Below are 50,020 nucleotides of genomic sequence, written 5' to 3'. Positions count from 1 at the left end.
CGTCGATCATTTTCGGTGCGCTGTGGGACAGGCTGGGCTCGCGGCAGGCGTTCGACTTCGGCGCCTCCTTGGCGCTGGCCGCGGCGATGGGCATCGCGGTGATTGGCGCAGCGCAGAGGGTAGAGGGTAGAGGGTAGAGGGTAGAGGGTAGAGGGTTGCGGGCAGAGGGTCCTTTCACGCGGTCGCCGCAACCCTCTACCCTCTACCCTCTACTCTCTGCCCCGTTCAGCAACATCGAGCTCCCGGCTTGTCGAATCGCGCCTGCAGCTGCGCCGCCATGAAGCGGTCTCGGCTCATCGGCGTGAGATCGGGATGTCGCTCGCGCATGTGGGCGAGATACGTATCGTAATCCGGTGCACCGATGATGCGCCTAACGACAGCACCGGCGCGAACGAGCGAGTTCGATACTTTTCGCCACATATCAGTCTCCGGCGACGGCGACACGCGCCCGGAATGGTGCTTCGGTCGACGTCGCGGGTTTGCGCCCACGGAGCACCGCCGACCATTCGCGCAGGCTGTCGGCGAGAACCACGACGACAGAGATCATGAAGAACGCAGCCACCGCAGCATCGAGGTAGTCGTTGAATGCCATGCGCAAGGCGTCGCCCGCCGATTTCACTCCAGCCGGCAGCGTTGCCGAAGCGGCCGCGGCACGCAGCAGCGCGGCGTGAGAGATGAAGCCGAGCCTTGGATCGGCCGAGAAGATCTTCGCCCAACCTGCACTCATCGTCACGACGACGAGCCACGCGAGCGGTGCGAGAGTGACCGGCGCATAACGCGCGCGACCCATCTTGATGATCACCGTTGTCCCGACGCAGAGTGCGACGGCGGCCAGGAGCTGGTTCGAGATACCGAAGAGCGGCCAGAGCGAGTTGATCCCTCCCAGGGGATCGATGACGCCCTGGTAGAGGAAGTGACCCCACATCGCGACAAAGATCGCGCTCGTGATCAACACCGCCGGATACCACGACACGTGGCCTAACGGCGCCCACACATGCTTCCCGAGGTCCTGGAGCATGAAACGGCCGACGCGCGTCCCCGCATCCAGCGTCGTCAGGATGAACAGCGCCTCGAACATGATCGCGAAGTGATACCAGAGTGCCATCGCGCCACCGCCGCCGAGCGCGCGCGAAAAAAGATGCGCCATGCCAACGGCGAGACTGGGCGCGCCACCAGTGCGCGAGAGCAACGACTTCTCGCCGACCTGTTGGGCGAGTTGCGTCATCTCCGCCGGATTCAACGTGAAACCCCAGTGTTGAACCGCTGCAGCCGCACTCGCCGCGGTGGTGCCGATGGCGCTCGCAGGCGCGTTGATCGCGAAGTACACGCCCGGCGTGAGTACGCACGCGGCAATCAGCGCCATGATGGCGACGAGAGACTCGATGAGCATTCCGCCGTAGCCGACCATGCGCGCGTCGGTCTCTCGCTCGAGGAGCTTCGGCGTCGTCCCCGACGCGATCAACGCATGAAAACCGGAGACGGCACCGCACGCAATCGTTATGAAGGCGAACGGAAAGACCTTGCCGGCGAAGACGGGTCCTGTGCCATCGGTGAATTGTGTCAACGCGGGCATGTGCAGCGGCGGCAGCACGAACGCGATGCCAAGCGCAAGTGCGACGACGACGCCGATCTTCACGAACGCGGACAGGTAATCACGCGGCGCGAGCAGGAGCCACACGGGAAGCACCGACGCCGCGAATCCATAAATCATCACGGAGATCGCGAGCGTCACGCCGCCGAGCGTGAACATCGGTGCGAGCGTCGCGCTCTCCGCGGCCGCTCGACCCGCATACAGCGCACCGACGAGCAGCACCAATCCAATGGCGCTCGCCTCGAGCACGCGTCCGGGGCGAATCCAGCGAAGGTAGATGCCCATCACGATTGCGATCGGAATCGTGAGCGCAATCGTGACCGTTCCCCACGGACTCGAGCGCAGCGCATTGACCACGACGAGGCCGAGGACGGCAATGAGGACCACCATGATGCCGAGCACGGCAACGAGCGCCGTATATCCGCCGACCGGACCGATCTCCTCCTTCGCCATCTGCCCAAGTGTCTTGCCGTTTCGTCGCACGGACGAGGCGAGAATGACGAAGTCCTGAACCGCTCCTCCCAGGACGACGCCGACGATGATCCAGATCGCGCCCGGAAGAAAGCCGAATTGTGCGGCCAGTGTTGGACCGACGAGAGGTCCGGGCCCGGCGATCGCCGCGAAGTGATGACCGAAAACGATCCATCGATTCGTCGGGACGTAGTCGCGTCCATCGTTGAGCAGTTCGGCCGGTGTCGCGCGGTTCGCGTCGAGTGCGAAGATCTTCGACGCGATCATTTTGCTGTAGAAGCGATAGGCGACGAGATAGCTGCACACCGCAGCGATGAGCAGCCACGCCGCATTGATCGTCTCGCCGTGCGACAACGCAAGCCAACCAATCGCTCCGGCACCAGCGATCGCAATCGCGATCCAGACGATCACGGAAACAACCTTGGACATGAGCGGTGGACTCCGGGATGAGTGGTCCAGCGTGGGCAAGATGCCGGGGCGCAAACCAACGGTCAACCCGATGGTCAACCCGACGAGCGGGTTGACCATCGGGCTGCTCGCTCGCCTGCGCTCGCGAGCAGCTTGTATGGAGTCGCGCGCGCGTTGCGCGCGCTCCCGCCCAACCACCAACCACCAACTGCCGACCACACCAATTACCTTGTCTCAGGTCGCGCACGATATGACACAAGCCATTCCCCGACTCTCGAATGCCATCGGCGGTACGCTCTTCAATTGTTCTTCTCTGTGTTGTCGCGTCGGCCTGCGGCGGTTCCGGCTCATCTCGTCCGTCGACAGCTCCCGCTCCAGAGGTTCGACCACTGGCGGCCGTTGCCGCGAGCGGTGCGATTGTGGCGCCCGCGTTCGCGCTTCGCAGCTCGACCGATCTGGATTGGAGCGCGCGCCTGAGCCCCAGCCGCGACATTCTGCGCGCACTGGACGACGACATTGCCGTGGCGATCGCGAATCGCGGCCTCAAGACGGGTTGGGTGTTTCCTGCCGATCTCGCGCTCAGCTACAAGCGCAACCCGACCTATGCGAGCGATCCCTACGCGCTCGCCGAAGAGCCATTGCGCTCGGCCTCCTTCATCGCCGGATCGCGACTACCGGAGCCGCTCGCATCGCAGCTGCGCACGATGATCGCATTGCACGAGAACGCGCGCGTGGTTCTTTTGCCTATCGAGTTGCGATTCGAGCGCGCCGACAGTGCCGGCGCCGCGCGCGCTTGGTTGCGGCTCGCTCTCGTCGATCCACGCTTCTCCGAAGCGAGGTGGGTCGGCGAGGTCAGGAGCGATACGACGAGCGCTGATCCACGCGTGCTCACGGCAGTGTTATCCAGAAGCGTCGCGGATCTCATCGTGAGCCGTTAGTCGGCGTGAATCGCCGCTCCCGCTGTGCCTATCTTTGATCTTCAGCTCGAACGCAATAGAGCATGTCCACCAGAGTCACTCTGATTCCTGGCGACGGAATCGGACCATCGATTAGCCGCGCTACCGTGCGACTGATCGATGCTGCAGGTGCCGCCATCTCTTGGGAGGAACACGTCGCCGGGATGTCGGCGGTCGCGAAGTACGGCGATCCCATTCCCGATGAAACGCTTGACTCAATCAAGCGAACGCGCGTCGCGCTCAAGGGACCGCTCGAGACCCCAGTCGGCGAAGGCTATCGCTCGATCAACGTCGCTCTGCGAAAGAGCTTTGATCTCTACGCGAACGTACGGCCCGCGTACTCGATCCTGCCCAACGGACGGTACCAGAATCTTGATCTTGTGCTGGTTCGGGAGAATACCGAAGGACTCTACGTCGGCATCGAGCACTACATCAAGATCGGTGACGACCCACGCGCCGCAGCCGAAGCAATCGCCATCATCACGCGCGAGGGATCCGAGCGCATTGTGCGCTACGCGTTCGAGTACGCCGTGAAGCACGGGCGTCGCAAGGTTACACTGGTGCACAAGGCGAACATTCTCAAGTTCGCGCAGGGGTTGTTCCTCGACGTCGGCCGTATGGTCGCGCGCGATTACGCGGGTCGCATCGAGTTCGAGGAGCGCATCGTCGACGCCATGGCGATGAACCTCGTGCTACACCCCGAGCGCTTCGACGTCATCGTGACGACGAACCTCTTTGGCGATATTCTCTCCGATCAGATCTCGGGCCTCGTCGGCGGACTCGGACTGGCCCCGGGCGCCAATATCGGACAGCACGGCGCGATCTTCGAGGCAGTGCATGGAACGGCTCCCGACATCGCCGGGAAGAACATCGCCAATCCAGGCGCGCTGATGCTTGCGGCCTGTATGATGCTCGAGCACCTCGGCGACATCGATCGGGGGCGGCGCATCCGGCACGCCCTCGAGCAGACGGTGCGAGAAGGGAAGACGGTAACCCGCGACCTCGGTGGAAGCGCCACGACCGACCAGTTCACGGACGCGATCATCGCCAGGCTCTGATGGCGCGACACGACGAGATGACTGCTGGGCAAGGATCCGACGAGCGAACGCGAGAGGGCCTAACGACGACCCTCTTTCATTGTTCCGATCTTCACTTCGGTCATCCTGCCGTTCCCGAGCAGTACGAAGCAATCGAAGCCATCATCGCCGATCGTCACTACGATGTCGTCGCGATCTCCGGGGACCTCTCGCAGCGTTCACGTTCCGGGGAATTTCAGCGCGCGCGAGTTTTCATCCAACAGGCGAAGCGTTACAGTGAGGTCATCGTCGTTCCCGGCAATCATGACGTGGCCTGGTGGAAGGCACCGCTGGGGCTCGGAAACCCCGCCGCAATGCTCGCGAACTATCGCCGCTTCATCAGCGAGGATGTCGAGCCCGTCCTTCGCATTGCCGGAGCGACGGTCGTGGGTCTCAACACCTCCCAGGGCGTGACCCGGCGCACGCTGACGTGGAACCTGCGCGACATTTCCATCATCGGTGATCTGCGTCGCGATCAGCTCGAGCGAGCACGCGCCGAGTTCGAGCGCTCGCGCGCCGACGATGCGCGCATCATTGTCATGCACCACAATCCGGTGATGGGGGAGCTTTCGCGACGTCATGGACTCAAGCACACGCAGCGGATTCTCGGCGCGTTTGCCGAGATGAGTGTTGATCTCGTGCTCTGCGGTCACGATCATCAGGAAGCCGTGCATTACATCGAGCACACCAAAAAGGGGACGGTCATCTCGACCGCCGGTACAATTTCGAACAGGGCTCGCGGCGGCCGACCCGGCTCCGTGAACAGCATTCGCATAACGACGAAGGCGATCGAGGTCTCGACGCTGGTCTGGTCGAGCAACGAGCGCGGTTTCGTTCCAGGCCCATCCAAGTGCTTCGTGCGTTGAAGCAGCTCCTCGGCCGCGCCGCCCAGCTCGACCTCGAGCTGGATCGGCTACCGCGGCCGGCAACGGCACGCTCGGATCCAGCCGCCGAATTGCTGGATCGGCTGCGTGCGCTGGGCATGTCGCGCATCCACCGCTGCTGCCTAACGCGAAACCGCCACGTGATGGTCAGCTTCGGCAGCGGCGCGTTGCGGGTACACGAGGGATACCTCACCGCACCACTCGAGGTGCTGCGCGCGATCGTCGTCTTCGTCGAGGGTCGCACACGTGCCGAGCGGCTCACGGCGCAACGCATCATCATCGCGCATCCGGTCAGCACCTCGCCGAGCATGCGCCGTCCGCGAACGCGGCCGGAGGACCGGTCCCTCGTTGCGGAGCTCGCGCGGTGGCACGAGCGCTACAACACGGATCACTTCCATGGGCGCCTCGAGACGGTCTCGCTGCGGGTGTCACGCCGGATGCGGAGTCGCCTTGGGCATTACACGTGCGCGGCTCACGGCGTGCCCGCTGAGATCGCGTTGAGTTGGCGTCACATCCGCCGCGACGGGTGGGAGGAGGCGCGTCACACCCTGTTGCACGAAATGGTGCACCAGTGGCAGGACGAAACGGGCCAGGAGATCGATCACGGGCCAGAGTTCCGCGCCAAGGCGCGCGAGGTGGGCGTCGCTCCATTCGCGCGACGAACGCTGAAACGTGGCTCCCAGCGTCCGCCGAGCGAGGGACGCATCGGCCGCAGCGCAGCACGAGATCGATGATCCGAACACTGAGTCCATCGCCTGTTAGTTAGCTTTCCCGCCATGCTCGATTTCTTCAACATCGATAGTCAGCTCTCCGAGGAAGAGCGCGCGGTTCGCGACAGCGTCCGCCGTTTCGTCGATGAGCGGGTGCTTCCGATTATTGGCAAGTGTTACGTCGAGGGACGGTTTCCGAAGGAGCTCGTGCCCGAGATGGCGGAGCTGGGCGTCTTCGGTGCGAACCTCCCCGAGGAATATGGCTGCGCGGGACTCAACAACGTCGCGTACGGGCTGATCATGCAGGAGCTCGAGCGCGGTGATTCCGGCGTTCGCTCCTTTGCTTCGGTGCAGGGCGCTCTCGCGATGTACCCCATCTTCGCGTTCGGCAGCGAGGATCAGCGTCGCGCCTGGTTGCCGAAAATGGCGCGCGGCGAAGTGATCGGCTGCTTCGGGCTCACCGAGGCAGACTTCGGATCGAATCCCGCCGGGATGATCACGAACGCGCAGGAGCAGGCGGACGGCACGTGGCTGCTCAATGGCGGGAAGATGTGGATCACGAACGGATCCACGGCGCAGATCTCGGTGGTGTGGGCGAAGACGAACGGGGAAAAGAGCGAGCGCTCCATCCGCGGTTTCATCGTCCCGACGAACAGCAGCGGCTTCAAGGCGCGCGATCAGAAGGGCAAGCTGTCGCTCCGCGCGAGCGACACCAGCGAGCTCGTATTCGAAGACGTGCAGCTGCCTAACGACGCCCTCCTCCCGAAATCGGGTGGGCTCAAGAGTCCGCTCATGTGTCTGACGCAGGCGCGGTACGGGATTTCGTGGGGGGCAATCGGCGCGGCGATCGCGTGCTTCGAGGAGGCGGTTTCCTACTCGAAGAATCGCGTGATGTTCGATCGCCCGATCGGCGGTTTCCAACTCCAGCAGGAGCGGATCGCCGACATGCTGACGGAGATCACCAAGGCGCAACTGGTCTCGTTGCATCTTGGCCGTCTGAAGGACGCGGGCACGTATACACCGCAGCAGGTGTCGTTGGCGAAGCGAAACAACGTCGACATGGCGACGGATGTCGCTCGTGAGGCACGCCGCCTGCTCGGCGCGGTTGGTATTCTCGCAGAATACGGTGCCATGCGTCACATGGCCAATCTCGAGAGCGTGTACACGTACGAAGGCACGCACGATGTGCACACGCTCGTGCTCGGCCAGGCGATGACCGGCATGTCGGCTTTTACGTGACGGGTTAGGGGTGGGACTAGGGCCTAGCAACAGCTGGCCTTCGCCCCTTCCGCCCCTGGGCCCTAGACCCTAACAGCTCCTCTTCGTGAAGATTGCCGTCTGCATTAAACGCACGCCCGATTCCGAAACGCGCTTTCGCATCAACTCGGCGGGCAGTGCGATCGACGAGTCGGGCGTGAAGTTCGATATGGACGACTTCGCGAGCTATGCCGTCGAAGTCGCGCTCCAGATGAAAGAGAAGGCAGGCTCCGGCGAGGTCGTCGTGATCGCCGTCGGACCGGACTCCGTGCAGGAGACGCTGCGCAAAGCAATGAGCATGGGCGCGGATCGCGCCGTGCAACTCAAGGCCGACGCGATTCCTTTCGACGGACTCGCCGTCGCCAAGGCGCTCGCGGCCGAGCTCAAGTCCGGCGGCTTCGACCTCGCGCTCTTCGGCAAGCACGCATTCGATACCTCCGAGGCTGTGGTTGGGACGGCGACGGCCGAACTGCTCGATATTGCCTGCGTCACGGCGGCCTCGAAGTTAGAGATTGCTAACGGCAAAGGCTCGGCGCGTCGCGAGCTCGAAGGCGCGGCAGAGATGGTCGAATTCAGTCTCCCAGCCGTCGTGACCATCGACGAGGGGATTGCCCGTCCGCGGTATCCATCGCTCAAGGGCATCATGGCGGCAAAGAAGAAGCCGCTCGAATCGAAGCCGGCGCAGCTCGGCGCGTCACGTGTCACGGTGAAGGGCATGGCGCTTCCACCCGATCGTCCGGCCGGCCGCATCGTCGGCGAGGGGACGGCCGCCGTTGCGGAGCTCGTCAGGCTCCTGCAGACTGAAGCCAAAGTGCTCTGAGGCGCCTAACGAATGGCGAACATTCTCGTATTTGCGGAGACGCGCGGCGCCGAGCTGCGCAAAGTTGCGACCGAGGCCGTGTCCGTCGGACGCCGCCTCGCCGATGCGTCGGGCGGCGGCGAGGTACACGCAATGGTAGCCGGACCACCCGGCGTCGCTCAGAAGACCGACCTCCTTGGACGCTTCGGCGCCGACGTCGTCATCGCGGTCGAGCATCCCGCGCTCGCGACGTTTGCGCGCGAATCGATCGCGGCAACGATCGCTGCGCGGGCCAAGGGCGTGACTTACCGCGCGATCGTCCTCGGCTTCTCGGCGCAGGGGCGTGATCTCGGTCCGCGGCTCGCGGCCAAACTCGACGCGCCGATCGTGAGCGACATCATCGATGTCGAGGTCGCAGGTGACGCCTTCATCGTGAAGCATCCGGCCTACGCGAACAAAGTCATCGTGACGCTCGCCGTTTCGGGAAGCCCCATGATTCTCAGCGTGCGGCCGAGCGCGTTCGATGCCGTAGTGGCACCGCGGACGGCACGGGTCGACATGATGGCTCCGGCAATCGATCCCGCCGCTTCGCGAGTGAAGGTCACTCAGGTAATCGAAGGCGCGAAAGGACGCCCTGACCTTGCCGATGCGCCCGTGATCGTCGCTGGAGGCCGAGGCCTCAAGGCGCCCGAGAATTTTAAACTTGTTGAAGACCTGGCCGATGCCTTCGGCAACGCGGCAGTTGGAGCGACGCGTGCGGTCACCGACGAAGGGTGGCGTCCACACGCCGACCAGATTGGTCAGACGGGGCGCCAAGTGAGTCCGCAGCTCTATGTCGCCGTCGGAATCTCCGGCGCGATTCAACATCTCGCCGGCATGCGCACGTCGAAGACGATTGTCGCGATCAACAAAGACAAGGAAGCGCCGATCTTCAAGGTGGCGGACTACGGCATCGTCGGAGACGTGCTCGAGGTGGTTCCGGTGCTGACGCAAGCGGTGCGCGAGGCGAAGCAAGGTCACTGAGCCGAGGACGGATCGCATGAGCGCGCAGAACGTCGTGTTTCTCTTCGTCCTCACTCTGGCCGCCGGCATCTTCTCGCTCAACGTCCAGCGGTTGGTGAGCTACCTCCGCATCGGGCTGCCGGAGAATCGCACCGATAACCCAGGTTGGCGCTTTCTCAACGTTCTGCGCATCGGCATTGCGCAGACGAAGATTTTGCGCGAACCGGTGGCTGGGCTCATGCACGCGACGATCTTCTGGGGCTTCATTGTCCTGACCGCGGGTACGGTCGAGATTTTCGTCCAGGGTGCGTGGAACGGCTTCTCGTACGAGCGAGTACTCTGGCATCCGTTCTACGTTGTGTACGCGGCGTCGCAGGACACGTTTGCCATCTTCGTGCTCGCCGCGGTCGCGTTCGCGTTTTACAGACGCCTCGTGGTGCACCCCAAACGCCTCGAGGGCGACGACATCGAGCATCTCGATGCATACATCATCCTCGGCCTCATCGCCGGCTTGATGGTGACACTCCTCTTCGCGAACGCATTTCTCTCGATTATCCAGCCCGACGCCGTGGGACCCGAGAAATTCATCGCGCACGCGCTCGCAGCGCCGTTTCAGGGTCTCTCGCCGCACGCCGCGCGCGGTGCCCAGCTCGTCTTCTGGTGGGCTCACGTCCTTCTCGTTCTTATTTTCCTCAACTATTTGCCGTACTCGAAGCACCTGCACGTTGTTACCTCGTTGATCAACGTCTACTTCTCGAACACGAGCTGGCGCGGTGAGCGAGCAGTCATGCGGCCGATGGATCTCGAGGCCGATACCGAGACCTTCGGCGCGAGCGACGTCGAGCAGCTCACCTGGAAGAATCTCCTCGACGGCTACTCCTGCACCGAATGCGGCCGCTGCACTGCGGCGTGCCCGGCGAACATCACCGGCAAGGTGCTCAGTCCGCGGAAGATCGTCGTCAACACGCGCCAGCGGCTGATGGAAAGGGGACCGATCGCGACCGGTGACACGATGGCTTTCTTCGGCCTCGACCTCGCGCACGGTGAAGGCAAGGATGCCACTGCATCGTTAGGTGACGGTCCGGCAGCGCACCGTTTACTCGATACCTACATCACCGAGGAAGAGCTCTGGGCGTGTACAAGCTGCCGCGCCTGCGTGCAGGAGTGCCCCGTGTCGATCGATCAGCTCGACATCATCAACCAGATGCGGCGCAACCTCGTGCTCACCGAGTCCCGCTTTCCCGCGGAGATCCAGCCGGCGTTCGAGGCGTTGGAGCGCAACGGCGCGCCGTGGGCGTTCGACGCTGCCGACCGCGGGCGCTGGGCCGATGGCCTCGGCATCTCGACGATGGCCGACCTCGCCGCCCGCGGCGAACGACCCGACGCGCTCTTCTGGGTCGGCTGCATGGGCTCCTTCGACGACCGCGCGAAGAAGATCACGGTTGCGTTTGCTCGCATCCTCCAGGCGTGCGGAATTCGATTCGCCATTCTCGGCCAGGAAGAGCATTGTCACGGGGACCCGGCCCGCCGTATGGGCAACGAGTACCTCTACCAGATGCTGGCGAGAGACACGATCGAGACGTTGAATCGCTATTCGGTCACGACCGTCGTCACCGCCTGCCCGCACTGTTTCCATCAGATCGGCAACGAGTTTCCACAGCTCGGCGGCCAGTACGAGGTAATTCATCACTCGACGTACATCGAGCGATTGCTCCAGCAGGAGCTCGTACCACTGCGCACCGACGAGGGCCGCCGCCTAACGGTTGCGTATCACGACTCATGCTATCTTGGCCGATACAATGACATTTATGACGCGCCGCGTGAGACGCTCCGCCGCGCGCTACCGGTAGTCACCCTCGTCGAACCGCCACGCTCGCGCGACCGTGGTCTTTGCTGCGGCGCCGGCGGCGGCCGCATGTGGATGGAGGAGCGTCAAGGAAAACGCATCAACATCGAGCGAACGGAGGAGCTTCTCGCGACCGGCGCCGACACGATCGCTGTCGCATGTCCATTCTGCATGACGATGATGAGCGACGGCGTCAAAGCGAAGGAGTCTTCTGTCCCCGTACTCGATATCGCCGAGGTGGTCGCCGGCCAGCTTTCGTGATGCGTGGCGCTACGCACCACGCTTCAATCGATACAGACTGATCGTTTGTCGGATCGCGCCATCCACATACGGCCTTTGTTGTTGTTCTACGAGTCGAAGTCCGCGCTGCGCTGTGTCGCGTACGAACTCTTCCGCCGCAATCCGACCGGGATCCGCGATCACGGCCTCGCCATTCCGCCGCAGCGTGATGTCAACCGCCCGTGCGACCAGAGGTCCGTACTGACGCTCGTAGAGCACATCCGATCCCACCACGTAATCAAACCGACCGAGATCCCTCGGTAGCGAGCGCCAGTCCACCAGCCGCGTCTCCGGAATCTCGCCGGTGTGTTCGGCGACGTTCACGGCCGTGAAGCGGAGTGCGTCTTCGTAGTAGTCGGTTGCGCAAACGCGAAAGCCGGCGAGAGCGGCCGCGGTCGCGACGAGACCCGCGCCGCATCCCAGCTCGAGGAGCGAGCGTCCCTCGCCATCGAGCTGGACTACATACGCCGCGAGAACGCGCGCCGAGGGCCAGATGTCGGCCCAATACGGCATCCGCTCGTCTCGCTCGAAATCGGCCTCGTTAATGAGCTCTTCGGCACTCTCGGGGTGCAAAATCGACAGCTTATGATGGTCCACCTGCAGCGCCGATTCCGTCGTTCGAAAGCGCCGGCCGAGAAGCTTGCGGAGCGCGCCGATGTCGCTCGGCGCGTCGGACGCACTCACAGCATCAGCTCCGTCGTCAGTGCGCCGCGGTCGCCTAACGTCAGCGCCTGCAGCGTCGATCCCGCCGGGACGGCGCCGCGTCCAAATTGCTCCAGCGGAACGACGAGCAATGCGTCGGCGCGAGACATCGACGTCAGCAGTCCCGAGCCCTGCGGTCCGGTGAGCCGCGCACGCAGCGCGCCGCTGTCGTCCGTGTCGAGAATTACGCGAAGGAAATGCGTCAACGGCGCCCCGATGCTCACTTCTTCGGCGAGCGTTACGGTAATCGCGCGAGGGAAGGGCCGTCGTTCGCCGCGCAGCCAGCGAATCGCCGGGCGAGCGAAGAGCTCGAAGGTCACGAGCGCGGATACCGGGTTGCCCGGCAGTCCGAGCCATGGCGTATCGCCAAGGACGCCAAAGCCTAACGGGCCTCCCGGCCGGATCTTCACGCGCCAGAAGCTCATTCTCGCACCCAACTCGCGCATCACCTCACGAGTGAAGTCGAACGCTCCGACCGAGACGCCGCCCGACGTCATCAGGAGGTCGCAGTGGGCATCGCGGGCCGCCTCGAGCTTCTCTCGTAGCGCCCGTCGGTCGTCGCCACATCGACCGAGGTCGAGGGTCTCCGCGCCAGCGAGGTTCGCGGCGGCGCGAAGCGTGTAGCTGTTACTACTGACGATCCGCCGCCCGGCAAGCACCTCGTCGAACTCGTCGAGGTCGACGAGCTCGTCGCCGGTCGCGAGCACGGCCACACACGGCTTGCGATGGACTTCGACCGTCGCCGCGCCGATCGACGCAAGCACGCCGAATTGGGCAGGTCCAATCACCGTTCCCGCTTCGACTGCGACCTCGCCCTTTCGCAAGTCCTCGCCGCGAGGGCGAACGTTACGACCTGCGTCGCGCGCATCTGCAATGAGAACTTGTTCATCGCCACGGTTCGTGTCCTCGACACGGACGACGCTGTCGGCACCCTCCGGCACTGGCGCTCCCGTCATGATGCGAATTGCGGTTCCCGGCGCGAGCGGCGAATCCGGCAATCCACCTGCCGCAATCGTCGCCACCACGGGGAGCGCGACCGGCGCATCGCCACGTGCGCCGCGCACATCCGCTGCTCGCACCGCATAGCCGTCCATCGACGCATTGTCCCACGGAGGCAGAGCGAGTGGTGACACCACGTCGCGCGCCAGCACTCTCCCCACCGACGCGCCGAGCGCTATCGTCTCGCTTGCGAGAGGGTGTAGCTCGGCAAGCAGCGTGGCGGCTGCTTCTCCAACCGTCAGTGATGTTCGCGGTGACGACTCGGCGCGCGTCACCGTAATGGGAGCGCCGCGAGTCGCGCCGCGATCGAATCCTGCATTCGCGTGACGTCCCCAGCGGATACGGTCCAGTTGTTGGCCAGCATGCTGAAGATCAATACGCGGCCGCCCGCTGTCCGGACGTAACCCGAGAGTGAGCGTGCATTCGCCACCGACCCCGTCTTCGCGTGCACGTTGTTCGCTGCTGGCGTGCCGCGCATCCGCGTCTTGATCGTGCCGTCGACGCCAGCAATTGGCAATGCATCGTAGAACAGCTGAAAGTTCGGCGACCGGCGCATCACGTCGAGAATGTGGACGAGGGCTTCTGGTGCGAGATAATCGTAGCGAGACAGGCCACTGCCGTCGCGAATGACATAGGTGTTCGCGGGAACGCCCCACGCAGCGAGTTGACGTTCGACGACCTTGCGGCCGCTGTCCGCCGTGCCCGAGCCGCCACGTTCGAGACCGATCGTGCGCAGTAATACCTCCGCGATCTGGTTCTGCGATGGCTTGAGCAACGCCGGTAAGATCTCGCGCAACGGTTTCGAGAAGAACGTGACGAGCGTATCCCCGGTGACCATCGCGGTGTCGGCATTCACTGCCGGCGCCGAATCGACTCTGATCCCGCGATCGCGCAGCGCTTCGGTGAGCGCGGCCAGATACGCCAGGTCCGGATCGCGATGAGTGACCTCCAACGTGACGCTGTCGCCGGCGACGACTCCGCCGCTGACCACGACGTCCCCTCGAAGCGTATCCTTGTGAATAGACAATTCGCGCCGGCGCGCGAAGCGCGGCGGCGTAACGGGACAGGGCGTGGTGACCGTCGAATCACCGGCCACACAGCTCGGAGCCGCGATGGTCGTTAGGTCTGCACGGAGAGCGGGGAAGGTGTGTGCGGGCCGCACCTCGACTCTCACCGAGTCGCCAGGGCGTTCGCCACCGTGAAGACGAATCTCGCTGAAGCCCTCGTTGAACAGCAGCTCGTCGATTGCCGCCGAGTAGGACGACTCGAGATCCTCCCACGACCAACCGTAGCCGAGAACGGGACCAGGAAAGGCATTCCCCATGGCAACGAGCCGGCCGGTGATGTGCTTCACTCCGCGCGCGGCCAGGGAGTCCGCCATCGCGCGCAATGGAATCATTGCGTCGATCCACATGTGGTCGCTCACCGTCGGATCGCCCCGCCCGATGACGGCGACGTCGCCGGTGATCGTGCTGTCTCGTAGCGCTCCTCGCGCGAGGAGCGTAGTGCGATACGTAAAGTCCGCCCCGAGCTGCTCGAGCGCAACCGAGCTCGTTACAACCTTCATGTTGGACGCGGGCAGAAACAGCTTGCCCGCATTGCGTGAGTACAACGTGTCCCCGCGTTCCGGATCGACGATGAGAATTCCCCAGAATGCGTTGTGAAATTCTGGCGCGTCGGCCATGGAATCGATCGCCCCGCGGAGTGCGGCGCGCTGACCACCGCCGCGGCCAGCGGGATGCAGGACTCCACTCGACGCACAGGCGGCGAAGAAAATTTCAACGATGCTGAACGCGATGAGGCGCGACGCGGCGCGGCGTATCATTGGGTCTCTGAAGGCGCGGTGAGTTCGAGAGTGCGGTGGCCATCCCGAACGAGTGATCGGGCGGCTTCGAGTTCGACAGCGGTGTTCAAATTCGCGAACATTCGCTCCGGTACGCCGAAGCGGCGTACTGCGTCGAGGCCCACGACGATCTTGTCGGATAGCGATGCGACGAATGCTGAAAGTCGCATCTCACCCCGGGCGAGTTGTCGTTCGGCCACGTCGAGGCAGGGCTTGGGGTAATACGCGCAGAGTGGCTCGAGGCCATCTGAGCCTTCGGGAATCGCGGCGGCGCCAGCCTTTTCTCCTTCGTGCCGCAAAGCCCGGAGCAGCTCGGGCGAGAGAAAGGGCATGTCCCATCCGACGACGAGCGCGGCTTCGTTGCAGTAGCTCAGCGCACTGTGCACGCCCACGAGGCTGCCGCGCTCGGGACGCGCATCTGCTCGCGCGGCGACCTCCGGCAGCGCGGCCCGCACGACGGCGTCGTTCGTGATGAGCAAAAGCTCATCGGTCACCTTGCTCACGGCCTCCAGCGTCCAGTCGACGACGCGCCGCCCGCCCAGATCGAACAAGCCCTTCGCCGCGCCGCCGAAGCGGGCGTTGGAACCGCCAGCCAGAACCATTCCGCTGCAACGAGAAATCATGCCCTAAGCTGTCGAATGGCTCGGGCGAATGCCACGGCCGCACTCACTCCTCGCTATAACTCGCGCTGAGCGTCGCGTCCTCGGCAACGGTGACCTTCACGACGTGCGCCGCGGACTTCGCGGCCCGAAGCGCAGCCGCGGTACGCGCGAAGATGAAGCGAGCCAGGTTTTCTCCGGTCGGAACCATCTTCCCCTCGCCGAATTCCGCGACGTCGAGGTTGATGTTGCGATGATCGAAACGCTGTCGCACTTCGACCTCGAGAATGCGGTCGAGCACTCCAAGATCGATCAGCATGCCCGACGTCTCGTCGATGTCACCACGGACCATCACATCGCAGGTGTAGCTGTGGCCGTGATAGCTCGGGCGGGCGCACAATCCGAATACTTGCTCGTTGCGCTCGTCGGACCAGGAGGCTATTCGGTAGCGATGCGCCGCGGCGAAGCTGACGCGCCGCGTGAGAGAGGCTGGCATGTCGAGAAATAAAAAAGGGCTAGGGCGCTCCAATCGTGAACCCTAACCCTTATTCGCCGAGCGCGGGGACCAGTTCTAGTGGTCTTCTCCGAGCTCGCCCCGCTCGTCCTCACCGGGAACGCCCTCCGGCGTCGGCGCCTCCGGGGGAATCCACGACGTTCCCTCCTCGATGGCGTGGCCCACGTCGGTCGTTCCGTAGAGTTGCGCGTCCTCGTCCTCGAGGCGGTCTTCCACTTCCGAGCTCAGGCTCACCGGTCGGTCGCCAAGGAGCCGCCCCTCCGTCGTCTCTTCATCGATGAGAAGGTCATCTGCGGCCTCCGGGCTCGTTGCGCGCCGCACCGGATCGACGAAGATGTTGTTCTCGTAGTCCTCCACGCCGAGGACGTCTGTGACGATGTGCTCGGCAATGCGACGCTCCTCATCGGTCCCCACTCGACCGTCGAGAATCACGTGGCCATCCTCGACGTTGATCGTGAGATCGTCGATGTCGAGCGCGCTATCTGAGGCGAGATGTTCGCGCACGAGTCCTCGAAGCTCATCATCACTCAGGTCATCGATGTCGTGAACGTCTTCGAAGTCGCGGGCCATGGCTCGTCCTCATCGCGAAAATAGGTACGAGACGCCGATCGAGAGCGAAGGATTGTTTCTCCACACCGACTGATCTTTGCCCGTGAGGATCGGCGTCAAACCGGTCGCTGGGCGAAAGTACACGTCAGGGTATCTGATGGAGGTCAATCGATTCGAGAAGTCGGCGCGAATTTGATATCTGCCGCCAGGGACGTATCGCAAAGCAGCGCCCCACGTGAGTGCAAAGCGGGTGCCGTACTTGAAGCCGCCGACGTCGGCGGACTTGAAATCCGACATCAAGCCGACGCCCGCTTTCACCTCGGGAACGAGCTGGTGCCAGCTTCGCGCACCGGTGAGGCTCATGCCGAGACCGAAATCGGCGCTCCAGAGCGGCCAGCTTTGTTCGCCGAGATTTCTCGTGGTCGCCGGCTTCGATGGGTCGAGCACGACTCGGCTCGAGGAGATATGCGCCACCTCGCCGGTGAGGTGCGCCGGACCGCCCGCGCGCCACTCGTAATGCAGTCCCACGAGCGCGCCATTGCTAGGCGCCACGCCGGCAGGATCGATCCTGCCGAAGTAGTAGCCGAGGATCGGCGTGAACTCTTGCGAATACTCTAAATCGAGGTAGGGACTTCGCGCGGGTTGGTAGCCCACCTGCGCACGTGCGGACGAGGTAGCCACAACGAGCGCGATCAGCGCCGAGTATCGAAAACTCACGTACGAGCTCCTTGCTCTCTCAAGTCTGTTCCGGTCATCTCGATCGGCTGCTTCAGCCCAAGCATGCGCAGAACCGTCGGGCCAATGTCACGCAACGCGCCGCCGCTGCGCAGCGGGCGATCGCCATCCGGATCGATGACGACGAGCGGCACGGGATTCGTCGTATGCGCCGTATGCGGCCCACCCGTCTCCGGATCGATCATCATCTCGCAGTTGCCGTGGTCGGCCGTGACGAGCAACCGCGCGCCGATTTTCTGCCCGGACTTCACGACGCGCTCCAGACATTGATCGACCGTTTCGACGGCCTTGATCGTTGCGGGTATGGATCCCGTATGACCGACCATATCCCCATTAGCATAGTTGCACAGCGTGAACTCATGCTCGTTCTTCTCTATCGAGTCGCACAATACGTCGGTGATTCCGAAGGCACTCATCTCCGGGCAGAGATCATAGGTCGCGACCTTCTGGCTGGGGACGAGCACGCGATCTTCTTTGGGAAAGGGCGCCTCGATGCCGCCATTGAAGAAGTAGGTCACGTGCGCATACTTCTCCGTCTCCGCGGTTTTGAACATCGCCATTCCTGCATTCGACACCACTTCGGCGACGATGTTCTTCATCGAGTGCGGCGGGAACGCGACCGGGACGTCGAAGGTGCGATCGTAAGACGTCATCGTCACGACCTGCAACGACGGCCGACCGGACACGTCGAATCCATCGAAATCGGGCTCCGTAAGCGAGCGTACGATCTGGCGCATTCGGTCCGCTCGGTAATTGAAGCAGATCACGACGTCACCATCGCGCATTGTCGCAACAGGCCGTCCATCGCGGACGATGACAGTCGGCACGACGAATTCGTCCGTGACGTCGCGTTCGTACGAGGCACGAATCACGGAAAGCGGGTCGCTTTCGCGAGGTCCGGCTCCCTGAACCGCGACGCGATACCACTTCTCCGTGCGGTCCCAACGCTTATCGCGATCCATTCCGTAGTAGCGCCCACCGACGCTCGCGACAACGGCTCTACCCCCCGCGCGCTCGAGGAGCTCACGCATATACCCGAGGCCCGACCGCGGCATCGTGTCGCGTCCGTCGAGCATGGCGTGAATCGCAATGCGCGGGACCTGCTCGCGTGCGCACAGATCGATCAATGCGAACAGGTGCTGATCGATCGCGTGCACTCCCCCCTTGCCAATGAGCCCAACGAGATGCACGGTGCCGTGCGAGCGCTTCGCATGCTGGCAGGCCTCGACAAACGCGGTGTTGCGGAAAAAGCTGCCGTCGGCAATGGCGCGATCGATTCGCACCAGGTCCTGCATCACGATGCGTCCGGCGCCCAGATTCAGATGCCCAACCTCGCTGTTGCCGATTTGATGTTCCGGCAGTCCAACCGCCAGACCCGAAGCCGAGAGCAGCGTTCGCGGGTAGCGCGCCGTCAGCGCATCCCATGTTGGCGTCTGCGCCAAGGCAATGGCATTACCGTCACGTTCGGCGCGATATCCCCAGCCGTCGAGAACGACCAAGACAACAGATCGCTTGCTCTCCTTGCCCATCGAATCCAGTTCCGGTGCTTGCCGTGCGGTGAGGACCCCGACACTCGGGGCCGGTGTAGTGTGGGCGGGAAATCTAGCTCAGTGCCGCGACGTCGCTGATATGAGCGTCAGTTAAAGCAACGGTTGCCGCCCCGAATCAGGGCGCGCGTCGCGGAACTGTGCCTTTGGCTGAGGGCGCCAGTCTTGCAATTTCAGGGGCCCCACGCGAATAGACACCTACCAATGGGTCCTTTGGAAATCCCATAAGAACGATGGAACAGCAGCAAACGACGCCTCAGCTCTTCACGCCGCCACCTCCTGGTCCTCAGCGGCCGCAAATTCCAGAGCGCCGCCGTCCGCAGTGGCGTGAGTTTCGGCGCGCCTATCCCGGCATTCTCGCCACGATGGGTTTCTCACTGTGCGTCCTTATCGCTCTCGACGTCTGGCTCGTTCGCAAGCGGACCCGCTACATCGACGAGGACGCACGTCTTCGCGAGAGCATGTCCGGCCTCCAGCGCCAGCAGGCCGACGCGATCCTTTCGAACGAGCAAAACAAAGTTCGAATGATGATCGAGCTCGTTAGGCGACAGGCACAGATCGACAAGCAGCTCCATCTCGCGGTCCCCGTCGACAGCGGGGTCATGTACCTCGAGCAGGACGGGGCGTTGCTGCGTGAGATGCCGCTTCAGGTTGGCTCCGAGCGCCGAGTCGGCACCCCGCCAGACACCGTCTACATGGTGGCTCCCCGCGGGACCCGAACCGTCGAGCGAATACTCGACGGATCAGACGCATGGGAGGTTCCCACGTGGGTCTACACGGACAGAGGACTGCCCGTGCCGAGCGACCGCACGCTCAAGGGCGCACTTGGACCCGCGGCCGTCGTTCTCGTCGGCGGCACAGTGATCTACTCGCCCCCCAGCGTGGGTCCGCTCAACGACTCCACGTATGTCCTCCCCGGAAGCGTTCGGACGCGAGCGGCCGATCTGCAGGCCATCGCCGCGAATCTCCACGCGGGAATGACCGTTTACTTCTACTGATGGCTGACGCCAAGCACACGAGATGGGGCTGATTCGGTTCATTCGCAGCGGCGGCAGGATCGCCTGGATCCTCATCGCCACCGTCGTAATCACGATCGTCGCGAGCACAATGTTGTTCGCGAACACGCTCGACATTCGCTACCGGCGCGACATCAGTCGCATCGTTTACAATCACAACACCGGCCTCCTCGATCAGATTCGCCGCGAGATAGGTGAATCGAGCGACAGCTTGAACAAAATGCTGGCGAGCAGCCCCGACGCCCCAACGCGCGACAAGCCCTACGTCGTCGTGTCCATCGCCGATCATCGTCTCTGGTACAAGCTCGCCGACTCGACGCTCTTCACGACACAGGTCGCGACAGGAAGCGGGAAGATCCTCGAGAAGAGCGGCGGCGGCAGTCATTGGCGTTTCGAGACGCCGCGTGGCCGGCTGGTCGTGGAATCCAAGGAACAGGAGCCGGATTGGGTGCCACCTGATTGGCACTTTGTCGAGCAGGCGCAGAAGCGCGGCCTCGGATTGATCCATCTCAATCGCGGACAGTACATTGCCCTCGCCGACGGCAGTCAGATCATCGTTGACGGGATGGACGTGGTCAAACGCGCTCTCGACGGGCAAGAGCAACCGCTGGAGGCGGCGGAAGGCAAGGAGATCCTCGCCAATGGCAACATTGTCATCCCGCCGTATGGCACTCGTCAACGGAAATACAGAGGGGTGCTCGGTACCTTCCGACTGAATCTCGGTGACGGCTACGCGCTTCACGGCACCGACGACCCATCATCGATTGGCCGGTCGGTCAGTCACGGGTGCGTGAGACTGAGAAACGAAGACATCGAAACGCTTTACAACATTGTTCCGGTAGGAACGCCGGTATACATCTACTAGATCTTCGTACCGATCGCTGTCCGATTGGTCAGGGCGGCAACCATTTCGTGATCTTGGCAGTCTAATGATTCGGCACGTCATTGGTTAAGTTGTGGCGCAGCACGGGCGTGCGCGCGTTGATCGGCACACGCCACCATATTCCGGTGTCACGCGTCGCTGAGCTTTCCTAACTCATCGACTTAGCATGGTTTACGCTAACGGTTATCCCCCCGAGCCGTTGGTCGTCAAAGCATTCAGGAGGCTCGTACATCATGACGGTTCCCGGTCGGGCCGGCGCCAGTCGCGCCGCCCTCACCCTTCTCTGCGTCGGCTTGGCGCTCGTCGCCCCATTGTCACCGGCGGAGGCGATCGCCGCGCCTTCGGTGAGAGCCGTGGGAACCGACTCGTTGCTCCGCGGTGCGGTCGCCTCGAGCGCTATGCACCCGGCAGACGACTCCCTGAGGGGCCGCAGTGGCAAGCTGCTCATGCGGCTGGTAACGAGGGCACGCGCGACTCTCGCGCTGCCCTTTTTTGCGCGCTTTTTCGGCGATTCTGCGGTCGAGCGGCCTGGACTTTATTCCGTTCCGGATAGCATTCTTGCGCACCCGTTCTCGTTCATCGCGCTGCGACCCTTCACGGACAAGCAAAAGGGACGTGTCGGGCTCTATCGGTTGGGGTTCTGGCCGAGCGAGCGTGGCCGCAATACGACGGATGCGTACGAGAATCCCGATGGATTTATCGAGGTGACGCCGGACAACCAAAACATGCAGATCTCGGAGCACTTCACGCTTTCGGACTTCCTCACTCACGATCAGCGCGAGGTGTGGCCGAAGTATCTGGTACTCAACGAAGATCTTGTCGACAAGCTCGAGCTGGTGATTGCTCAACTGCAACACGATGGCGTACCCGTCCGGCGCATGGTTGTCATGAGCGGCTTCAGAACGCCGTGGTATAACCGGCATGGCGGGCGAGTCGGAGGCCGCGCGGAGCTGAGTCGGCACATGTACGGTGATGCTGCCGACGTGTACATCGACAACGGCTCTGGACGCATGGCCGATTTGAATCACGACGGCCGCGTCGATTCGCGCGATGCGAAAGTCATCCTCAAAGCCGTTGAAAAAGTCGAGCGGGAGCATCCCGAGCTCTCCGGCGGCGTCGGCGTGTACCGCGCTACGCGCAGCCACGGACCATTCGCCCACATCGACGTGCGCGGCTGGCGTGCGCGTTGGGGGAGATCCTGATGCCGGCCGATGAGCGGCCGGCACCGGCACCCTCGACATCGACAAAGCGGAAATCGGGGCGTCGCGCGGCCTGGGCATCTAGCACCTTGTTTGGCGTGGCGGCCATTGGAGCGATGCAATTCGTCCACGCTCCGGAAATGCCGCGTTCTCCGTTCGCACAATTCGTTGGCCCTACGGCATGGGCGTCGATCGACGCATTCGGCACGAGTCGCGAGTTGAAGCTCCGCTTCGCTCTCCCGGGTCGTCGCGTTGAATTTCCACTCGCCGTGGCAGGCGACCCAACCGGATTTCAGTACGAGTGGGTGCCGGCCTCGGGATCCGCTCCGGTGACCGAGCCACGGCCGCTGGCCGGCGGCATCGCAGCTCCTACGCGGCCCGGCTTTTACCAACTGATGCTATTGCACCGCTCGGCGCAGGACTCGATGGCCATGGACACCGAGCGTGTCACCGAGCCGACGCTAGCGGTCATGGTGCCGTTCGCGGAAAAATCCGCTGGAGTGCTCAATGGCTACAAGATCGGCACGTATCTATCCGAGCGGTTCGGTCGGGATGACGATGCGCCCGACGGCTTCATCGAGGTGCAGCCTGGCGACGTCCAGCTCAGCGTCAGCAAGCACTTCCATCTCGGCGACTTCCTGACGCATGACACGCAGACGGACGTGTGGCCCAAGTATGTCGCGCTCAATCCGCGTTTACTCGACAAGCTCGAGTTGGTTGTTGCGCAGGTGGCAAAGATGCGCGGAGTGCCGGCGGATTCGATGGTAGCATTGGACGTTCACTCCGGCTTCCGCACACCGGCGCATAACGCGCAAGTGCAGCGTGCCGCGCGTGACAGCCGCCATCAGTACGGCGATGCCGCGGACGTTGTCATCGATGCCGACGGCGATGGCCGAATCACGCGTGCCGACAGTCGGATCGTGGTGAATGCCGTTGACTCTGTCGAGGAATCGCACCCGGATCTCGTCGGCGGACTTGGTGTCTATACGAGCGATCGCTACCGTACGCCCTATGTGCACATTGATGCTCGTGGACATCGTTCGCGTTGGCGCGGATGATTGGCGAGATGTCGCGGGTCCAGTCGCGCTGGTCGAGCATGGCGCGGCCTTGTTGAGGATGAAGTCGTCGCGTGGTCTCGTGCGACGACTTTTGATTTTCGGCATGAAGCTCGCACCCATGTGATTCGGTGCGGCCCCCCGAGTTGTGTGAACTTTTTTCCAAGGACCGCCGTCAATGAACGAGCATCTTCGCGAACGTATCCTCAGAAAGCTGGACACGCTTCCTGACGAGCGTGGTTATCAGATACTAGACTACGTCGAATTTCTGGAATCGCGCTACGCCGAGCGACAGCCGGCTGTCGCGACTCCGTTCACACGATTCACCGAGGCCGTCGAAGACCGACTTCGCGCGGGGAAGGTCTCGGCGTCTACGATCGCTGAAGCAGTGGGCCTTATGAATCGCGCGGCGAACGTCCTGAACGGAGCCCTCGCGGCAGGCCGTTCGGTAGCGAACGATATCGTGAGCGCGACGCGATCGACGACGACAGGCCAGACGCCATCGCAGTCCTCGCCGACACAAGGAAATGGTACGACGAATCCCGAGGCGTCGTCGCCAGCACATGACACCAAGGTTCCGGGCAGCGGGGAGGAGAAGCTCTGATGGCAACGGCAACACGACGACGGCCGCGGCCGGAGCGTGCACCTGGTGACGAAGACGCAGTACGTCGCGCTCCCCGTAAGGGTGCGAAGCGAACAGTCCTGCATTACATCCGTCAGTTGCCGAACTTCCTCCGACTGCTGTTCGGCCTCATTACCGATCCACGGGTTGCGTTGGTTGACAAGGTGCTCGTTTTCGGTGCGATCGCATACATCATTACTCCGATCGATCTCATTCCGGATTTCATTCCGTTCATTGGTGAAGTCGATGATGTGTATCTGCTGGTGATCGCGCTGCAGCGATTGATCTCGAACGCTGGACGGATGGTGTTGCTCGATCATTGGGGCGGTGAGGCGGAGGATCTCGCCGATCTCAATCTCCAGGGCGCGCTGGCGGCTGCTGCGTTCTTTTTGCCGCGTCGCATCCGACGTCGTCTTCGGGTCATCGGCCGATCGTGAATGAGTAAGTGACTGCGGGCACTGTCACACCGCAGTGCACGCGCCTACATTTCGCCATGGCGACCACAACTCGACCTCCGTCTCAGCCCGCGCCTCGCGATCGACGAGGCAGCGGGCTTTCGCGTATTAAGGACGCTCCCGACGAGCAGGCAGCCACCCGCGTTCGAATCGACGTCGCGCTGACGTTCGACGACGTCCTCCTCGTACCTGCCCATTCGGTTACACATCCACGCGATGTCGACATATCATCGCGATTCACACGCGGCATCGAGCTGCGCGTACCGCTCGTCTCCGCGGCCATGGATACGGTCACCGAGTCGGAGATGGCCATCGCCATGGCGCGCGCCGGCGGCATTGGCGTCTTACACAAGAACATGTCAATCGATCGGCAGGCCGCCGAAGTCGATCGGGTGAAACGCTCGGAATCGGGAATGATCCTGAACCCGATCACGCTGCGGCCCGGCGACACCGTGCGCGAGGCGAATGCACTCATGAATCGCTTCCGCATCTCCGGCGTTCCGATCGTCGACGAAGATGGGAAGCTGGTCGGCATCATCACGAATCGCGATCTGCAGTTCGAACGCAATCTCGATCGTCAGCTTCGCGACGCGATGACACGCGATCGACTTGTGACCGCGCCGGTCGGGACGACGCTCGACGCGGCGGAAGAGATTCTCGCGAAACATCGAATCGAGAAATTGCCGGTCGTGGACGACACGGGCACGCTGCGCGGACTGATCACCGTCAAAGACATTCACAAGCGCCGACAGTATCCTGATGCGAACAAGGATCAGTACGGTCGCTTGCGTGTCGCCGCAGCAATCGGTAGCACCGGCGACTATGTGGTGCGCGGGAAGGCGCTCATCGAAGCGGGTGTCGATGCGATCGTGATCGATACCGCGCACGGCCATAGCGAAGCGGTGCTCGTAGCCGCCGCCGAGATTCGACAGCGATTCCCGGAAGTGCAGCTCATTGCCGGCAACGTGGCGACGCGGGAAGGTGCGAAAGCGCTCGTCGAGCGTGGCGTCGACGCGGTGAAAGTCGGAGTCGGGCCGGGCTCGATCTGCACGACGCGGGTCGTCACCGGTGTCGGCGTTCCTCAGCTGACGGCGATTCTCGAAGCCGTCGAGGGAGCCGGTGATGTTCCGGTGATTGCCGATGGCGGCATCAAGTACTCCGGCGACGCGGTGAAAGCGCTCGCGGCTGGCGCGTCGAGCGTGATGATGGGATCGATGCTCGCCGGAACCGAAGAGAGCCCTGGCGAGGCGTTCTTGCTCGAGGGTCGCCGATTCAAGATGGTGCGCGGCATGGGCAGTCTGTCGGCGATGCAGGACGGCAGCGCAGACCGCTACTTCCAGGAGGGTGAGCTTTCACCTCGGAAGCTGGTTCCCGAGGGCATCGAGGGTCGCGTGCCGTATAAGGGGCCGGTCGGCGACGTGTTGTTCCAGATGGTCGGTGGCCTCCGGAGCGGCATGGGATACGTGGGCTGCAGCAGCGTGGACGCTCTCCGCTCGGAGACGCAGTTCGTGCGCATAACGATGGCCGGACTTCGCGAGTCGCATCCGCACGATGTGACGATCACGAGAGAAGCGCCTAACTACAGTTTGTGATTGGTCGTTGGTGGCTGGTTGTTGGTTGGTTCGGTGGGCCCGCGCGCATCGCTCGCGGGCTTCAATTTTTGGCAGCGACCAATACCCGCAACGACCCGCCTCCTTGACAAGCCGCCCCGCGAGCGGCGAACTTCACGCGTTGCGCCGCTGTATACAACACATGCGCTGCGATATGAATCGTTCGCCGTAAATCTCGAACGGTTTCCCCCCTCACTGCGGCGCCCTTTTGCCGCGACGACTTCGCACCTCCCTGGAGAAAACCACCATGGGTTTGTGGTCGACGAAGAGCATTTCCCTCCTCCAACAGGAGGCCGCGACCGAAGGACAGCACACGCTCAAGCGCGCACTCGGCGCGCTCAACCTGACAACGCTCGGCATCGGAGCCATCATCGGTGCCGGCATTTTCGTTTTGACGGGTACCGCAGCCGCGCAGTACGCGGGTCCGGCCGTCGTGCTGTCGTTCATCCTCGCCGGTGTCGGTTGTCTTTTCGCGGGGCTCTGTTACGCCGAGTTCGCAGCGATGATCCCGATCGCCGGAAGCGCGTACACGTACGGATACGCGACGCTCGGTGAGCTCGTCGCCTGGATCATCGGCTGGGACTTGATTCTCGAGTACCTCTTCGGTGCCGCGACGGTCGCCGTAGGTTGGGCTGGCTACTTCGCCTCATTCATGTCGGAGCTTGGTCTCAAGCTGCCGCTGGCATACACCCAGGCTCCGCTCAGCGTCGAGGGGACCCACACTCTGGTTCGCTCGGCGCTCTGTATCGACCCGGCGACGAACCAGGCGATATCGCTCACCGCTGGTCAGGTCTGTGATACCAGCAAGTATGTCCTCAGTCACGGCGTCATCAACATTCCCGCGATCATCCTCATCGGTTTGATGTCGACGCTGCTCGTGATCGGCATCAAGGAGTCGGCGCGATTCAACAACTTCATCGTGTTCCTGAAGCTGGCAATCGTGTTTCTCGTGATCGCTTTCGGCTTCATGTTCGTCAACACCGCCAACTGGCACCCGTTCATCCCCGCGAATACGACCGGGGAATTCGGCCATTTCGGTTGGAGCGGAATCGTTCGGGCGGCAGGCGTGGTGTTCTTTGCCTACATCGGTTTCGACGCAGTCTCGACAGCAGCCCAGGAAGCGAAGAATCCGCAGCGCGACATGCCAATCGGGATTCTTGCTTCGTTAGGCATCTGCACCGTGCTGTACATCCTGATGGGACTGGTGATGACGGGCCTGGCGCACTACACGGACCTCAACGTTCCGCAGCCGGTGTTCATCGCCATCTCGAAAGCCCCATCGCTGCGCTGGCTGGGCTTCTTCGTGAACATCGGTGCGATCGCCGGTCTCGCATCCGTGGTGCTCGTCATGCTCATGGGGCAGCCGCGTATCTTCTTCTCAATGTCGCGTGACGGACTCCTGCCATCGGTCTTCGGGAAAGTTCACCCGAAGTTCCAGACGCCCTACGTCACGACAATCGTGACGGGTGTCGTTGCCGCTGCGGTCGCCGGATTCTTCCCGATCGGTCTGCTCGGAGAGCTGGTTTCGATCGGCACCTTGTTGGCGTTCGTGATCGTCTGCTTTGGCGTGATGGTTCTCCGATATCAGCGGCCGAACATTCCGCGACCCTTCCGGACGCCGCTCGTGCCCGTGGTGCCGATTCTGGGCATCCTGATCTGCGGCTACATGATGTACGGTCTGCCGCGCGACACATGGATTCGACTCATCGTCTGGATGGTGATCGGTTTGGTTATCTACTTCCTCTATGGCAAGAAACACTCGAAGGTGAAGGACAACATCGACTCGATGACGGCTGCAGCGGCTGACTGACTCAGGCGAGGTTATCTTCAGGCGGCGCCCGGTGAACACCGGGCGCCGCTTTGCGTTGGGGAGGAGGGGACGTCGCCGTCGTGGAACACACTGATTATCTCCGCATCTCGCCCGAGCGGCGGGCCGCCATTCAACGGCTCGCGCGCGAGCTCGTGCATGGACGGCGCGTTGTGCTCTCGACGCACATGAATGCCGATGGCGACGGATGCGGGTCGGAGACAGCGCTCGTCCGACTCCTCGCGCAGCGAGGGCTGCGATGCCGGATCGTCAACCCCACTCCGTGGCCATCACTGTTCGACTTCCTGCTCGGCGGCGATGTCATTGACGAGACGGCCAAGGGGAGCGCCGCACTCGCTGGGACAGATCTTCTGCTCGTCGCCGACATCAGCGACGTGAAGCGGCTGGGCAATCTCACGGAGAGCGTCCGGCGCCTAACGCTCCCGAAGATCGTCATCGACCACCACGTTGCCTCGGACGATCCCGCCGGCGACATTGTGCTCGCGGATACGAAGGCGTGTGCGACGGCCGAGTTGGTGTACGATCTCGCGTGCGAGCTCGAGCTCGAGATCACGCCGGAGATCGCGCGGTCACTCTACGTGGCGATACTGACCGATACGGGCGCGTTTCGCTACAGCAACACCACGCCGCGGAGTCACGCGATAGCCGCCGAGCTGCTGTCGCGCGGCGTCGATCCCGAGGAGATGTATCAGCGCGTCTACGCCTCGGCGCCCGCCGGTCGTGTGCGGCTTCTCGCCGAAGTGCTCGGCAGCCTCGGCGTCGACGAGCCGTGCGGCGTATCGTGGCTGACGATGCAGGCGGGATCCCTGGAGCGACATGGCGTGCGATCGGAGGATCTGGACGGCATCGTCGAGCATGCTCGATCGATCGCGGGCACGCGCCTGGCAATTTTTTTCCGCGATCTTGGCTACGGCAAGGTGAAAATCTCCTTTCGCAGCACGGGCGATGTAGACGTGAACCAGTTTGCGCGGCGCTTTGGTGGTGGCGGCCACGTCAAAGCCTCCGGCGCGCTCGTTCCTGGTACACTCGACGAAGTGCGCGACCGCGTCGTGAGCGATGCAAAGAACTTCCTCGGCTGCACGCGCTGAGCTCGCGCGACTGGTACCTTGTAACTGACACCCGATACTGTCCTTCGAATGTCTTCCCTTCTCGAGCGAGTAGAATCCGCGCTGGCGCGCATTCGCGATCCGCGCAGCGGCGCAGACGTGCTGACGGCGGAAAAAGTGCGCGACATCGCGACGTCGTCGGCCGGACGTATTCGCCTAACGCTGCTGCTATCGGCGAGCGACGACCCGACGCTCGCCCGGGATATTCGTCAGGCGCTGGAGCGTGTCGAAGGCGTTACGGAAGTGCGCGTGGACGTGCGAGACGCGACGGCGCCGTCGGAGACACCTGCCCGACCTACCGCCTCGTCGAAGCGAATACTCCCGGTGATGGAATCGCGACCGGCCGCGGCGCCGCGTCCTTCGGCGCCCACTCCGGTTGCGTACCCGAACCTCGGAACGATCATCGCTGTGTCGAGTGGGAAGGGAGGCGTCGGCAAGACGACAGTTGCGACGAATCTTGCCGTTGTCCTTGCTACGCAAGGCGCGCGCGTCGGCCTCATGGACGCTGATATCTACGGACCCAACGTGCCGCGCATGATGGGTGTGGACGAGCCGCCGTCGGTCATCGACGAGAAGATCATCCCACTCACCGCGCATGGCGTGAAGGTCATCAGTCTCGGCTTTCTCATCGAGAAGGAGCAGCCGGCGATTTGGCGCGGACCGATCATCATGAAGATCATCGGGCAGTTTCTTCGCGACGTGGCGTGGGGCGAGCTCGATTACTTCGTCGTCGACATGCCGCCAGGCACGGGCGACGCGCAGTTGTCGCTCGTGCAGTCCACCAACGTGCATGGAGCAATCATCGTCACCACGCCACAGGAAGTGTCGGTCGGCGATGCATTGCGCGGTGCGAAGATGTTCCAGCGGGTGAACGTGCCGGTGCTGGGAATCGTCGAGAACATGAGCTGGTTCGAGTGCCCGCACTGCGGTAAGCCGTCGGCGTTGTTCGGGTCAGGAGGAGGGGAACGGCTCGCCTCGTCGCTCGAGTTGCCGCTTCTCGGTCAGATTCCGCTCTATCCTCGCGTTCTCGAGGCCGGAGATCAGGGGCAACCAATCGTGGTCGCCGAGCCCGCGTCGTCCGCGGCAAAAGCGCTCGTGCATGTCGCGGAGCGAGTGCGCGAGGCGGCGCACGCCGCGGCCCATTAACCGCGCGAGCGCTGGACGCCGATGACGTCCACGGACGTCGTCGAGTCTGCGAGCATTCCGCTCGATCCACGAGACGGGCTCGCACCGGTTGGAGTTGCCGACAATCGAACGGCGGCGCACCTCATTCATGATTCGTTAGGCAAGACGATCGCGAGGGTCGCTCTTCCCGCGGTGGCATCGTCGCTTCTGATGACGCTGTTTGCCTCGGTAGATGCGTTCTGGGTCGGTACACGCCTCGGCGCGGACGGACTTGCCGCGGTCTCCACATCTCTGTTCTGGATCTGGATGATGGTCGCGCTCGCCGAGATGATCGGCGTTGGCCTAACAGCGGTTGCCGCCCGCCGGCACGGGGAGGGACGATCTGACGTGGCGGCAGGCGTGTGTGGCGATGCACTCCTGTTCACGCTGACGTTGGGGCTCGCCGTGACGATTGTGGGCTTGGCCGTTCTGCGCACGCTGTTCGTCGCGATGCAAACGCCGCCGGCGGTGACCGCACTCGGCTTGCGTTATCTGGGGACGTATCTGGCCGGTATCTCGCTCATCTATGGCTTCTTCGCCATCGATGCGACGTTCCGGGCATCTGGTGACACACGGACACCGTTCGTTCTGCTGATCGTATCAGTGGCGGTGACACTCGTCCTCGATCCAGCCCTGATACTCGGCTGGGGACCGCTGCCACGGTTAGGCATCGCGGGTGCGGCCATCTCCGGCGTGTGCACGCGGGGCGCGACCTTCGCCATGGGCGCGATCATCGCCATGCGGCGCGGTCTGTTGCGTCTGCGTCGCCCACAATGGGCATCGATCGCCGCGGTCTGTCGCGTCGGCCTGCCGACGGCCGTGACCGGCATTGTGTTTAGCATCATCTACATCGTCGTCACGCGGACAGCGACGCGCTTTGGCACGCCCGCGCTTGCGGCTCTCGGAATCGGTCACCGCGTCGAGAGCTGGCTCTTCATGGTTGGCGTGGGTTTCGGGGCGGCCACCGCGGCGATCGTTGGGCAAAATCTCGGCGCTGGACATGTCAAACGCGCGGAGCGGGCCGGCTGGCTGGCCGTCGCGCTCTGCTCCGTGCTTGGCCTTGTGGCTTGCATCGCCGATTTGCTCTACGCCCCGACGCTCGCGAGGCTCTTCACGGACGATCCCGCAGTGATCGCCGAGGCAGCACGTTACCTCAGGATCGCAGCGTTCTCGCAGCTGGGCATCTGCGCGGAGATCGTACTCGAGGGCGCGCTCGGCGGTGCGGGCGAGACACTGCCACCGATGATCGCGTCGTCGACGTTCACGGCCTCGCGCGTGCCGCTTGTTCCGGTGATGGCACATCGCTGGGGCAGTGAGGGCATCTGGTGGGCGATTTCACTGACGGCGATCGGCCGCGCGGTAAGCATGATGGGACTCTGGCGACTCGGACGCTGGAAGCGCAAATCCATCTGAGATGCGTCCGATAATCACGTTGCTCACGGATTTCGGCACCGCCGACGGATACGTGGGCGAGATCAAGGGCGTTCTGCTGGCGCGCGTTCCCGAAGTGACGCTCGTCGACATCACGCACGACATCCCGCCGCAAGACGTCGAGGCGGCGCGCTTCACAGTCGCGCGGGTCTGGCGCCGGTTTCCGGCCGGGACGGTGCACCTGGTAGCCGTCGATCCGGGCGTCGGTACGGAGCGCGCCGCGCTAGCGGTGCAAAGCGCCGATCGATTGCTCGTCGGCCCCGACAATGGCGTACTGTCGCCAGCACTGCTCACGGCCGACGCGTGTGCGGTGAGTCTGGCCGTGCCGCGAACTGCATCGGCCAGCTTTCACGGACGCGATGTTTTCGCGCCGGCGGCGGCAGCACTCGCGTTAGGCGCGAGTATCGAGACTCTCGGAGACACCGCAAGGCAACCGGTGATCCGTCGCACGCCGGAACCGCAGCGCATCGACGAGGGGGTACTCGCTGGTGTGGTGATCGGCATCGATCGATTCGGTAACGCGATCACCAATCTGGTCGGGCTGCGCGCCGGGATTATCGAGACCGCCGGCGCCGCGCTTCCGCTCCGTCGAACGTACGGCGAGGTGGCGCCTGGCACGGCGCTCGCCATCGTCGGCTCCTCGGGACTCATCGAGGTCGCTGTCCGCGATGGCAGCGCCGCGAAACAGCTGAACTTAACGAGAGGGAGCCCTGTCGTTTTCCGCTCGACGTCCTGACGCCACTCAGTTGGCGCGATCGAGCTCGATGCCGCCGAAGGTCGTCTGGGCGCGCAGTCGAAGGCGGTACTTCGCCTGATCCCAATTGTCGCTGTAATAGGCGTCGCCGCGCTTCACGAGGCCCTGTTGATCGAAGGAGGCAAGGAATTTCTGCACTTCCACGCGGACGCCAACGTCACGCGGCACGTGCAGGGTCAGCTTGCCTAACGCGAGATCGGCGTCGACCGACATGTCCTGCGTCCACTGTCCGCCGAAGTCCAGCTCCACGCTCCCGACGCCGCCCTCGACATGTACTCGAGACGCGTTTGCGTTCCCGAGGTTTCTTGCCTCGAAACTGGCCGCGCCCACATCGATCTCGATTGAGCGCATGCGGGAGAGATTCGGCGTCGAGAAATCGAGCACGGTCTCGCTCGCACCAGAGTCGAGACGCAACCCCGTAAGACTCAACCCGCCGAGATCCAATGACGCTTTTGTCGCGCCAAGCTCCAATCCAAGATCGATCGGGACAGCACGCGACAACGAAAGCCGCATCTCACCCTTCGACTTGTCGCCCATGTTGCGGCCGAAGTGCCCGGATTCACCATCGACGCCGAGGGTCAGCGTGTGCGCCGCGGCATCGTAGAGGTGAATCGGAGTCGTCGTCGCTTCGTCGTAGCGCAACGACATCGAGTAAAGCACGGGGGCGTTGGTAGCGCCGACGTCGATACGGCCGGCGCCGTACTGGACGCGCACTTTGTGCTGCACCGAATCACGAAGTTGCCGGGCCGATTCGACCGTACGCCACGATTGCGCCGGCGACGAGGTCAGAGGTATCGCCAACATCGCGAGTGCGGGCATGAGCCGAGCGGCAGCGCGCACTAGGCGTCCTTCACTGCGGTCGCTGGCCGACGGGCGGCGGTGACTCCTGTGACCGGCGTCGGCGTCTGCCATGCGAGGTCGTCTGGCGCCGGCCGTCGAGCCGCGGCTGCGCCACGAGGGCGCACGCCAAGATGCTTGGTACCTGCTCGCGAGAGCAACGCGGCGCCGAGGCCAACCGTGACCGCTACCCAGCTCACGGCGAGCGCGATGCCTCGAAGGATGGCGCCGGCAACCGGTTGCCAGGTAAAGAGGGCCGCGAGCAACCAGAGCCCCATGTACAGCACGAGCCCGATGAACAGGGCGCGCAGATTGGCCCCACGTGGCGTGTTCGACGACGTCGCATCGGAGCGGGCCCAGAAACTCCCCGTCAGTCGAGCGACCGCGAGGAATCCGAGCGCGAGCAAGCCCGCGAGCGCGATACCGTACGCAACGATTGCGAAGGGAACGAGCAGGATTCCGAGCAGAGTGAGGATGAGGCCAACGACAAGCAACGCAAGGACTGGAAGCGCCATGATCTCGCCGAGCACGCCCAGCCAGAACGCCTTGGCGAAGCTGCCCTCCATTGCCTCGACGACGCCGTCCATGTGCGGCTCCGCGAAGATCAGCACACCGAGCCCGATGATCACGAGAACGGCGAACCAACCGAGCACCAGCTTGATCGACTGCCACGTGGTGAGCGGAACGCTCTGCTGCGCGGCGCGCACCGGTTCGGTTGGGGCCGCGCTCAGCGTGACACGCTCCCCGTCGATCTGACCGCCATCGATCAGCACACGACCGCCGATCGAGACGGCATCACCAGTGATAACGCCGCCGCTGTGAACAACGATGTCGCCGTTGAGGACGTAGGCGCTTCCATCCACGCGACCGGAGACGTCGAGCGATCCGTCCGCAATAGCAATACGACCGCTCGCAGGAGCGGTCTGCGTGATCGCGCGCGGACCAACGGTAAAGCTGTCGGCGGGCGGAAAACGACTGCCCTCGGGCCGGGCGCGCATCTGCTCGATCTGTCGACGGAGTCGCTCGCTGAGGGGCTGCTGCGATTGACCTTGCGAGGCTGCGGCGGGACCGGCCGTTCGCGTGGTCGCAGCGGACTGCGCCGCCGCGACCGATGCGCATACGCCAACGAGCGCGAGCGCGACGACGTGCGAGGTCGCTACCGCGCTGATGGAACGCCCCATGACTATGCCCGCCTTCGGCTCGAAGCGAGGGCCATCCTCTGCAGACCGAACGCTGCCATCGCGACAATGGCCAGGAATCCGCCGAACAATAGGAATATCCCCACACTACCAGCTTGCGCCGCGAGGGAAAGGGTCTGTGATCCGAACAGGCTAGCCACCGCCTCCCGTCCACCGTCCATCACGAGCTCACGTAGGCGACTTCCCGCAACACCAGATGCGAAGACGAGCAGATCGGTCTGGGTGGCGATCCAGAGAATCGCGACGGTGAGTACCGAGGCAACGGACGTCGCCACGGCGAGGGCAGCCACGCGCGCCGGACGCGACCCGGGCATCCAGCCCTTGACGGCGTCCCGAGCCGCGACGTGCCAAGGCACGAAGACCGGGACCTGCGTCATAACAGCGTCGGCAAAGCTGAAGGAGGGCGCGAAGTGCTCGAGCTCCTCGACGGCATCGGTGACGAGTCGGGCATCCTCGAGACGGGCGGTGCAGTCCGGGCACGAACGAACGTGAGCCTTGAGGGGGGCAACGCCAAAACCCTCCTCGTCATCGAGGAGGAGGTCGATCTCAGTCGGGAGAAGATGACGGTGATTCACGGAGAGGTTTACGCGCTGGCGTGCGGATGGGTTTCAGGCAAGAACACGGAATTTTCGCGGCAAAATTGCACTGCTCGAAGGACAGTGAGGGGGCGCACAGACCTCACCGAAAACGTGGAACTTTTTTCGAGGCGACATGGAGTCCTAATCCTCCGTCTTCAGGTGCTCCAATGCGCGCCTGAGCTCGTGCCGCGCGCGATGGATGTAGGTCTTCACCGTACCGAGGGGAAGATCGAGGGTCGTCGCGATCTCCTCGTAGGAGCGTCCCTCCACGTGACGCAGCAGTATGCAGGATCGATACTCGGGACGAAGCTGGGCGATCGCTTGCTCGATCGCCGATCCCAGCTCCTTGGCCTCGAGCTCATCGAGCGGCGATTCCTGAGGGACCGTGATCTCGAATGAAGTCGATTCGATTGCGTCGGCCGTTGCTGCGTGCGGCGAGCCGTCCATACTGATCGTATCGAGCTGCCGTCGCCGCAGGTGATCGATGGCGACGTTGTTCGCAATCTTGAACAACCAACTCGAGAGTTTGAACTCCGGCCGGTAGCGATCGATGTGATTCAGGACTTTGATGAACGTGTCCTGAGCGAGATCCTCGGCGAGCTCGCGGTCGCGAATCATGCGATAGATCAGCGAAAACACCGGACGCTCATAACGGCGAATCAGCTCGCGGAATGCGGCCTCGCGCCCTGCTTGCGCGAGGGCAACGACGTCCGCGTCCGGCAGGTTGGTGAGATCGAGCGCCGTGGTCATCCGAGGTGAAAGTAAGATCGCGGTGATCCGGCATCCAGCGCGAGAGTGCGTTGGCGCGCTTGCTTGCGTCTACGGCACGGGTGAACTTTGGTCGATGCCGATCAACCAAATGGCGACCGAGCATGCTGTATTGACTGCCGATCGCGAGACGAAGCGCGATTTCGTCCGCGGGATGTTTTCGGCCATCGCGCCGCGATACGATCTTCTCAACCACCTCCTCAGCTTCAATATCGATCGGCTCTGGCGCCGGCGCGCAATTGCGGCGCTGAATTGGCGGTCTGCGCCGGCCGCGACCTATCTCGATCTCTGCGCGGGCACTCTCGACGTCGCGGCAGCCCTGGCAGGCCAGCCAGGGTTCCTGGGGCGCGTCGTCGGCGCCGACTTCGCCGAGCCAATGCTGCGCGCGGGAAGCGAGAAAGTCTCGCGCGCGATCTCGCCACTCGTGGCGGACGCACTCGATCTCCCACTCGCCAGCAATAGCACCGCCGGCGCGATTGTCGCTTTCGGTATTAGAAATGTGAGTGATCTCGACGTTTCACTGCGAGAGGTGCATCGCGTGCTTGGCGGGGGAGCTCGCTTCGTGATTCTTGAATTCACGACGCCCCGGAATCCGGTGATGCGGGCCGTCTATCACTTGTACTTCCATCGGGTGCTTCCCTTTATCGGCGGGATCGTGAGTGGGCATCGCACCGCTTATCGATATCTACCTGCGTCGGTTGCTCAGTTTCCGGCGGAGGAGGAGCTGGCCGCGCGCATGCGCGCGGCGGGCTTCGCGAACGTGCATTGGACGTCGCTCTCGTTTGGCATCGCGGCGATCCACGTCGGCCAGAAATGAATTGCCCGTGACCCTCGATACGCTGAGAGCGTTCGTCGAATCGCTCGATGCCGCTGGAGAGCTGGTTCGCATTACGAGGCCAGTGTCGCTCGACCGCGAGGCATGTGAAATCGCGGATCGCGTCATGAAACAACCTGACGGCGGCCGCGCCATCCTCTTCGAGCACCCCGTACTGATGAGTGGCGAGCGATCGGATTACCCCGTTGCCATCAACCTCTTCGGATCCATGCACCGCATGGCGACGAGCCTCGGCGTGCGCGACCTCGATGAAATCGGCGCGCGTATAACGAGCTTGCTCGAATTGAAAGTTCCCGAGGGCTTCGTCGCGAAGCTCGCGCTGCTGCCGCGTCTTCTCGAGGCGGGCCGGTTTCCACCGCGTGTGCGTTCGGGAACGCCGCCTTGCCAGGAGGTCGTCTGGCGCGACGCAGACGTGGATATCGATCGGCTACCGTTGATGAAGTGCTGGCCCGACGATGGGGGCGCCTACATCACGTTCCCGATGGTCATCACACGCGATCCGAGGCGCGGCATCCGGAATGTCGGGATGTATCGCATCATGCAGACGGGCAAGACGACGCTTGCGATGCATTGGCAGCGTCACAAAGTTGGTGCGGCACATTGGCGCGAGATGGCTGAACGCGGCGAGCGAATGCATGTCTGCATCGCGCTCGGCGCGGATCCCCCCTCGATGTACTCGGCGAGCGCACCACTCCCGCCGACCGTCGACGAGTTTCTGTTCGCTGGGTTTGTACGCGGCAAGCCCGTTTCGCTCGCGAAGGCCGTCACCTGTGATCTCGAGGTTCCCGCCGAGGCCGACTTCGTGCTCGAGGGATACATCGACCCCGCCGAGCCGCTCGTAACCGAGGGGCCGTTCGGCGACCACACGGGCTTTTACTCGCTTGCCGATCTATATCCGCAAGTACACATCACCGCGGTCACGATGCGGAAAGAGCCGATCTTTCCCTGCACGATTGTTGGCCGTCCGCCGATGGAGGATTTCTATCTCGGGCACGCGACCGAACGAATTTTTCTGCCGTTGCTCAAGCTGACGATTCCGGAAATCGTCGACTATCACATGCCGGCCGAGGGGATCTTTCACAATCTCGTATTTGTTTCGATCAAGAAGGAGTATCCGGGTCAGGCATACAAGGTCATGAATGCGCTCTGGGGCCAGGGGCTGATGTCGCTCGCCAAGGTCCTGATCATCGTCGACGGCTGGGTCAACGTGCGCGATCCGCGTGAGGCATGGTGGGTCGCTCTCAACAACATCGATCCGCAGCGTGACGCGCGCTTTACAATGGGGCCGATGGACGTGCTCGATCACTCGAGTCGCGCCTTCACGTATGGATCGAAGATGGGTCTCGACGCGACGCGAAAGCTGCCCGAGGAGGGCTTCGTGCGCGAATGGCCAGACGTGATCACGATGGACGACGAGACGAAGCGCCGAGTGGATCGAATGTGGAGTGAGCTTGGAGTGGATGCGGAACGGGCCGGGAAAGCGGGAGGGGGAGAGCGCCCATGATCGGTCGCGCGCAGGAAGGGCAAACGTTCAGCGGGACGTCCCGGTTCGTCGCGTTCGTCAACCTCGTTAGGCTGCCGCACACGGTCTTCGCGCTACCGTTCGCGCTGATCGGCGTCGTGCTGGCTTCGTATCGACATCGGTTGCGACTCGCGGACATCGGCTGGGTCGTGCTCGCGTTCACCGCGGCGCGGTTCGCGGCGATGGCGTTCAATCGGATCGTCGACCGTCACATCGACGCAAAGAATCCACGCACGGCGATGCGCGAGCTGCCACGCGGCGTATTGTCGGTGCAGGAAGCCTGGGTCTCCGTCGTCGTGTCGATCGCGGTCTTCGTCGTCTGTGCGGCGGCGCTGAATCCATTGTGCCTGTTTCTCTCGCCGCTCGCGGTGCTGTGGGTGCTCGGCTACAGCTTCACCAAGCGATTCACGCGATGGTCGCATCTCGTACTCGGCGCTGGGCTCGGCATTGCGCCGGTCGGCGGTTACCTCGCGGTTGCCGGCAGCTGGAGCAGGCCGTGGTGGGTGCTCATCGCGCTGGCGGCCGCGGTCACGACGTGGGTGGGCGGATTCGACATTCTGTACGCGCTGCCTGACGAGGGTTTCGACCGTGCGCACGCACTGCATTCCATTCCCGCCGCAGTGGGCGAGCGTTCGGCGATCTATATCGCGCGCTCGCTGCATGTTCTGACGATTGCGGCATTGGCGCTGACCGGCTTCGGAGCGCACCTCGGCGTCTTGTACTGGTGCGGCCTGGCCATCGCGGCGGCGATTCTCCTCTACGAACATTCGCTCGTGCATCCCGGAAATCTCGCGAAGCTCGACGCCGCATTCTTCATGATGAACGGCATGCTCAGCATCACGCTCCTGTTCTTCGTGCTCGCCGAACGAATCCGGCCGTTGCTGCTGTTGGGCTGGAGACGATAGACCAATGGCAGCCGAGTGCCCGATCGTGTTTGCGATCACCGGGGCGTCCGGCGCGCCGTACGCCATTCGGCTGCTGGAACAGCTCATCAGGGCTCGACGTGCCGTGCAGCTCGTGATCTCGAGTCACGGGTTGCGCCTGCTCGAGACCGAATGCGGAGTGAAGTCAGCGGACCAGCTTCGCGCGCGCGCGGGCGCGAGTGGCTGGGATGAGCACGTAACGCTCTTCGATGATGCCGATCGCGGCGCGGCGCCCGCGTCGGGCTCGGCGCTCAATGCAGGAATGGTGATCTGTCCGTGTTCGATGGGAACGTTGTCGGCGATCAGCGTCGGTGCGTCGCGGTCATTGGTCGAGCGTGCGGCTGACGTCGCGCTCAAAGAACGTCGACCGTTGGTGCTCGTACCGCGCGAATCACCGCTCAACGCGATCCACCTCGAGAACATGCTGCGCGTGACCCGTGCCGGGGCGGTGGTGCTGCCGGCCTCACCGGGTTTCTATCACCGTCCGACGACGATCGACGAGTTAGTCGATTTCGTCGTCGCACGTGTACTCGATCATCTCGGTGTGGAGCACGAGCTGGTGCGACGGTGGGGCGAGGGCGGAACGGAGAGCGCTCGACCACCACGCCGTCGACGCTAGTGGACGAGGGCACTCACCACATCGGCTTGATCTCGGACACGCACGGGCTCGTTAGGCCGGATGTGTTCAGTGCGCTCGATGGCGTCGAGTTGATCCTGCACGCCGGTGATGTTGGCGATGGCGTGCTCGCAGAGCTCAGCGCGATCGCACCGGTCGACGCAGTGTATGGGAACACTGATCCGACCGACGACCCGCGGCTGCGTCAGTCGATCGAGCGGATGATTGCCGGTGTTCGGGTGCATGTCAGCCATGGTCACGAGCTGGGCAGCCCGACGCCGGAGCGCCTGTTAGCGAAGTATGACGCCGACGTGATCGTCTATGGACACACGCACCAGCAGAAGATCGTCGATTTGGGTGGACGATTAGTCGTGAATCCGGGGGCGGCTGGACAACGCCGATTCAGGCTGATGCCGAGCGTGGGTGTGCTCACTATCGCTCGCGGTGTAGCGAGCGTGCGGATCATCGACCTGCGAGTTGATTAGAGGACGTAGCCCCCGTACTCCTTCTCGCCGCCGGACCAGCGCTATACGACGCGGAAGTGTGAGACGGGGTACAGGTAGTCGCCGCCCGAATCGTCGATGATGCGGTAGAACGCGCCGTCCGCTTCGAGGCCCATCATCTCGTAGATCTTCCCGAGCGTGAGGTCGTGGCAACCGCCAGACTCGTCAGAGCCTGGATAGACCAGCCACGGGCGCAGGCTGATGCACTGCACGAGAGTGATCGGCTGCCACGTCGTTGCCATCGTCGCTCCGAGGGTCGCTGCCGCTGCGCGCGGCGGTTCGTACGAGACGACGCAATGCAGAAGACAGGCCAAGGGACGGTGCGCGCGTTCGCTTCAATTCCGCCGGAAATCGGCGAAACCAACTCGACAGGAGCAGCAACTCATCGATCTCGTGAGTCGGGACCTGTGACGTCTGGCGCTCGGCGGGCGAAAAGACCTGCTCTACGAGAGACGTCAGTCGTGCCTGATCGTCGCCGGACCGCGGTAAGTCCATCTCCGCGCGCACGCGCCCGCGACGAATCAGATACAGGCGATCTGCACCGTCATGCCCTGGTACTGGATAGACGAACGAGAGCGTCTCGACGGCAAATTTCAGTCGAAAAAATTGTTCCTTGAGCGACTCGAGCCGATGGAGCTTATCGCGCAGTGACGCGGCGCGCTCGAATTCCAGCCGCTCGCTCGCTCCTTCCATCTCCACGCGCAACGTTTCGATCGGCCCGTCGTCATCGCCGTCCAGAAACGCGCGCGCCAATTTCACGCGTTCCTGATACTGCCGTGCGGTACAACCGCCGACGCAGGGACCGACACACTTCTTCACCTCGAAGCGAATGCAGCCGGGCGTCCGCGGAAAGATGCTGAACAATTCCGGTTGATCGGCGAAGTGCATCCCCTGATCGTTTGCGCAATCGCGCAATCCGAGCACGTCGTTCAGCTCACGAACGGCGTCGCCAACGCGTTGCGCACCCTGGAACGGCCCGTAATAGATCGATGCATCGTCGTTGCTCGGCCCGCGAACAACCAGAAATTTCGGCGCCGATCCCTTGGTGAGCTTGAGAAAGCAGAAGTTCCGCCCATCGCGCTTCATCGCCACGTTGAATCGTGGACGCAGGCGCTTGATCTGTCGCAGCTCCTCGAGCAACGCCGCGAACTCGCTCGGCGTGTAGTCCCACTCGATGCGATCGGCCTCGCGCAGAATGCGCGCGCCTTTCTCCTCGGGGAAGGCGCAGCGAAAATAGCTGAGGAGACGCGTTCGCAGCTGCTTCGACTTACCGACGTACACGACCTCGCCGCCCGCCGTGAGCATTCGATAAACTCCCGGCCGGTTCTCGGCGCGGCCGCGCACGTCGTCCTGCATGACGCCGAGCTGCGCGTCGGACGTAGGAGCGCGAAGGAGCTCTAACTTTGGCAGCGGGCGCACAGCACGGTCATCCGTCCATCGATAGCATGCGTGCCGACCAGCCGGGCAGCGCAGCGAGGACACGGCTCACCGGCGCGGCCGTACACGGCGAGGCGCTCGACGAACCCACCGCGCTCGCCGCTCGCGTCACGGTAGTCACGGAAACTGGTGCCGCGCGCCGCGATCGACTCGGTGAGGACGTCCACGATGCCGGAGTGGAGACGAGCGGCCTCCTCGGGGATGAGGCGGTTCGCGGCGCGCGATGGATCGATTCCCGCACGCCACAATGCTTCGTTCGCGTAGATGTTTCCGATGCCCACCACCTCGCGCTGATCCATCAGGACCTTCTTTACGGCCTGTCGAGATCCCCGAAGAAGGACCGATAGATGCTCGGCCGTGAACGCCGGGTCAAGTGGTTCGATGCCGAGCGCGGACGAGTAGCGCTCGAATCGAGCGTGGCGCATGAGTGCGACGGTGCCGAGCCTACGGATGTCGCGGTAGTGAAGAGAGCGGCCGTCGTGGAGCTCGAACTCGACGGTGGAATATTTCTTCTCGCGATCTGGAAGATTGCCCGCGTCGATCAGCAGGGCGCCGGTGAACCGCGGCTGCACGACGAGGTGATCACCCGAGGAGAGGTCGAGCACGACGAGCTTCGCGCGACGCCAGCCACGCGTGATACTTGTGCCAGTGAGACGCTTGGCCAGTTCCCGCGCCGAGACTTCACGGAGCACATCCGCTTTCTTGACGACGACACCGGTGATCCGGGCGCCGCTCACGTCACGATCGAGATCGCGCGCGATCGTTTCGGTCTCAGGTAGCTCCGGCATGGCCCGCCGCCGTCAAACGCGCGAGCTCGCGCCACCCAATGTCGTCCCGGAATTGCATGCCTTCGAACTCTACTCGTGAGGCATACTCGCGACTGATTCGCTGTGCCTCTTCGAACGTGGTCGCGTGTCCCGTGACGGCGAGGACTCGGCCGCCGTTGGTCACAAGCGCGCCGTCTGATCCCTGTTTTGTGCCCGCGTGGAAGACGATCGCGCCTTCAGGAGCTCGTGGCATCGAGATCGCATCGCCGATACGCGGTTGGTCAGGGTAGCCGGCGCTTGCGATGACGGTGGTGACGGCATGGCCGTTAGCGAAGCTCAGCAGATCCTCGTCAGGCGCCTCGCTATCCGTCGCTGCGGCGAGCATGATCTCGACGAGTGATCCTTCCGAGGAAGTCACCGGCAGAATGGCCTGTGTCTCGGGATCACCAAATCTACAGTTGAACTCGACGACCTTCGGGCCATCGGGCGTGAGCATCAAGCCGCCGTACAGCAATCCAGTGAATCGCACTCCGCGCGACCGCAACGCGTCGAGCGTCGGACGTAGGATCGTGTCGACGATTTCGCGCTGAGCTTCGCCGCGGAGGGCTGTCACGGGCGCGTACGCACCCATACCGCCGGTGTTGGGGCCATGATCGCCAGCGAGCAGACGCTTGTGGTCCTGCGCCGGGACCATGGGCACGAGCCACTCGCCATTCGTGATCGCGAAGACGGAGATCTCCTCGCCCTGCATGAATTCCTCGACGAGGAGCTCGCTCCCCGCGATGCCGAATGTGCGTTGCACCAGCATCTCGTCGATGGCGCGGTCAGCTTCCTCGATTGTTTCGCAGACGATAACGCCTTTCCCAGCGGCCAGTCCTGAGGCCTTGATCACAACGGGCGCGCCCAACTCGCGCGCCGCACCGCGCGCGCGAGCAACATCGGTACACGTGAGTGCGCGTGCCGTGGGGACGCCCGCATCGAGCATCAGCTGCTTGCTGAACGCCTTCGAGGTCTCGATCTGCGCCGCCTGACGAGTCGGACCGAAAATCGACAGCCCTTCCGCGCGGAATCGGTCGACGATACCGCCAGCCAGTGGCGCTTCCGGTCCGACGACGGTGAGCGTGACGTTTTCCTGTCGCGCGAACCTAACGAGATCGTCGAACTCGCTCGTGGGGATGGGGAGGCATGTCGCCAGTTTGGCGATGCCTGGATTGCCGGGGGCGGCGTAGAGCGTAAGTGCTGGGTTGTCTCTCTTGAAGGCCCACGCCAGAGCATGCTCGCGACCGCCGCCCCCGACAATCAGAACTTTCACTTATTCGACTTCCAGGCGTTGTTGAATGCGTCGCGGGCGCGACTGAATGCGTCACCGAATTGCTGGAAGGTCTCGCGCGTCTTGGCGCCGTAGTAGCCCGCGGCGTCGACGTAATCTTCGCTCAGCGGCTGGCTCCCTTCGTCGCCACGGCGCAGATAATCGCCGGCGATGATCTTGTCGTACTGCCCGCTGCGTTGCCACCTGAGCAGCTCGGACGCCCGCACCGTGTTGAACGGATGCGAACGGAAGGCGGTGTTGAGCAACTTTAGCACCGTGTCCCATGCGCCCCCGCCAGTCTCGTATTCTTCCGCTTGCGTCATGAACTCCTCGAGGCTCACCTCATCGTTGCCTGGTTTGCCACCGGCGAGCCTCATAAACGTGCCCATCGCGATGTTGAGGTCCTGCACCCCAAGCAAACCCGCGCGGTCGCAGGACAGCTCACTCTTGCGGTACCACTCGAAGAGCGCGAGCTCGATCGGCAGCAGCGCCATGCCCGCGAGGAACGGCAAGTTGCGCACGCCGAAATTGAGGAGGATGATCGCGATCGTCACGTATGTGACATGGCCGCTCATGATGTGCCCGAGCTCGTGAGCGAGTATGAAACGCTGCTCTTCTTCATTGAGCGTGTCGATAGTCCCCGAATTCATGATGATGAACGGGTCATCGAAGCCGACGGCGCCGGCATTCACGAAGGGCGTCTGCGTGACATAGAGTTGTGGCCGCGTCGGCCAATCGAGGGTCTCGAGCACCTCGGTGTAGATCTGATTCAGACGCGGTCGCTGCCGCGGGCTCACTCGCACGGCATTCGCGAGAAAGAGTTGTCGGATGCCGCGTTCACCGAAGAAGCCAGCGACCTTGCGCACGACTTCGTCGAAGCCGGGGATGGCCCGGAGGGTGTTGAGCGCGGCGCGGTCGGCCGGATGCTCCCAGGCGCGCGAGGAGATTTGCGTGAGGTTGACGCGAGGCATGTGAAAAGGGGCTAAGGGCTTGGGCCTAGGAGCCAGGGCTCGATGATAGGGTGCCAGGTGCCAGACAGAGCCCCTACGGCCCCAGAACAGCCAGAGTTACGCATAATCAATCGGCAGCGACCTGCTCGCGGCTCGAACCGCCCTTCGCTCTAGGGATAGCCTCGAAGCCGTGTTGCAGATCCGCCAGCAGATCTTCGACATCTTCGACACCGCAAGAAAGACGAACGAGACCATCGGTGATACCGAGTTTCGCACGCATCTCTGGTGGTACCGACGCGTGGGTCATCGACGCGGGGTGACTGATCAGAGATTCGACACCGCCGAGCGACTCCGCAAGAGAGAACACTTTCACGTGACCGAGGAGGTGTGCCGCTCGCTCGCGCGTGCCGAGCTCGATGCTGATCATCCCGCCAAAGCCCGTCATCTGTCGCTTCGCGAGCTCATGCTGTGGATGGCTTGGTAGTCCGGCGTAATAGACCTTGTCCGGGCCGATCTGCTCAACGAGCCAGTCCGCGATCCGCCGGCCATTGGCATCGTGCTGCCGCATGCGAAGATGCAGCGTCTTCGTGCCGCGAAGTGCGAGCCAGGCGTCGAACGGACCCGCAACAGCGCCGGCCGCGTTTTGAATGAACTCGAACTTGGCAGCGAGCTCATCGTCGGTGACGATCGCGATTCCGCCGATCATGTCGCTGTGCCCATTCAAATACTTGGTCGTCGAGTGGTACACGATGTCAGCGCCGAACTGGAACGGGCGCTGGAAATAGGGCGAGGAAAACGTGTTGTCGACGATGAGTAGTGCACCAGCCTTCAGCGCGATCGTACCAACGGCGGTCAGATCTGTAATGCGCATGAGCGGATTCGTCGGAGTCTCGACGAGAATCGCTCGCGTGTTCGGTCGTACCGCATCGGCGACGCGCTGAGCATCGCGGGTGTCCACGTAGCTGAAGGCAAGCCCAAAGTGCTGAAGTACGCGATCAAAAAGACGGAACGTCCCGCCATATACGTTCTCAGCGCAGATGATGTGGTCGCCGGAACGGAACAGCTTCATGATCGAATCGAGACAGCCCATGCCGCTGGCGAATGCGAAGCCGTGCCGGCCGCCCTCGAGAGAAGCGACGTTGCGCTCGAATGCCTCCCGCGTCGGGTTCTTCCCGCGGGCGTACTCATAGCCTTTATGCTCGCCCAACGCGTCCTGCACGTACGTCGACGTGAGGTAGACGGGCGTCATGATCGCGCCCGCGAGCGGCTCCGGACGCTGGCCAGCGTGAATGGCGCGCGTGCCGAAACCGGGGGAGAGATCCTCGTCGAAGACGCGAGTCATGGGCAAGCTCGTTTGCTGAATGTCGCTCTGAAGATAGTCCCGGCGACGGCAACGGACGAGCCATGAGCGCCGCCGCCGCGGCCGTCATCAATGCGCCGTACTGTCTCATCGTCGATGACGAAGAGCGGTTGCGTCAGGTTTTGATGCACATCATGCGCAGAGACGGCTTTCGGTGCGTTGAGGCGGCGAACGGACATGAAGCACTCGAGCAACTGCGTCGCTACCCATTCTCGCTCATGCTCACGGATCTGCGCATGCCGGGGATGGATGGCATGGAGCTTCTGCGCCACGTGCGCAACCTTCATGCAGACGTTGCGATCGTGATGATCACCGCGGTCCCCGACGTGCAAGCAGCCGTCAACTGCTTGTCGGGAGGCGCGATGGACTACCTGACAAAGCCTTTTCATCTCGAGGAAGTACGCGCGCGCGTCTCGCAAGCCATGGATCGACGGCGATTAATTCTCGAAAATCGTCATTTCCAGGAACGGCTGAGGGTTCGCGTCGAAGCGCAGGCGAGCCGCCTCGAGCAGATGTTCCTCGCGGGCGTACAGGCGTTGGCGGAGGCGCTCGAGCTCAAAGATCCGTACACGCGCGGTCATTCGGTCCGCGTTAGTCAATACTCATCGATCCTCGCGCGAACGCTCCAGCTCGACGACGAAGTGGTGCGGCAGATCGAGCTCGGCGGTCACGTGCACGACATCGGGAAGATCGGCGTGCGCGAAGCGGTGTTGAACAAGACCGAGAAGCTCACCGACAAGGAGTACGAGCACATCATGATTCACCCGCTCGTCGGCTGGCGAATTCTCGCCCCGCTGTTAGGCGACGCGCCGATTGCGCTCAACATCGTTCGCTCGCATCACGAGCGAATGGATGGTCGGGGCGTGCCCGATGGGCTCTCGGGCGACGCGATTCCTCTCGAGGCGCGCATCGTTGCCGTCGCGGACGCGATCGATGCGATGACGAGCGGTCGACCCTATCGCGGGAACGAGTTGTCGCTGGAGGAAGCGCTGGCGGAGCTGCGACACAACGCGGGCACACAGTTCGACGAGCAAGTCGTTACGGCGGTCGAACAGGCGGTGCGCAGCGGTGATCTCGTTCTGTTGCCGCGGAATACCGGACAGTTCGCCGCGGTTACAGGTGGAGCGAAAATCGCTCTTGTCTGATGCGACGGACGCGAACTGTCGACGACGCCGCTCGAACTCCCTCTCTAAATCACGGTCTGTCGCATGCGATTTCGCCGGTGGGGGCGCGACGACGTTCCTTCTGCGTCGACGGCGGGTTGTCGACATTGCCGGCGAACAGGACGCAGGTCAGTCCCGGGAGACCGGGGTGGCTGGCAACGGCGCTCCAGCCATCGGGCGTCGAGCGCAGCAACTCGAGCGTGACGCCGGCGGTGCGCGTGATGTGCAAGCTGTCGAGACGCGTTACGTAGCGCCCCGTCTGATGGACAGCTTCCTCCTCGGCGATCGCCACGGCACGAAGATCCGAACGCAGCATCGTTAGGATCTCGTCGGGAATCGGCGGTCGTAGGGGCGTGCTGTCTCTGCGCGCGGTCGCTGTCGCTTCTGGCACCCCAGGCGGCGTCGGCTGGCGCTGGACGAACACCGCATAGGCCGGCAGGTCGGTGACGCCGATGCTCTCGGGCAGCGTCATCGCCATCTCCGTCGTGAGCGTGAGGCCTGACGAGCGGGGCACGTCTGCCCGATGCGCGCGCGAGTACCACAATGAGCTACCCCATCGGCTGCTTCGATCGAGCCAGCGCATCTGCGGCGCCGCAGGATCGCTGTCGTCGACGTGCGACGAGCCTACTGAATCCCACGCGGCGCGTGTGTCGCGCACGACATCTCGATAGATCAGCTGACCGTGCACATTGAGTCCGTTACGAAGAATCGGGTCCGTGAACGCCAGGAGCCGGATGACGTGTCCGGTGCTGTCCACGACCGCCGAGAGCATGCCGGATTCGATCGGCACGGAACAGCGCTGCGCTCTCGCCCAGAGCCCAACGCATTCGTACTGCTTCGTGGACTCCTTCTTGGCGGCGTGGCGGAGCACGTCAAAACGCAATCCCGCGCGCATGTCGTCGCGACCGAAGAGCGCGAACGGAGACGCACGGTGGCCAGCGATATGATCGGCGAGGTTCGACGCGTCGTCGCAACCGGCAGAAAGTGCGGCGAACACCAGGACGCCGACGCGGACTGCATAACGACTCACGGAATTCCCAATCAGAGATTGAATTGGGTCATCGAGCCCTTGAGGCGCTCGGCGATCGCGGCGAGGTGCTGGCTCGACGAGGCCACGGCCGTCATCGACGCCGTCTGTTGTTGGACGACGGCGCTCACCTCCTGCGACGTGGCGGCATTCTGCTCGGCGACCACGGCGATGCTCTCGATCTCCTTTGCCAATGCGGCAGCCTCTTCGCGCTGCGCGTCGGCCGAAGCAACGATGAGATCGACCGCGCTCCGGCTGGCTTCGATCTCACGTGAGATCTGCCCGAGGGCCACCGATGACGCGCGGATGACCGATTCGCCCTCGGCGACGCGGTCACTCACCTGACCGATGTGCTCCTCGGTGCGGATGGCGGCGTTTCTGATCTCGGTTGCGAGTTTGCGAATCGTGTCCAGAGCGCGTGCGCTCTCCCCGGCGAGCTTGCGCACTTCGTCGGCGACGACGGCGAACCCTTTGCCGTGTTCGCCCGCGCGCGACGCTTCGATGGCTGCATTGAGTGCGAGCAGGTTCGTCTGACGCGCGATGGCGCCAATCGCGTCCGTGATCTTACCGATGCGCTGCGATTTCTCACCGAGCTCGTTGACGGCGGGGACGGCGTCCTTTGTCACGCGAGCAATCGCACTCATGCTCTCGAGCGCCTGCTCGGCCGCAGAGACGCCGCGCCGGGCCGAGCGGGCGACGACATCCGCGGCGGACTGCGCGCTGCGCGCGTGACCGGCGACCGCGAACGCGCGATCGGCGACGCGTGTCGACGCATCGACGGCGGTGTTGATTCCCTTCGTCTGCACCGTCGCCGATTGGGCAATGGAGTGCGCGGCACCGGCAACCTGGTCGGTCGATGCCGTCATCTGCTGTGCGCCGGCGGCGAGCTGCTCCGCGGTCGCGGCGACCTCGGAGGCGCCGGTCTCGATCTCCAGCAGCAGCGCGCGCAGGCTGGTGCTCATGCGACGGAAGGAGTCGGCGAGCGCGCCGACCTCGTCGCCTGACGAGAACTCGAGATCGTGCCGAAGAGTGCCCGACGCGACGGCGTCCGCATGCTCGGCGATGGCGATGATGCCACCCGTTAGGCGTGCGGCGCCCCAGTACGCGAAGATGACGGCGATGGCGAATGCGACAAGTGGAAAAGCGATGTAGCTCTGGAGCTGTCGCGACACGTTGAAGAAGAGCGCCGAGGCGCCGAGTGTCGTGATGACGAAGCCGGCCAACGTGCCGTCGGCTCGACGCACCGGCGCGGCCGCGGTCAGTACCTTGGTGCCGCCGGCGTCGTAGATCTCGGTCACACCGCCGCGGCCCGCGCGCAAGCTGTCGAGCAGGCCGGAAGGTGGTTGCCAAGTCGCGATGAACTGCGCCTGGCCCGGCTGCCACGTGGAGTGCACGAGATAGCGGAAGCGGCGCGCGGTGTCGACGCGGACGATTGCGACGCCGTTCACGAGGTCGGTGAGGCTCCCGCCGTTCGCGAGCCACATGCGTTGGAGCATCGTGCGGGTGAGGCGATACGCGTTGGTGTTCTGACCGCCGTGCTCGGCGATCCGGTCGAGTGAGTCGCCCGACAAGGCAACGCTGGTACTGCGCGTGACTGCGCTCACCTGCTCGCCGAGAACCTGTGTCAGCAAGTCTTTGCTGAGCACGTAGACCGGAATGAGAACGACCGCGAGCGTGACAATCACCGCCGCCGCGCTGATCCCGGCCATCTTGATCCGAAACGGCACTCCGGTCGCGGCGCGCAGCGAGGAAGTGGTGCTCGAGGACGGTGAGAGCGAGGCGGTCATCCGTTGGGAGAGGTGCGTGAAGACTCTGGCAATCGACGCACAATGCCGACCCAGCGTTACTTTCCTGCTCGGCGCTTTGCGCGCGCGCTCCGTTGTTTAGGAGACATTCGGACCACGGACGCACTCTCGCATGTCGGATAACGACGGTTTGATGGTCAGCGTGTCGGGAATTCGGGGTCGCGTCGGCGAGGCGCTGACGCCCGAAGTCATCGCGCGCTTTGCGGCAGGTTTCGGAGCGTGGTCGGCTCGTCGGCCGAAGGCGGATGGCCGGATCGTCGTGGGACGCGACAGCCGCGTCTCCGGGCCGATGTTCCATCGTGTGGCCGTCGGGGCGCTACAGTCGGTGGGCTGTGGCGTGATCGATATCGGCCTTACGACCACCCCGACGTGTCAGCTCGCCGTCGAAGACCTGCACGCGTCCGGCGGCCTAATGATTTCGGCCAGCCATAACCCGATCGAGTGGAACGCGCTCAAGTTCATCGGATCGTCAGGACTTTTCCTGGAGGCGCACGAGGGAGCCGAGATGCGGGCGCTGGTGGAGAGCGGCAT

At 63.4% G+C, this 50,020-nt stretch carries 48 protein-coding genes (1 of these 48 running past the window's edge); 27 read left to right on the top strand and 21 right to left on the bottom strand.

Features of this window, described 5'->3' with window-relative positions; all coding sequences use genetic code 11:
* Positions 1-225: 225 nt before the first annotated feature.
* Positions 226-420, bottom strand: coding sequence for a YbdD/YjiX family protein (locus VGH98_00900; protein HEY2374505.1), 195 nt, complete (start codon positions 418-420; stop codon positions 226-228).
* A 1-nt stretch (position 421) separates the two neighbouring features.
* A complete protein-coding gene (locus VGH98_00895) occupies positions 422-2,491 on the bottom strand; it encodes a carbon starvation CstA family protein (protein ID HEY2374504.1) in 2,070 nt (689 codons plus the stop codon).
* 398 nt (positions 2,492-2,889) lie between these two features.
* Between VGH98_00895 and VGH98_00890 the strand changes: the two genes are divergently transcribed.
* The 8 genes from VGH98_00890 to VGH98_00855 all read left to right on the top strand — a co-directional run bounded on the left by VGH98_00890 (position 2,890) and on the right by VGH98_00855 (position 11,261).
* The gene (locus VGH98_00890) at positions 2,890-3,408 is read left to right on the top strand and encodes a hypothetical protein (protein ID HEY2374503.1); all 519 of its coding nucleotides are present in this window, start codon (positions 2,890-2,892) and stop codon (positions 3,406-3,408) included.
* Between the two features lie 62 nt (positions 3,409-3,470).
* Positions 3,471-4,484, top strand: coding sequence for an isocitrate/isopropylmalate family dehydrogenase (locus VGH98_00885; GenBank protein ID HEY2374502.1), 1,014 nt, complete (start codon positions 3,471-3,473; stop codon positions 4,482-4,484).
* Complete coding sequence (locus VGH98_00880) at positions 4,484-5,368, top strand: metallophosphoesterase (GenBank protein HEY2374501.1); 885 nt, start codon at positions 4,484-4,486, stop codon at positions 5,366-5,368. Before VGH98_00885 ends, VGH98_00880 begins: the two co-directional genes overlap by 1 nt.
* A complete protein-coding gene (locus tag VGH98_00875) occupies positions 5,365-6,120 on the top strand; it encodes a SprT-like domain-containing protein (GenBank protein ID HEY2374500.1) in 756 nt (251 codons plus the stop codon). The genes VGH98_00880 and VGH98_00875 overlap by 4 nt, the downstream gene beginning before the upstream one ends.
* A 42-nt stretch (positions 6,121-6,162) precedes the next feature.
* Complete coding sequence (locus tag VGH98_00870) at positions 6,163-7,335, top strand: acyl-CoA dehydrogenase family protein (protein HEY2374499.1); 1,173 nt, start codon at positions 6,163-6,165, stop codon at positions 7,333-7,335.
* A gap of 85 nt (positions 7,336-7,420) precedes the next feature.
* Positions 7,421-8,173, top strand: a complete 753-nt coding sequence (locus tag VGH98_00865; GenBank protein HEY2374498.1) for an electron transfer flavoprotein subunit beta/FixA family protein — start codon at positions 7,421-7,423, stop codon at positions 8,171-8,173.
* A 12-nt stretch (positions 8,174-8,185) separates the two neighbouring features.
* Complete coding sequence (locus tag VGH98_00860; GenBank protein HEY2374497.1) at positions 8,186-9,175, top strand: electron transfer flavoprotein subunit alpha/FixB family protein; 990 nt, start codon at positions 8,186-8,188, stop codon at positions 9,173-9,175.
* A 16-nt stretch (positions 9,176-9,191) separates the two neighbouring features.
* Entirely contained in the window at positions 9,192-11,261 is a 2,070-nt protein-coding gene (locus VGH98_00855; GenBank protein HEY2374496.1) for a (Fe-S)-binding protein, read from the top strand.
* 9 nt (positions 11,262-11,270) lie between these two features.
* Here VGH98_00855 and VGH98_00850 read toward each other — a convergent pair whose 3' ends face one another.
* From VGH98_00850 to gpmI, 8 genes are all read right to left on the bottom strand, one after another.
* Entirely contained in the window at positions 11,271-11,963 is a 693-nt protein-coding gene (locus VGH98_00850; GenBank protein HEY2374495.1) for a methyltransferase domain-containing protein, read from the bottom strand.
* A complete protein-coding gene (glp, locus tag VGH98_00845) occupies positions 11,960-13,255 on the bottom strand; it encodes a gephyrin-like molybdotransferase Glp (GenBank protein ID HEY2374494.1) in 1,296 nt (431 codons plus the stop codon). The genes VGH98_00850 and glp overlap by 4 nt, the downstream gene beginning before the upstream one ends.
* Positions 13,252-14,805: a D-alanyl-D-alanine carboxypeptidase/D-alanyl-D-alanine-endopeptidase gene (gene dacB / locus VGH98_00840; GenBank protein HEY2374493.1), complete on the bottom strand. Its 1,554-nt coding sequence runs from the start codon at positions 14,803-14,805 to the stop codon at positions 13,252-13,254. Before dacB ends, glp begins: the two co-directional genes overlap by 4 nt.
* Positions 14,802-15,446 carry a molybdenum cofactor guanylyltransferase gene (locus VGH98_00835; GenBank protein ID HEY2374492.1) on the bottom strand — a complete coding sequence of 215 codons (645 nt, stop codon included), beginning with the start codon at positions 15,444-15,446 and terminating at the stop codon, positions 14,802-14,804. Before VGH98_00835 ends, dacB begins: the two co-directional genes overlap by 4 nt.
* Positions 15,447-15,489: 43 nt before the next feature.
* Positions 15,490-15,918, bottom strand: a complete 429-nt coding sequence (locus tag VGH98_00830) for a 6-carboxytetrahydropterin synthase (protein ID HEY2374491.1) — start codon at positions 15,916-15,918, stop codon at positions 15,490-15,492.
* 75 nt (positions 15,919-15,993) lie between these two features.
* Entirely contained in the window at positions 15,994-16,506 is a 513-nt protein-coding gene (locus VGH98_00825; protein HEY2374490.1) for a BON domain-containing protein, read from the bottom strand.
* 9 nt (positions 16,507-16,515) lie between these two features.
* The gene (locus VGH98_00820; GenBank protein HEY2374489.1) at positions 16,516-17,202 is read right to left on the bottom strand and encodes a hypothetical protein; all 687 of its coding nucleotides are present in this window, start codon (positions 17,200-17,202) and stop codon (positions 16,516-16,518) included.
* A complete protein-coding gene (gene gpmI / locus VGH98_00815) occupies positions 17,199-18,749 on the bottom strand; it encodes a 2,3-bisphosphoglycerate-independent phosphoglycerate mutase (protein HEY2374488.1) in 1,551 nt (516 codons plus the stop codon). Before gpmI ends, VGH98_00820 begins: the two co-directional genes overlap by 4 nt.
* Positions 18,750-19,000: 251 nt before the next feature.
* Here gpmI and VGH98_00810 point away from each other — a divergent pair, with 251 nt between their 5' ends.
* The 12 genes from VGH98_00810 (at position 19,001) to VGH98_00755 (ending at position 31,872) form a co-directional block, all read left to right on the top strand.
* Positions 19,001-19,765: a hypothetical protein gene (locus VGH98_00810; GenBank protein ID HEY2374487.1), complete on the top strand. Its 765-nt coding sequence runs from the start codon at positions 19,001-19,003 to the stop codon at positions 19,763-19,765.
* Between the two features lie 22 nt (positions 19,766-19,787).
* Positions 19,788-20,648: a L,D-transpeptidase gene (locus VGH98_00805; protein HEY2374486.1), complete on the top strand. Its 861-nt coding sequence runs from the start codon at positions 19,788-19,790 to the stop codon at positions 20,646-20,648.
* 251 nt (positions 20,649-20,899) lie between these two features.
* Complete coding sequence (locus VGH98_00800; GenBank protein HEY2374485.1) at positions 20,900-21,868, top strand: D-Ala-D-Ala carboxypeptidase family metallohydrolase; 969 nt, start codon at positions 20,900-20,902, stop codon at positions 21,866-21,868.
* Positions 21,869-22,005: 137 nt separating this feature from the next.
* Entirely contained in the window at positions 22,006-22,923 is a 918-nt protein-coding gene (locus VGH98_00795) for a D-Ala-D-Ala carboxypeptidase family metallohydrolase (GenBank protein ID HEY2374484.1), read from the top strand.
* Positions 22,924-23,098: 175 nt separating this feature from the next.
* Positions 23,099-23,524 (top strand): hypothetical protein, encoded by a 426-nt coding sequence (locus VGH98_00790; protein HEY2374483.1) that lies wholly within the window; start codon positions 23,099-23,101, stop codon positions 23,522-23,524.
* The gene (locus VGH98_00785) at positions 23,524-23,979 is read left to right on the top strand and encodes a DUF1232 domain-containing protein (GenBank protein ID HEY2374482.1); all 456 of its coding nucleotides are present in this window, start codon (positions 23,524-23,526) and stop codon (positions 23,977-23,979) included. The genes VGH98_00790 and VGH98_00785 overlap by 1 nt, the downstream gene beginning before the upstream one ends.
* 56 nt (positions 23,980-24,035) lie before the next feature.
* Positions 24,036-25,589 (top strand): IMP dehydrogenase, encoded by a 1,554-nt coding sequence (gene guaB, locus VGH98_00780; protein HEY2374481.1) that lies wholly within the window; start codon positions 24,036-24,038, stop codon positions 25,587-25,589.
* Between the two features lie 265 nt (positions 25,590-25,854).
* Complete coding sequence (locus tag VGH98_00775; GenBank protein ID HEY2374480.1) at positions 25,855-27,417, top strand: amino acid permease; 1,563 nt, start codon at positions 25,855-25,857, stop codon at positions 27,415-27,417.
* Between the two features lie 80 nt (positions 27,418-27,497).
* On the top strand, positions 27,498-28,523 hold the full coding sequence (locus tag VGH98_00770) for a bifunctional oligoribonuclease/PAP phosphatase NrnA (protein ID HEY2374479.1): 1,026 nt from the start codon (positions 27,498-27,500) through the stop codon (positions 28,521-28,523).
* Between the two features lie 48 nt (positions 28,524-28,571).
* Positions 28,572-29,687 (top strand): Mrp/NBP35 family ATP-binding protein, encoded by a 1,116-nt coding sequence (locus tag VGH98_00765; GenBank protein HEY2374478.1) that lies wholly within the window; start codon positions 28,572-28,574, stop codon positions 29,685-29,687.
* A 21-nt stretch (positions 29,688-29,708) separates the two neighbouring features.
* The gene (locus VGH98_00760) at positions 29,709-31,118 is read left to right on the top strand and encodes an MATE family efflux transporter (GenBank protein HEY2374477.1); all 1,410 of its coding nucleotides are present in this window, start codon (positions 29,709-29,711) and stop codon (positions 31,116-31,118) included.
* Between the two features lies 1 nt (position 31,119).
* Positions 31,120-31,872, top strand: a complete 753-nt coding sequence (locus tag VGH98_00755) for an SAM-dependent chlorinase/fluorinase (GenBank protein HEY2374476.1) — start codon at positions 31,120-31,122, stop codon at positions 31,870-31,872.
* A 6-nt stretch (positions 31,873-31,878) separates the two neighbouring features.
* Here the strand turns inward: VGH98_00755 and VGH98_00750 are convergent, their stop codons facing one another.
* From VGH98_00750 to VGH98_00735, 4 genes are all read right to left on the bottom strand, one after another.
* Entirely contained in the window at positions 31,879-32,709 is an 831-nt protein-coding gene (locus VGH98_00750; protein HEY2374475.1) for a LiaF domain-containing protein, read from the bottom strand.
* Positions 32,710-32,729: 20 nt separating this feature from the next.
* A complete protein-coding gene (locus VGH98_00745; GenBank protein ID HEY2374474.1) occupies positions 32,730-33,908 on the bottom strand; it encodes a hypothetical protein in 1,179 nt (392 codons plus the stop codon).
* Positions 33,909-33,910: 2 nt separating this feature from the next.
* Positions 33,911-34,501, bottom strand: coding sequence for a hypothetical protein (locus VGH98_00740; protein ID HEY2374473.1), 591 nt, complete (start codon positions 34,499-34,501; stop codon positions 33,911-33,913).
* 144 nt (positions 34,502-34,645) lie between these two features.
* Positions 34,646-35,254, bottom strand: a complete 609-nt coding sequence (locus VGH98_00735) for a sigma-70 family RNA polymerase sigma factor (GenBank protein HEY2374472.1) — start codon at positions 35,252-35,254, stop codon at positions 34,646-34,648.
* 94 nt (positions 35,255-35,348) lie between these two features.
* On the opposite strand from VGH98_00735, the gene VGH98_00730 reads away from it, so the two are divergent.
* From VGH98_00730 to VGH98_00710, 5 genes are read left to right on the top strand one after another with little or no spacing between them, the layout of a single operon-like run.
* The gene (locus tag VGH98_00730; protein ID HEY2374471.1) at positions 35,349-36,089 is read left to right on the top strand and encodes a class I SAM-dependent methyltransferase; all 741 of its coding nucleotides are present in this window, start codon (positions 35,349-35,351) and stop codon (positions 36,087-36,089) included.
* A 7-nt stretch (positions 36,090-36,096) separates the two neighbouring features.
* Positions 36,097-37,611 carry a menaquinone biosynthesis decarboxylase gene (locus VGH98_00725; GenBank protein HEY2374470.1) on the top strand — a complete coding sequence of 505 codons (1,515 nt, stop codon included), beginning with the start codon at positions 36,097-36,099 and terminating at the stop codon, positions 37,609-37,611.
* The gene (locus VGH98_00720; GenBank protein HEY2374469.1) at positions 37,608-38,534 is read left to right on the top strand and encodes a UbiA-like polyprenyltransferase; all 927 of its coding nucleotides are present in this window, start codon (positions 37,608-37,610) and stop codon (positions 38,532-38,534) included. Before VGH98_00725 ends, VGH98_00720 begins: the two co-directional genes overlap by 4 nt.
* Positions 38,535-38,538: 4 nt before the next feature.
* Positions 38,539-39,171 (top strand): flavin prenyltransferase UbiX, encoded by a 633-nt coding sequence (locus VGH98_00715; GenBank protein ID HEY2374468.1) that lies wholly within the window; start codon positions 38,539-38,541, stop codon positions 39,169-39,171.
* Positions 39,171-39,653, top strand: a complete 483-nt coding sequence (locus VGH98_00710) for a metallophosphoesterase family protein (GenBank protein ID HEY2374467.1) — start codon at positions 39,171-39,173, stop codon at positions 39,651-39,653. Before VGH98_00715 ends, VGH98_00710 begins: the two co-directional genes overlap by 1 nt.
* Positions 39,654-39,836: 183 nt before the next feature.
* Here the strand turns inward: VGH98_00710 and VGH98_00705 are convergent, their stop codons facing one another.
* From VGH98_00705 to VGH98_00685, 5 genes are all read right to left on the bottom strand, one after another.
* A complete protein-coding gene (locus VGH98_00705) occupies positions 39,837-41,027 on the bottom strand; it encodes a UvrB/UvrC motif-containing protein (GenBank protein ID HEY2374466.1) in 1,191 nt (396 codons plus the stop codon).
* Positions 41,028-41,068: 41 nt separating this feature from the next.
* Positions 41,069-41,896, bottom strand: a complete 828-nt coding sequence (gene mutM / locus VGH98_00700) for a bifunctional DNA-formamidopyrimidine glycosylase/DNA-(apurinic or apyrimidinic site) lyase (GenBank protein HEY2374465.1) — start codon at positions 41,894-41,896, stop codon at positions 41,069-41,071.
* Positions 41,880-43,187: a phosphoribosylamine--glycine ligase gene (gene purD / locus VGH98_00695; GenBank protein HEY2374464.1), complete on the bottom strand. Its 1,308-nt coding sequence runs from the start codon at positions 43,185-43,187 to the stop codon at positions 41,880-41,882. The genes mutM and purD overlap by 17 nt, the downstream gene beginning before the upstream one ends.
* A complete protein-coding gene (locus VGH98_00690; protein HEY2374463.1) occupies positions 43,184-44,155 on the bottom strand; it encodes a M48 family metallopeptidase in 972 nt (323 codons plus the stop codon). The genes purD and VGH98_00690 overlap by 4 nt, the downstream gene beginning before the upstream one ends.
* Before the next feature lie 106 nt (positions 44,156-44,261).
* A complete protein-coding gene (locus VGH98_00685; protein ID HEY2374462.1) occupies positions 44,262-45,476 on the bottom strand; it encodes a PLP-dependent aspartate aminotransferase family protein in 1,215 nt (404 codons plus the stop codon).
* A gap of 62 nt (positions 45,477-45,538) precedes the next feature.
* Here VGH98_00685 and VGH98_00680 point away from each other — a divergent pair, with 62 nt between their 5' ends.
* The gene (locus tag VGH98_00680; protein ID HEY2374461.1) at positions 45,539-46,639 is read left to right on the top strand and encodes an HD domain-containing phosphohydrolase; all 1,101 of its coding nucleotides are present in this window, start codon (positions 45,539-45,541) and stop codon (positions 46,637-46,639) included.
* A gap of 49 nt (positions 46,640-46,688) precedes the next feature.
* Here the strand turns inward: VGH98_00680 and VGH98_00675 are convergent, their stop codons facing one another.
* Together VGH98_00675 and VGH98_00670 are read right to left on the bottom strand one after the other, a co-directional pair.
* Positions 46,689-47,687, bottom strand: coding sequence for a hypothetical protein (locus VGH98_00675; GenBank protein HEY2374460.1), 999 nt, complete (start codon positions 47,685-47,687; stop codon positions 46,689-46,691).
* 11 nt (positions 47,688-47,698) lie between these two features.
* Positions 47,699-49,471 carry a methyl-accepting chemotaxis protein gene (locus VGH98_00670; GenBank protein HEY2374459.1) on the bottom strand — a complete coding sequence of 591 codons (1,773 nt, stop codon included), beginning with the start codon at positions 49,469-49,471 and terminating at the stop codon, positions 47,699-47,701.
* 130 nt (positions 49,472-49,601) lie between these two features.
* Between VGH98_00670 and glmM the strand changes: the two genes are divergently transcribed.
* Positions 49,602-50,020, top strand: partial view of a phosphoglucosamine mutase gene (gene glmM, locus VGH98_00665; protein HEY2374458.1) — the 5' portion only. It continues 955 nt past the right edge of the window; the window shows 419 of its 1,374 coding nt (coding positions 1-419); its start codon is at positions 49,602-49,604; its stop codon lies off the right edge, out of view.

The sequence above is a fragment of the Gemmatimonadaceae bacterium genome (assembly GCA_036496605.1).
GTDB lineage: Bacteria > Gemmatimonadota > Gemmatimonadetes > Gemmatimonadales > Gemmatimonadaceae > AG2.
This window is presented reverse-complemented; position numbering and strand designations above follow the sequence as displayed.

Excerpts from the sequence above, each read along its gene's own strand:
- VGH98_00735 (HEY2374472.1), bottom strand. The coding sequence starts at position 35,254 with ATGACCACGGCGCTCGATCTCACCAACCTGCCGGACGCGGACGTCGTT.
- VGH98_00680 (HEY2374461.1), top strand. The coding sequence starts at position 45,539 with ATGAGCGCCGCCGCCGCGGCCGTCATCAATGCGCCGTACTGTCTCATC.
- VGH98_00785 (HEY2374482.1), top strand. The coding sequence starts at position 23,524 with ATGGCAACGGCAACACGACGACGGCCGCGGCCGGAGCGTGCACCTGGT.
- VGH98_00825 (HEY2374490.1), bottom strand. The coding sequence starts at position 16,506 with ATGGCCCGCGACTTCGAAGACGTTCACGACATCGATGACCTGAGTGAT.
- guaB (HEY2374481.1), top strand. The coding sequence starts at position 24,036 with ATGGCGACCACAACTCGACCTCCGTCTCAGCCCGCGCCTCGCGATCGA.
- VGH98_00720 (HEY2374469.1), top strand. The coding sequence starts at position 37,608 with ATGATCGGTCGCGCGCAGGAAGGGCAAACGTTCAGCGGGACGTCCCGG.
- VGH98_00760 (HEY2374477.1), top strand. The coding sequence starts at position 29,709 with ATGACGTCCACGGACGTCGTCGAGTCTGCGAGCATTCCGCTCGATCCA.
- VGH98_00765 (HEY2374478.1), top strand. The coding sequence starts at position 28,572 with ATGTCTTCCCTTCTCGAGCGAGTAGAATCCGCGCTGGCGCGCATTCGC.
- VGH98_00895 (HEY2374504.1), bottom strand. The coding sequence starts at position 2,491 with ATGTCCAAGGTTGTTTCCGTGATCGTCTGGATCGCGATTGCGATCGCT.
- VGH98_00805 (HEY2374486.1), top strand. The coding sequence starts at position 19,788 with ATGGGGCTGATTCGGTTCATTCGCAGCGGCGGCAGGATCGCCTGGATC.
- VGH98_00830 (HEY2374491.1), bottom strand. The coding sequence starts at position 15,918 with ATGCCAGCCTCTCTCACGCGGCGCGTCAGCTTCGCCGCGGCGCATCGC.
- VGH98_00690 (HEY2374463.1), bottom strand. The coding sequence starts at position 44,155 with ATGCCTCGCGTCAACCTCACGCAAATCTCCTCGCGCGCCTGGGAGCAT.
- VGH98_00870 (HEY2374499.1), top strand. The coding sequence starts at position 6,163 with ATGCTCGATTTCTTCAACATCGATAGTCAGCTCTCCGAGGAAGAGCGC.
- VGH98_00715 (HEY2374468.1), top strand. The coding sequence starts at position 38,539 with ATGGCAGCCGAGTGCCCGATCGTGTTTGCGATCACCGGGGCGTCCGGC.
- mutM (HEY2374465.1), bottom strand. The coding sequence starts at position 41,896 with ATGCCGGAGCTACCTGAGACCGAAACGATCGCGCGCGATCTCGATCGT.
- VGH98_00810 (HEY2374487.1), top strand. The coding sequence starts at position 19,001 with ATGGAACAGCAGCAAACGACGCCTCAGCTCTTCACGCCGCCACCTCCT.
- VGH98_00670 (HEY2374459.1), bottom strand. The coding sequence starts at position 49,471 with ATGACCGCCTCGCTCTCACCGTCCTCGAGCACCACTTCCTCGCTGCGC.
- VGH98_00775 (HEY2374480.1), top strand. The coding sequence starts at position 25,855 with ATGGGTTTGTGGTCGACGAAGAGCATTTCCCTCCTCCAACAGGAGGCC.
- VGH98_00855 (HEY2374496.1), top strand. The coding sequence starts at position 9,192 with ATGAGCGCGCAGAACGTCGTGTTTCTCTTCGTCCTCACTCTGGCCGCC.
- VGH98_00685 (HEY2374462.1), bottom strand. The coding sequence starts at position 45,476 with ATGACTCGCGTCTTCGACGAGGATCTCTCCCCCGGTTTCGGCACGCGC.
- VGH98_00745 (HEY2374474.1), bottom strand. The coding sequence starts at position 33,908 with ATGGGGCGTTCCATCAGCGCGGTAGCGACCTCGCACGTCGTCGCGCTC.
- VGH98_00900 (HEY2374505.1), bottom strand. The coding sequence starts at position 420 with ATGTGGCGAAAAGTATCGAACTCGCTCGTTCGCGCCGGTGCTGTCGTT.
- VGH98_00795 (HEY2374484.1), top strand. The coding sequence starts at position 22,006 with ATGCCGCGTTCTCCGTTCGCACAATTCGTTGGCCCTACGGCATGGGCG.
- VGH98_00880 (HEY2374501.1), top strand. The coding sequence starts at position 4,484 with ATGGCGCGACACGACGAGATGACTGCTGGGCAAGGATCCGACGAGCGA.
- VGH98_00730 (HEY2374471.1), top strand. The coding sequence starts at position 35,349 with ATGCCGATCAACCAAATGGCGACCGAGCATGCTGTATTGACTGCCGAT.
- VGH98_00750 (HEY2374475.1), bottom strand. The coding sequence starts at position 32,709 with ATGCCCGCACTCGCGATGTTGGCGATACCTCTGACCTCGTCGCCGGCG.
- VGH98_00860 (HEY2374497.1), top strand. The coding sequence starts at position 8,186 with ATGGCGAACATTCTCGTATTTGCGGAGACGCGCGGCGCCGAGCTGCGC.
- VGH98_00800 (HEY2374485.1), top strand. The coding sequence starts at position 20,900 with ATGACGGTTCCCGGTCGGGCCGGCGCCAGTCGCGCCGCCCTCACCCTT.
- VGH98_00790 (HEY2374483.1), top strand. The coding sequence starts at position 23,099 with ATGAACGAGCATCTTCGCGAACGTATCCTCAGAAAGCTGGACACGCTT.
- VGH98_00835 (HEY2374492.1), bottom strand. The coding sequence starts at position 15,446 with ATGATTTCTCGTTGCAGCGGAATGGTTCTGGCTGGCGGTTCCAACGCC.
- dacB (HEY2374493.1), bottom strand. The coding sequence starts at position 14,805 with ATGATACGCCGCGCCGCGTCGCGCCTCATCGCGTTCAGCATCGTTGAA.
- gpmI (HEY2374488.1), bottom strand. The coding sequence starts at position 18,749 with ATGGGCAAGGAGAGCAAGCGATCTGTTGTCTTGGTCGTTCTCGACGGC.
- VGH98_00885 (HEY2374502.1), top strand. The coding sequence starts at position 3,471 with ATGTCCACCAGAGTCACTCTGATTCCTGGCGACGGAATCGGACCATCG.
- VGH98_00755 (HEY2374476.1), top strand. The coding sequence starts at position 31,120 with ATGCGTCCGATAATCACGTTGCTCACGGATTTCGGCACCGCCGACGGA.
- VGH98_00705 (HEY2374466.1), bottom strand. The coding sequence starts at position 41,027 with ATGCAGGACGACGTGCGCGGCCGCGCCGAGAACCGGCCGGGAGTTTAT.